This is a genomic window from Aquibacillus salsiterrae, from assembly GCF_028416595.1.
In the GTDB taxonomy this organism is placed as follows: Bacteria; Bacillota; Bacilli; order Bacillales; family Amphibacillaceae; genus Aquibacillus_A; species Aquibacillus_A salsiterrae.
Genome location: NZ_JAMQKC010000006.1, coordinates 1 through 57,671, shown reverse-complemented (window position 1 = coordinate 57,671; position 57,671 = coordinate 1). Strand labels below are relative to the sequence as shown.

General features: G+C 38.6%; 53 protein-coding genes, 2 pseudogenes, 2 riboswitches and 2 other annotated features (1 of these 59 running past the window's edge). Of the genes and pseudogenes, 40 read left to right on the top strand and 15 right to left on the bottom strand.

All coding sequences use genetic code 11. From position 1 onward, the window contains the following. On the top strand, positions 1 to 120 hold the 3' portion of the coding sequence (locus NC799_RS09120) for a hypothetical protein (protein WP_272446143.1). 267 nt of this gene lie to the left of the window's left edge; 120 of the gene's 387 nt are visible here — the last part of the coding sequence; its start codon lies beyond the left edge, outside the window; its stop codon occupies positions 118 to 120. A gap of 343 nt (positions 121 to 463) precedes the next feature. Here the strand turns inward: NC799_RS09120 and NC799_RS09115 are convergent, their stop codons facing one another. After that, positions 464 to 1,378: a DUF4349 domain-containing protein gene (locus NC799_RS09115; protein ID WP_272446142.1), complete on the bottom strand. Its 915-nt coding sequence runs from the start codon at positions 1,376 to 1,378 to the stop codon at positions 464 to 466. Between the two features lie 433 nt (positions 1,379 to 1,811). Here NC799_RS09115 and NC799_RS09110 point away from each other — a divergent pair, with 433 nt between their 5' ends. The 12 genes from NC799_RS09110 (at position 1,812) to proS (ending at position 17,866) form a co-directional block, all read left to right on the top strand. Then, positions 1,812 to 3,074 (top strand): argininosuccinate synthase, encoded by a 1,263-nt coding sequence (locus NC799_RS09110; protein ID WP_272446141.1) that lies wholly within the window; start codon positions 1,812 to 1,814, stop codon positions 3,072 to 3,074. Next, positions 3,071 to 4,501, top strand: coding sequence for an argininosuccinate lyase (gene argH / locus NC799_RS09105; protein ID WP_272446140.1), 1,431 nt, complete (start codon positions 3,071 to 3,073; stop codon positions 4,499 to 4,501). The genes NC799_RS09110 and argH overlap by 4 nt, the downstream gene beginning before the upstream one ends. A gap of 193 nt (positions 4,502 to 4,694) precedes the next feature. Continuing rightward, positions 4,695 to 5,789: a carbamoyl phosphate synthase small subunit gene (locus NC799_RS09100; protein ID WP_272446138.1), complete on the top strand. Its 1,095-nt coding sequence runs from the start codon at positions 4,695 to 4,697 to the stop codon at positions 5,787 to 5,789. Next, a complete protein-coding gene (gene carB / locus NC799_RS09095; protein WP_272446137.1) occupies positions 5,782 to 9,030 on the top strand; it encodes a carbamoyl-phosphate synthase (glutamine-hydrolyzing) large subunit in 3,249 nt (1,082 codons plus the stop codon). Before NC799_RS09100 ends, carB begins: the two co-directional genes overlap by 8 nt. Beyond that, a complete protein-coding gene (gene argF, locus NC799_RS09090) occupies positions 9,027 to 9,983 on the top strand; it encodes an ornithine carbamoyltransferase (RefSeq protein ID WP_272446136.1) in 957 nt (318 codons plus the stop codon). The genes carB and argF overlap by 4 nt, the downstream gene beginning before the upstream one ends. A 1,043-nt stretch (positions 9,984 to 11,026) precedes the next feature. Further along, a complete protein-coding gene (murB, locus tag NC799_RS09085) occupies positions 11,027 to 11,944 on the top strand; it encodes a UDP-N-acetylmuramate dehydrogenase (RefSeq protein ID WP_272446135.1) in 918 nt (305 codons plus the stop codon). 82 nt (positions 11,945 to 12,026) lie between these two features. Beyond that, positions 12,027 to 12,203 (top strand): hypothetical protein, encoded by a 177-nt coding sequence (locus tag NC799_RS09080; protein ID WP_272446134.1) that lies wholly within the window; start codon positions 12,027 to 12,029, stop codon positions 12,201 to 12,203. A gap of 56 nt (positions 12,204 to 12,259) precedes the next feature. Next, a riboswitch (FMN riboswitch) is annotated at positions 12,260 to 12,405 on the top strand. A gap of 131 nt (positions 12,406 to 12,536) precedes the next feature. Beyond that, positions 12,537 to 13,625 carry a bifunctional diaminohydroxyphosphoribosylaminopyrimidine deaminase/5-amino-6-(5-phosphoribosylamino)uracil reductase RibD gene (gene ribD, locus NC799_RS09075; protein WP_272446242.1) on the top strand — a complete coding sequence of 363 codons (1,089 nt, stop codon included), beginning with the start codon at positions 12,537 to 12,539 and terminating at the stop codon, positions 13,623 to 13,625. Further along, complete coding sequence (ribE, locus tag NC799_RS09070) at positions 13,626 to 14,282, top strand: riboflavin synthase (protein ID WP_272446133.1); 657 nt, start codon at positions 13,626 to 13,628, stop codon at positions 14,280 to 14,282. Positions 14,283 to 14,295: 13 nt separating this feature from the next. After that, entirely contained in the window at positions 14,296 to 15,489 is a 1,194-nt protein-coding gene (locus tag NC799_RS09065) for a bifunctional 3,4-dihydroxy-2-butanone-4-phosphate synthase/GTP cyclohydrolase II (protein ID WP_272446132.1), read from the top strand. Between the two features lie 12 nt (positions 15,490 to 15,501). After that, positions 15,502 to 15,969 carry a 6,7-dimethyl-8-ribityllumazine synthase gene (gene ribH / locus NC799_RS09060; RefSeq protein WP_272446131.1) on the top strand — a complete coding sequence of 156 codons (468 nt, stop codon included), beginning with the start codon at positions 15,502 to 15,504 and terminating at the stop codon, positions 15,967 to 15,969. Between the two features lie 154 nt (positions 15,970 to 16,123). Then, positions 16,124 to 16,329, top strand: a binding site (T-box leader). A gap of 97 nt (positions 16,330 to 16,426) precedes the next feature. Then, positions 16,427 to 17,866 carry a proline--tRNA ligase gene (gene proS / locus NC799_RS09055; protein WP_272446130.1) on the top strand — a complete coding sequence of 480 codons (1,440 nt, stop codon included), beginning with the start codon at positions 16,427 to 16,429 and terminating at the stop codon, positions 17,864 to 17,866. A gap of 671 nt (positions 17,867 to 18,537) precedes the next feature. Here the strand turns inward: proS and NC799_RS09050 are convergent. Both NC799_RS09050 and trhO read right to left on the bottom strand, forming a co-directional pair. After that, positions 18,538 to 19,014 (bottom strand): glutathione peroxidase, encoded by a 477-nt coding sequence (locus NC799_RS09050; protein ID WP_272446241.1) that lies wholly within the window; start codon positions 19,012 to 19,014, stop codon positions 18,538 to 18,540. Between the two features lie 123 nt (positions 19,015 to 19,137). Continuing rightward, on the bottom strand, positions 19,138 to 20,109 hold the full coding sequence (gene trhO / locus NC799_RS09045; protein ID WP_272446129.1) for an oxygen-dependent tRNA uridine(34) hydroxylase TrhO: 972 nt from the start codon (positions 20,107 to 20,109) through the stop codon (positions 19,138 to 19,140). Between the two features lie 371 nt (positions 20,110 to 20,480). Here trhO and cspD point away from each other — a divergent pair, with 371 nt between their 5' ends. Together cspD and NC799_RS09035 are read left to right on the top strand one after the other, a co-directional pair. Continuing rightward, positions 20,481 to 20,678 carry a cold-shock protein CspD gene (gene cspD / locus NC799_RS09040; protein WP_272446128.1) on the top strand — a complete coding sequence of 66 codons (198 nt, stop codon included), beginning with the start codon at positions 20,481 to 20,483 and terminating at the stop codon, positions 20,676 to 20,678. Between the two features lie 130 nt (positions 20,679 to 20,808). After that, positions 20,809 to 21,129: a hypothetical protein gene (locus NC799_RS09035; RefSeq protein ID WP_272446127.1), complete on the top strand. Its 321-nt coding sequence runs from the start codon at positions 20,809 to 20,811 to the stop codon at positions 21,127 to 21,129. On the opposite strand, the gene NC799_RS09030 is transcribed toward NC799_RS09035, so the two are convergent. The 3 genes from NC799_RS09030 to NC799_RS09020 form a co-directional block, all read right to left on the bottom strand. After that, the gene (locus NC799_RS09030) at positions 21,109 to 21,981 is read right to left on the bottom strand and encodes an NAD(P)-dependent oxidoreductase (RefSeq protein ID WP_272446126.1); all 873 of its coding nucleotides are present in this window, start codon (positions 21,979 to 21,981) and stop codon (positions 21,109 to 21,111) included. The two genes, NC799_RS09035 and NC799_RS09030, sit on opposite strands and share 21 nt — an antisense overlap. A gap of 335 nt (positions 21,982 to 22,316) precedes the next feature. After that, complete coding sequence (locus NC799_RS09025; RefSeq protein WP_272446125.1) at positions 22,317 to 22,694, bottom strand: hypothetical protein; 378 nt, start codon at positions 22,692 to 22,694, stop codon at positions 22,317 to 22,319. Continuing rightward, positions 22,681 to 23,247, bottom strand: a complete 567-nt coding sequence (locus tag NC799_RS09020; RefSeq protein ID WP_272446124.1) for a DUF6036 family nucleotidyltransferase — start codon at positions 23,245 to 23,247, stop codon at positions 22,681 to 22,683. Before NC799_RS09020 ends, NC799_RS09025 begins: the two co-directional genes overlap by 14 nt. Positions 23,248 to 23,551: 304 nt before the next feature. Next, positions 23,552 to 23,743: riboswitch (cobalamin riboswitch) on the top strand. 189 nt (positions 23,744 to 23,932) lie between these two features. On the opposite strand from NC799_RS09020, the gene NC799_RS09015 reads away from it, so the two are divergent. From NC799_RS09015 to NC799_RS08995, 5 genes are all read left to right on the top strand, one after another. Further along, entirely contained in the window at positions 23,933 to 26,161 is a 2,229-nt protein-coding gene (locus NC799_RS09015) for a ribonucleoside-diphosphate reductase subunit alpha (protein WP_272446240.1), read from the top strand. A 12-nt stretch (positions 26,162 to 26,173) separates the two neighbouring features. Next, positions 26,174 to 27,214 carry a ribonucleotide-diphosphate reductase subunit beta gene (locus NC799_RS09010; RefSeq protein WP_272446123.1) on the top strand — a complete coding sequence of 347 codons (1,041 nt, stop codon included), beginning with the start codon at positions 26,174 to 26,176 and terminating at the stop codon, positions 27,212 to 27,214. Between the two features lie 83 nt (positions 27,215 to 27,297). Further along, positions 27,298 to 27,759 carry a GNAT family N-acetyltransferase gene (locus tag NC799_RS09005; RefSeq protein ID WP_272446121.1) on the top strand — a complete coding sequence of 154 codons (462 nt, stop codon included), beginning with the start codon at positions 27,298 to 27,300 and terminating at the stop codon, positions 27,757 to 27,759. A gap of 98 nt (positions 27,760 to 27,857) precedes the next feature. Beyond that, positions 27,858 to 28,559: a TraR/DksA C4-type zinc finger protein gene (locus NC799_RS09000; protein ID WP_272446120.1), complete on the top strand. Its 702-nt coding sequence runs from the start codon at positions 27,858 to 27,860 to the stop codon at positions 28,557 to 28,559. 186 nt (positions 28,560 to 28,745) lie between these two features. Further along, positions 28,746 to 28,952 carry a zinc ribbon domain-containing protein gene (locus NC799_RS08995; RefSeq protein WP_272446119.1) on the top strand — a complete coding sequence of 69 codons (207 nt, stop codon included), beginning with the start codon at positions 28,746 to 28,748 and terminating at the stop codon, positions 28,950 to 28,952. A 227-nt stretch (positions 28,953 to 29,179) separates the two neighbouring features. Here the strand turns inward: NC799_RS08995 and NC799_RS08990 are convergent, their stop codons facing one another. Next, positions 29,180 to 30,508, bottom strand: a complete 1,329-nt coding sequence (locus tag NC799_RS08990; protein ID WP_272446118.1) for a S1C family serine protease — start codon at positions 30,506 to 30,508, stop codon at positions 29,180 to 29,182. 229 nt (positions 30,509 to 30,737) lie between these two features. On the opposite strand from NC799_RS08990, the gene NC799_RS08985 reads away from it, so the two are divergent. The 4 genes from NC799_RS08985 to NC799_RS08970 all read left to right on the top strand — a co-directional run bounded on the left by NC799_RS08985 (position 30,738) and on the right by NC799_RS08970 (position 35,394). Next, the gene (locus NC799_RS08985; protein WP_272446117.1) at positions 30,738 to 31,436 is read left to right on the top strand and encodes a response regulator transcription factor; all 699 of its coding nucleotides are present in this window, start codon (positions 30,738 to 30,740) and stop codon (positions 31,434 to 31,436) included. Beyond that, positions 31,433 to 32,764, top strand: a complete 1,332-nt coding sequence (locus tag NC799_RS08980; RefSeq protein ID WP_272446116.1) for a sensor histidine kinase — start codon at positions 31,433 to 31,435, stop codon at positions 32,762 to 32,764. The genes NC799_RS08985 and NC799_RS08980 overlap by 4 nt, the downstream gene beginning before the upstream one ends. A 79-nt stretch (positions 32,765 to 32,843) precedes the next feature. Further along, on the top strand, positions 32,844 to 34,670 hold the full coding sequence (gene typA / locus NC799_RS08975) for a translational GTPase TypA (protein ID WP_272446115.1): 1,827 nt from the start codon (positions 32,844 to 32,846) through the stop codon (positions 34,668 to 34,670). A 529-nt stretch (positions 34,671 to 35,199) separates the two neighbouring features. Continuing rightward, a complete protein-coding gene (locus NC799_RS08970) occupies positions 35,200 to 35,394 on the top strand; it encodes a YkvA family protein (RefSeq protein WP_334313857.1) in 195 nt (64 codons plus the stop codon). A 299-nt stretch (positions 35,395 to 35,693) separates the two neighbouring features. Here NC799_RS08970 and NC799_RS08965 read toward each other — a convergent pair whose 3' ends face one another. Further along, a complete protein-coding gene (locus tag NC799_RS08965) occupies positions 35,694 to 35,840 on the bottom strand; it encodes a YfhE family protein (RefSeq protein WP_272446114.1) in 147 nt (48 codons plus the stop codon). Between the two features lie 129 nt (positions 35,841 to 35,969). Further along, positions 35,970 to 36,188: a binding site (T-box leader), on the top strand. Between the two features lie 55 nt (positions 36,189 to 36,243). Between NC799_RS08965 and argS the strand changes: the two genes are divergently transcribed. Then, positions 36,244 to 37,935 carry an arginine--tRNA ligase gene (argS, locus tag NC799_RS08960; RefSeq protein ID WP_272446113.1) on the top strand — a complete coding sequence of 564 codons (1,692 nt, stop codon included), beginning with the start codon at positions 36,244 to 36,246 and terminating at the stop codon, positions 37,933 to 37,935. Positions 37,936 to 38,269: 334 nt separating this feature from the next. Then, positions 38,270 to 38,569 (top strand): annotated as a pseudogene (locus NC799_RS18425) (transposase); the annotation flags it as partial. 8 nt (positions 38,570 to 38,577) lie between these two features. On the opposite strand, the gene NC799_RS08950 reads toward NC799_RS18425, so the two are convergent. Both NC799_RS08950 and NC799_RS08945 read right to left on the bottom strand, forming a co-directional pair. Then, positions 38,578 to 38,790, bottom strand: coding sequence for a hypothetical protein (locus tag NC799_RS08950; RefSeq protein WP_272446112.1), 213 nt, complete (start codon positions 38,788 to 38,790; stop codon positions 38,578 to 38,580). Positions 38,791 to 38,803: 13 nt separating this feature from the next. Continuing rightward, entirely contained in the window at positions 38,804 to 40,057 is a 1,254-nt protein-coding gene (locus tag NC799_RS08945) for a helix-turn-helix domain-containing protein (RefSeq protein ID WP_272446111.1), read from the bottom strand. Positions 40,058 to 40,519: 462 nt separating this feature from the next. Here NC799_RS08945 and NC799_RS08940 point away from each other — a divergent pair, with 462 nt between their 5' ends. Together NC799_RS08940 and NC799_RS08935 are read left to right on the top strand one after the other, a co-directional pair. Then, entirely contained in the window at positions 40,520 to 41,671 is a 1,152-nt protein-coding gene (locus NC799_RS08940; protein ID WP_272446110.1) for a hypothetical protein, read from the top strand. Positions 41,672 to 42,417: 746 nt separating this feature from the next. Then, positions 42,418 to 42,816 carry a DUF4870 domain-containing protein gene (locus NC799_RS08935; protein ID WP_272446109.1) on the top strand — a complete coding sequence of 133 codons (399 nt, stop codon included), beginning with the start codon at positions 42,418 to 42,420 and terminating at the stop codon, positions 42,814 to 42,816. A gap of 184 nt (positions 42,817 to 43,000) precedes the next feature. Here NC799_RS08935 and NC799_RS08930 read toward each other — a convergent pair whose 3' ends face one another. Then, the gene (locus tag NC799_RS08930; protein WP_272446108.1) at positions 43,001 to 43,543 is read right to left on the bottom strand and encodes an HD domain-containing protein; all 543 of its coding nucleotides are present in this window, start codon (positions 43,541 to 43,543) and stop codon (positions 43,001 to 43,003) included. 335 nt (positions 43,544 to 43,878) lie between these two features. Continuing rightward, entirely contained in the window at positions 43,879 to 44,688 is an 810-nt protein-coding gene (locus NC799_RS08925; RefSeq protein WP_272446107.1) for a DUF2935 domain-containing protein, read from the bottom strand. A 442-nt stretch (positions 44,689 to 45,130) separates the two neighbouring features. On the opposite strand from NC799_RS08925, the pseudogene NC799_RS18420 reads away from it, so the two are divergent. From NC799_RS18420 to NC799_RS08890, 7 genes and pseudogenes are all read left to right on the top strand, one after another. Further along, positions 45,131 to 45,352, top strand: a pseudogene (locus tag NC799_RS18420) (CapA family protein); the annotation flags it as partial. A 239-nt stretch (positions 45,353 to 45,591) separates the two neighbouring features. Continuing rightward, entirely contained in the window at positions 45,592 to 46,407 is an 816-nt protein-coding gene (locus NC799_RS08915) for a DUF368 domain-containing protein (RefSeq protein ID WP_272446106.1), read from the top strand. Positions 46,408 to 46,522: 115 nt separating this feature from the next. Continuing rightward, a complete protein-coding gene (locus NC799_RS08910) occupies positions 46,523 to 46,843 on the top strand; it encodes a thioredoxin family protein (RefSeq protein ID WP_272446105.1) in 321 nt (106 codons plus the stop codon). Between the two features lie 257 nt (positions 46,844 to 47,100). After that, positions 47,101 to 47,562 carry a MarR family winged helix-turn-helix transcriptional regulator gene (locus tag NC799_RS08905; protein ID WP_272446104.1) on the top strand — a complete coding sequence of 154 codons (462 nt, stop codon included), beginning with the start codon at positions 47,101 to 47,103 and terminating at the stop codon, positions 47,560 to 47,562. 305 nt (positions 47,563 to 47,867) lie between these two features. Next, positions 47,868 to 48,125, top strand: coding sequence for a glutaredoxin family protein (locus NC799_RS08900; protein WP_272446103.1), 258 nt, complete (start codon positions 47,868 to 47,870; stop codon positions 48,123 to 48,125). A 116-nt stretch (positions 48,126 to 48,241) separates the two neighbouring features. After that, positions 48,242 to 48,802: a YppG family protein gene (locus NC799_RS08895; protein WP_272446102.1), complete on the top strand. Its 561-nt coding sequence runs from the start codon at positions 48,242 to 48,244 to the stop codon at positions 48,800 to 48,802. A 196-nt stretch (positions 48,803 to 48,998) separates the two neighbouring features. After that, the gene (locus NC799_RS08890; RefSeq protein WP_272446101.1) at positions 48,999 to 49,682 is read left to right on the top strand and encodes an alpha/beta hydrolase; all 684 of its coding nucleotides are present in this window, start codon (positions 48,999 to 49,001) and stop codon (positions 49,680 to 49,682) included. Positions 49,683 to 49,845: 163 nt separating this feature from the next. Here the strand turns inward: NC799_RS08890 and NC799_RS08885 are convergent, their stop codons facing one another. Continuing rightward, entirely contained in the window at positions 49,846 to 50,754 is a 909-nt protein-coding gene (locus tag NC799_RS08885; protein WP_272446100.1) for a DMT family transporter, read from the bottom strand. A gap of 358 nt (positions 50,755 to 51,112) precedes the next feature. Between NC799_RS08885 and NC799_RS08880 the strand changes: the two genes are divergently transcribed. Beyond that, positions 51,113 to 52,579, top strand: coding sequence for a degradosome RNA helicase CshA (locus NC799_RS08880; protein ID WP_272446099.1), 1,467 nt, complete (start codon positions 51,113 to 51,115; stop codon positions 52,577 to 52,579). A 187-nt stretch (positions 52,580 to 52,766) separates the two neighbouring features. Here NC799_RS08880 and NC799_RS08875 read toward each other — a convergent pair whose 3' ends face one another. Together NC799_RS08875 and NC799_RS08870 are read right to left on the bottom strand one after the other, a co-directional pair. Further along, entirely contained in the window at positions 52,767 to 53,216 is a 450-nt protein-coding gene (locus NC799_RS08875; RefSeq protein WP_272446098.1) for a hypothetical protein, read from the bottom strand. A 16-nt stretch (positions 53,217 to 53,232) separates the two neighbouring features. Beyond that, a complete protein-coding gene (locus NC799_RS08870) occupies positions 53,233 to 54,042 on the bottom strand; it encodes a rhomboid family intramembrane serine protease (RefSeq protein ID WP_272446097.1) in 810 nt (269 codons plus the stop codon). A 189-nt stretch (positions 54,043 to 54,231) separates the two neighbouring features. On the opposite strand from NC799_RS08870, the gene acpS reads away from it, so the two are divergent. From acpS to NC799_RS08850, 4 genes are all read left to right on the top strand, one after another. Further along, the gene (gene acpS / locus NC799_RS08865; protein ID WP_272446096.1) at positions 54,232 to 54,591 is read left to right on the top strand and encodes a holo-ACP synthase; all 360 of its coding nucleotides are present in this window, start codon (positions 54,232 to 54,234) and stop codon (positions 54,589 to 54,591) included. Between the two features lie 100 nt (positions 54,592 to 54,691). After that, positions 54,692 to 55,927: an NAD(P)H-hydrate epimerase gene (locus NC799_RS08860; RefSeq protein ID WP_272446095.1), complete on the top strand. Its 1,236-nt coding sequence runs from the start codon at positions 54,692 to 54,694 to the stop codon at positions 55,925 to 55,927. A gap of 50 nt (positions 55,928 to 55,977) precedes the next feature. Continuing rightward, a complete protein-coding gene (locus tag NC799_RS08855; RefSeq protein WP_272446094.1) occupies positions 55,978 to 56,205 on the top strand; it encodes an NAD(P)H-hydrate dehydratase in 228 nt (75 codons plus the stop codon). Between the two features lie 59 nt (positions 56,206 to 56,264). After that, entirely contained in the window at positions 56,265 to 57,290 is a 1,026-nt protein-coding gene (locus tag NC799_RS08850) for a LolA family protein (protein WP_272446093.1), read from the top strand. Positions 57,291 to 57,671 lie beyond the last annotated feature (381 nt).

The following is a 57,671-nucleotide window of genomic DNA, read 5'->3' as shown; positions in this document are numbered from 1 at the left end:
GAAAACAATAAAACTTTATTATTACAATTGAAACATGATACTGATACTGATAAATATTTAATTCGCAATGTTATCGAATTGCCAGAAGAGATTGCCTCGTTTTTTGAAGAGGAATTATAATCTTCTTCGAACTCCTTATCCACATTCTGGCATGTCTATACTCATACAAAATTAAGCTGACATCTGAAGAACAGGACGCAGTTACAACATCAGAGGAACTAATCATTACTCCAGACTCCTATGAACCTATTGGTTTTCCGTGTGAAACATTTTGTGGATGGGAGATGATACATTACACTTCTGTTTTGGTAGTTTTTTCCTGGATAATAAACTATACCAAAAGTTGAGGTGTTTTTCTTTTATGCTGAACCTTTGTCAAGGAACATAAATAATTTGGTTGGACTGTGACTCAATGAGAAGGCTTTTTTACTCTGCGAAAGTTGAGTTGATAATTAAAAATCTCTCATTTTTTTTTACTAGTATCTTTCTTAAACGCTCGATAAATGAATAAACCGATTAGTAGTAAGAGTAAGATGATCGGGAGATTGCCGACGATAAAGACAGTTAAGCTTGAGGCTGCAATAAGTAAAAAGTTAATACTCTCCATGAATTGCTGTTTTGTTCTTTCCCATGTGTTTAAATCCTGATCATTGACTTTAGGAATGGTGACTCTTCTTTCGGATAAACGAATGGTCACTGTAGCTAAATCAGATCTATTTTGGAGATAATTCATTCTTCCTGTAATTTGTTCTATTTCCTGTTGTACAGTTGCTAGATCATCTGAAATGTTGAGTAGGTCTTCTGTTTTTTCTGCTTTTTCCATAAAAGAAAGTAGACGTGTTTCGACAACCTGTTTTGCTTTCAATCGTGCCTTTAGGTCAACAAATTCTTCTGTTACATCCTGACCAGTTACTGTGTTTTCGATAACTTTAGAACTGCCTTTTTCTACGGTTTCAAGAAAGGCGCGGAATTGTGCCTGTGGAATTCGAGCTTTTACCATTCCTTCCTTTGAATCCTCGGTTTCACCGCCATATGTTTGTGATTCAACAATATACCCACCAGCATTTTCAATCCTGCTTTGAATTGTGTTCACTGCTTCCTCATAGTTTTTTACTTCTACTCGTAAAGACGCATCGTAAATAATTTTTCTATCTGTTTTTACATTTGCGTTGCTAACTTCGCCTGTTGTTTCGCCTTGTTCTTCATTAGTATTCGCTTGCTCCTGACTAGCATCCTGATTCGATAATTCCGCTTCTTCCTTTGCCAATTCACCCTCATTCGAAGCGGTGTCCATTGCTTTCTGGCTTTGTTCATTGCTACTGCAAGCGCTTAGCAAAAAGAAACAGATGATTAATAGTAAACGTATTTTTCCTCGCATGTCACACATCCTTTTTATATCTTTTTAACTTAGACGACTATCACCTTCCTTTTGTTACAAAAGAAAAAAGGAGTTTTTGTATAAAAGATAGTTAACTATGTATAAATAATCACTTTTGTGAATTATAGATGGTAGCCTAATTTAGTGAAAACGATTAATAATTCCTGTTTGGGAGGAACGGTTTTTTAATCAATTGAATAACAAATTAGAGATTGCTTTTCATACTAGGAATGATATGGTTCTTGCGGAGGAGAGCCTGTTTCTTTGGACCCATTGTTTATGAAAACTGGAACAAATTAGAAGGGTAGAAAAAAACTTAAGAAATTTTTGAATAAATGGTTGAATTAATATACTAAATAGTGCATAATAATTCATACACAAACAATAAACAATCGAATGTTTAAATATAAATTGCTTAAGGGGAGAACATACCATGAATAAAGAAAAAATCGTTTTAGCATACTCTGGAGGCCTTGATACGTCCGTTGCAATTAAATGGTTACAAGATAAGTACAATTATGATGTTATTGCAGTTGGTCTTGATGTAGGTGAAGGTAAAGATTTAGAATTCGTAAAAAATAAAGCACTAGACGTAGGTGCGATTAAATCTTATTCAGTAGATGCAAAAGCATTATATGCTGAAGAGTACGTATTACCTGCATTAAAAGCAAATCTTCTATATGAAGGTACGTACCCATTAATTTCTGCATTGTCACGTCCATTAATTGCGAAAGTATTAGTGGATATTGCAGAAAAAGAAGGTGCTGTTGCTGTAGCGCACGGATGTACTGGTAAAGGGAATGACCAAGTGAGATTTGATGTCGCATTTACAGCTTTAAATCCTAACTTGAAAATCGTTGCTCCAGTCCGTGAATGGAAAATGACAAGAGATGAAGAGATTGAATATGCAAAACAAAATGGTATTCCAGTGCCAGTTGATTTAGATAATCCATATAGTGTTGACCAAAACCTGTGGGGACGTAGTAACGAATGTGGAATTTTAGAAGATCCATGGGCAGAAGCTCCAGAGGGTGCATTTGAGTTAACAACGAATCCGGTAGATGCTCCTAATGAGCCAGAAGTTGTTCACGTTGAATTCGAACAAGGGAAGCCTGTTGCGCTTAATGGAAAGAAGATGCCATTAGCTGAGCTTATTCTTGAATTAAATAGTATCGCAGGTAAACACGGTGTTGGACGTATTGACCATGTGGAAAACCGTTTAGTAGGTATTAAGTCTCGTGAAGTTTACGAGTGTCCAGCTGCGACTACATTAATTGCCGCACATAAGGAACTTGAGGCACTTACGTTACCTCGTGAAGTAGCGTCATTCAAACCGATGATTGAGCATAAATTAGCTGAAACAGTTTATAACGGCCTTTGGTTTACGCAGTTAACAGATGGTTTAAAGGCGTTCATCGAAACGACGCAAACGTATGTAACTGGAACAGTAAAGGTTAAGCTTTATAAAGGTCATGCCCATGTCCTTGGTCGTGAGTCTAAGCATTCTCTTTATGATTTAGATCTTGCAACGTATAACAAAGGAGATGCATTTGATCACGATGCCGCGCTTGGTTTTATCAAGCTTTGGGGATTACCAACACAAGTGCATTCATCGGTAAATAAAGTTCATGAAAATAAAGAAGCTGCTTCGATTGAAAAGGCAGTTGTTAGTGTAAAGGAAGCTGTAAAACAATGAAATTATGGGGCGGACGGTTCACTAAACCTACCAATGAATTAGTTGATGAATATACGGCTTCGATCCGTTTTGATCAAAAACTAGCAAAGTATGATATTCAGGGAAGTCTGGCCCATGTTGAGATGCTAGCAAAGTGTGGAATTATTCCTGAAAGTGACGCAAAGACAATTGCCAAAGGATTAAAGGTTGTCGGTCAAAAAATTCTTGCTGGTGAAGCGGAACTGACTGAGGCAAATGAAGACATTCATATGAACGTAGAAAAATTATTGATTGATGAAATAGGCCCTGTCGGTGGTAAATTACACACCGGCAGAAGCCGAAATGACCAGGTTGCGCTTGATATGCGTTTATATTTACGTGAAGCATTAGTAACGTTAAGTCAACAGCTAGTTGAGGTTCAACAAGCACTATTTACACAAGCAAAGGATAATCTAGATACTGTTTTACCAGGTTACACGCACCTGCAGCGGGCACAGCCAGTCTTGTTTGCACACCATATGATGGCATATGTATTCATGTTTCAGCGTGATGTGGAAAGACTAGCTGACAGCTTTAAACGGGTAAATCAATCACCATTAGGTGCAGGTGCATTAGCAGGTACGTCTTTCCCGATTGATCGCCACTTTGTTGCAGAAAAGCTAAATTTTGACGGGATTTGTGATAATAGTTTGGATGCAGTTAGTGACCGCGACTTTGTCATTGAATTTCTATCCAATGCATCTTTAGTTTCAGCACACTTATCTCGATTGTGTGAGGAGCTCGTCCAATGGTCTAGTGCCGAATTTAATTTTGTTGAGCTAGATGATGCGTTCTGTACTGGAAGCAGCATGATGCCGCAAAAGAAGAATCCAGATGTGGCTGAGCTTGTTCGTGGTAAGACAGGCCGGGTATATGGTCATTTGATCGGCATGCTAACTACGTTAAAAGGTCTACCACTAGCATATAACAAAGATATGCAAGAGGATAAAGAAGGTATGTTCGATACGGTTGAAACGTTAAAGGGTGCATTAGCCTTGTTTGCGCCAATGATTGAAACGATGGATGTAAAAAAAGAAAATATGTATCAAGCAGTAGCCAAAGATTACTCTAATGCAACAGACTTAGCTGATTACTTAGTCGGCAAAGACCTTCCATTCCGTGATGCTCATGCAGTTGTAGGTCAGGTTGTGTTGCATTGTATTAATGAAGGAAAGTTTTTATTGGATTTATCTTTGGAACAATTTCAAACGTTCTCGACTTTAATCGATAAGGACATTTATGATGTCTTGTCACCTAAAGCTGTAGTAAATGCACGAAATGTCGCTGGGGGAACAGCCAAAAATCGTGTAGAAGAGCAAATGACTAAAGCAGAAAAGCTTTTTGAAAATAACAGTGCATGGATAGAAGTGCATGCGAATAAAATTGAAGCATTTTCATTTGAAGATTAAGAAAGATACAACCAATGTAGGAACTAGGTCTCTGCCTCTACCGGGGGGCATAGTTCTTTCTTTGTAAAAATATATCTAAAAATTTAAAAAACTTTAAGGACAATTGGTAGGGGTCCTTAAAGTTATGATGGAATCCGATGTATAATTATAAGTTTATCAGTATAAATATAACGTCGTTTTGGGAGGGCATAGTATGACGGAACAAATAGGTTATCTCGTATTAAGTACTGGGGATGTTTTAGAAGGGAAATGGTTAGGTGCAGCTAGACAGGTAGAAGGAGAAATGGTTTTTAATACTGCAATGACAGGCTACCAAGAGGTAATGACTGACCCCTCTTATGCAGGGCAAATCGTTACGATGACCTATCCTTTAATCGGAAATTACGGAATTAATGATATAGATAATGAAAGCATCAAACCATTTTTAAAGGGTTTTGTTATCGCGAATCCATGTCACACTCCTGAACATTACCAATCCTCTAGTACCTTACTAGAAATGGTTGAAAAATACGAGATTCCAACATTATATGGGATCGACACAAGAGCACTTACCCGAATCATTCGTGATCATGGGGAAGTGTATGGAAAAATGACAACAAATGAAAGTGATCTTCCCAAAAATTGTGCGGTTGATTCAGATATAGTTAAACAAGTATCTGTTACGGAGATAAAACAATTTCATACAACAAAAACAACGGGTGACGAGATTCCACATATTGTGGTGATGGATTTTGGCTATAAGCATTCGATTGTTCACTCCTTATTGGATTTGGGTTGTAATGTAACGGTTGTGCCGTTTGATACAACGTTTGCCAAGATTCATGAGCTTGACCCGGACGGAATTCTGTTGACTAATGGACCAGGAAATCCGAAAGACTTAAGCTATTTAGCCGCAAATATCAAGGAAATTGCTGAATCGATTCCAACACTTGGTATTTGCTTAGGCCACCAGGTTGTTGCCCTCGCATTTGGAGCAACGACAAAGCGTCTGCCGTATGGACATCGCGGTAGTAATCACCCGGTTAAGGATTTATTAACTGGAAAAGTGTTAATTACCTCACAGAACCATGGCTATGTGGTAGATATCGACTCGGTAAATAAAGACGATTGGCAAGTATCTCATGTTAATGTTAACGATAAATCGGTGGAAGGATTAATTCACCGTAATAAGAATGTTATGACTGTACAATTCCATCCAGAAGCACATCCAGGACCGATTGATACACACAATATTTTTGTGAACTTCATCAGCCAGGTAAAAGCCAAGGGAGTGAAACAACATGCCTAAATTAGATCACATCCATAAAGTACTAGTTATCGGGTCCGGTCCAATTGTAATTGGGCAGGCAGCAGAATTTGATTATGCAGGAACACAAGCTTGTTTAGCCTTAAAGGAAGAAGGAATTGAAGTAATATTAGTAAACAATAATCCTGCAACGATTATGACGGATGAAAATATTGCAGATAAAGTTTATTTAGAGCCACTAACAAGTGAATCCATTACAAAAATTATTGAACAGGAACGACCAGATGGCTTACTTCCGACGTTAGGTGGTCAAACCGGTTTAAATTTAGCCATGCTTTTATCTAAACAAGGGGTATTAGATAAATTTGATGTAGAACTTCTAGGAACGCAGCTAGATACGATTCAAAAGGGAGAAGACCGTGAAATATTCAAGTCGTTGATGAAGACAATTGATGAACCGGTCGCAGAAAGTATTTCCACAAGTTCTGTTGATGAAGCGATTAAATTTGCCTCATCAGTTGGCTACCCTATCATTATCCGACCAGCATACACACTCGGTGGAGCTGGTGGAGGTATTGCTAACAATGAGCAAGAGCTTCGTGCCACTGTTAAAAATGGAATCTATCACAGTCCAATTAATCAAGTGTTAATTGAACAAAGTGTAAAAGGCTGGAAGGAAATTGAATATGAAGTAATGCGTGATGCTAACGACACATGTATTATCGTTTGTAACATGGAAAATTTTGATCCGGTTGGTGTCCATACCGGAGACAGTATTGTTGTTGCACCGTCCCAAACGCTAACAGACCGCCAGTATCAAATGCTCAGGACGTCTTCTTGTAAGGTTATTCGTGAGTTAGGCGTTATTGGTGGATGTAATATCCAGTTTGCGTTGAATCCGGAAAATGACGACTATATTATCATTGAAGTAAATCCACGTGTTAGTCGCTCAAGTGCCCTAGCTTCTAAAGCAACAGGTTATCCTATTGCAAGAATTGCCGCAAAACTTGCGCTTGGCTACCAATTGGATGAGGTTCTTAACCCGATTACTGGGGATACGTATGCAAGCTTTGAGCCAGCAATTGATTATATTGCAGTCAAAATTCCGCGTTGGCCTTTTGATAAGTTTGCCCAAGCAGACCGTTCACTTGGAACACAAATGAAGGCAACCGGAGAAGTAATGGCGCTTGCACGTAATTTCCCAGCAGCATTAAATAAAGCAATTCGCTCGCTTGAAATCGGACTAGACTATTTGGACTTGCCTATTTTACAGGAGTGGAGCAATGATCAAATAAATACTGGACTAGATAAACCAACCGATGAAAGACTATTTGTGGTTGGGGAGGCATTCCGCAGAGGATATACAATTGACGATATTCACGAAATCACTGAAATTAACAAGTACTTTTTAAATGAAGTAGCATTCATCATTGAGATGGAAAAAGCATTGAAACAAAAAGGCTGGAACGCACTTGAGAAGGCTGATTTAAAACAAGCGAAGACGTATGGTTTTACCGACAAAACATTGGCCAAGTTTTTTGGTGTTACTGTTGAAGCTGTTAGAGCAAAAGTGAAAGAGGAAGGCATTCATCCTTCTTATAAAATGGTAGATACGTGTGCTGCTGAATTCTCTGCCGACACACCATACTTTTACGGAACCTGGAATGAACGAGACGAGGTAGAAGCATTGCCACCGAATAGACGGATGGTTGTCCTTGGTTCTGGTCCGATTCGAATCGGTCAAGGGGTTGAATTTGATTATTGTTCTGTTCATGCTGCGATGTCACTGAGAGAACAAGGGATTGATGCCATTGTCGTAAACAACAACCCGGAAACAGTTAGTACTGATTTCAATACAGCTGACCACCTTTATTTTGAACCATTAACAGAAGAAGACGTACTTCATGTCGTTGAAAAGGAAAAGGCTGATGGTGTTCTTGTTCAATTTGGTGGCCAAACGGCTATTAATCTAGCTGAAGGTCTTGAAAAAGCTGGTGTTACAATAACCGGTACAGAACTTGCTGCAATTGATGCGGTGGAGGACCGTGAGCAATTTTATCAATTATTACAATCACTTTCGATTCCTCATATTCCTGGTGAGACAGTGATGGACACGAAAGATGCAAAAGCAGCTGCATCGACGATCGGCTACCCAGTTTTGATTCGTCCTTCGTTTGTTATCGGTGGTAGAGGAATGGTTATTGTTCGAAATGAAAATCAGTTAACAACCTACCTTGATAATTTAGAAAAGACTTCGACGGAATCAAGAATTTTCCCATTATTAGTTGATCGATACGTAGCAGGCTATGAAGTCGAAGTTGACGTAGTTTGTGATGGGGCAGATATATTAATTCCAGGAATTTTCCAACACGTGGAGCGTGCGGGGGTTCACTCCGGAGATAGTACGGCTATCTTTCCTGCACCAGATTTGACAGAGGAACACAAACAGGTGATTGAAGCCTATGCACAGCAAATTTCAAACAAACTAAATGTGAAAGGAATCATGAACATTCAGTTTGTTATTAGTGAAGATAAGCAGACGGTTTACGTACTAGAAGTAAATCCAAGGGCATCAAGAACGGTTCCAATCGCTAGTAAAGTGACTGGTGTACCGATGGTTGATTTGGCAACACGTATTCAAATGGGTGAAGCACTTAAGGACCAAGAATGGAACTTAGGTCTGCATAAAGAAGTGCCATATTTTGCTGTTAAACTTCCAGTATTCTCAACGATTAAACTACCAGGTGTCGATCCGTTACTTGGACCAGAAATGAAGTCGACAGGAGAAGCTATTGGACTTGGTAAAACGGTTGAGGCTGCAATGGCTAAAGCATTTAATTGGAAGGAAAACGCCCTGAAGCCATTCACCAATGAAGATACCATTTATTTATCACTAGCAAACGCAGACTTAGAGAAAAAAGAGGAACTTATAAAAAATCTCATTAATCTTCAAGCAACTGTTACGGCGGATGAGGAAACAGCGAAATTATTAGAAGCAAATGGGGTAAATGTCGACGACGTGATGACCGAAACAGAAGCTAAAGACGTTTGTTTAAACGATGGCTTTGAGCTTATCTGTAGTACAAAGCAAAGTGGCGACCATGATGAGCATGTAGAGTTACGTGAAAGTGCGCTTAAATCGGATACCAATTGTTTATCATCAATTGAAACGTTACATTATTTCTTAATCGCTGCAAAGGAAAAGCAAGGAGAAATGCTTCCAATTCACCAATACCGAGAAGGTGAAAATGCCATCAATAAGAAGGAGCGTGTATTACGATGAGCATAAGTACCGAACCTGTTACAATCGAAAAGCAACTAAAGGGTCGAGACTTATTAACACTTGCAGATTATACAAGTGAAGAAATTCAATTTATCTTAGATTTAGCCATCAACCAAAAGAATGATCGTAGTAATGGCATTATCGACCAGCCATTAAAGGGTAAGACATTAGGGATGATTTTTGAAAAATCGTCGACTCGTACACGCGTTTCGTTTGAAGCAGGTATTTACCAACTCGGTGGAACAGGGTTGTTTTTAAGTTCGAAGGATATCCAGCTTGGTCGCGGAGAACCTATTTCTGATACTGCTAAAGTATTGTCAGGTTATCTTGACGGTATTATGATTCGAACCTTTTCACAACAGATTGTAGAAGAACTGGCTGAAAATGCTAGTATTCCGGTAATTAATGGCTTAACAGATGTATATCATCCTTGCCAAGTACTTGCAGACCTACAAACTGTTCTTGAGTCAAAGGGGAAGCTCGCTGGATTAAAAATTGCTTATATTGGCGATGGAAACAACATGGCGAATTCGTTAATGATTGGTGCAGCAAAGATGGGCATGGATGTAAGTATTGCAGCTCCTGAAGGCTATCAACCAAGTCTTGACGTAACACAAAAGGCAAATGCTATTGCACAGGACAGTAAGGTTGTGATAACAGATGACCCTGCCGAAGCGGTAAAGGGTGCAGATGTCATTTATACAGATGTATGGGCTAGTATGGGGCAAGAAAGTGAGCAAGCAAAACGTGAAGTTGCGTTTAAAGGCTATCAAGTAAACCGAGCATTGTTAGACAAGGCTAATCCTGAAGCGCTATTCATGCATTGTTTACCAGCACACCGCGGGGAAGAGGTTACAGCTGAAGTCATTGATGGAAATCAATCTGTTGTCTTCAGTCAGGCAGAAAATCGACTCCACGCACAAAAGGCATTAATGACTGCATTAATGGGTTAACAATAAATTAGAGGGGCAAACCCGAGTGTGGGTTTGTCCTCAAAGCTTGTAGAGAAACGCTAGTTTTTCTACAAGCTTTTTTTTAATAGATTATAGAGCTGTCTAGCTTCGGGCGCGCCTCCGCACTTTTCTTAAAAAGATAAGAAAGCATAAAAAGATCCAAGAGCTATCAGTGCAGGGCACACTTAGCCCTCCCGAGTCTAGATCAATACTTTACATGGGAAATACCGCCATTCCGCGGCTTGTCTTACGATTTCTATGGGTGGGTAAGTGCATTCCTGGGTTTTGTAGGGATCTTAGATTCAGGATACCTTTTTGTCCCTTTTTGACTACCGACCTACCCCTGCTAGCAATCAAACGGTAGTCAAAGAACGATATTAACGCCCGGTCGAGTCCTTACAGCGATCAAACGGTAGTCAAAGAACGATATTAACGCCCGGTCGAGCCCTGTTAGCGGTCAAACGGTAGTCAAAGGACGATAATAACGCCCGGTCGAGCCCTTCCAGCGGTCAAACGGTAGTCAAAGAACGATATTAACGCCCGGTCGAGCCCTTCCAGCGGTCAAACGGTAGTCAAAGGACGATATTAACGCCCGACCTACCCCTGTTATCGGTCAAACGGTAGTCAAAGAACGATATTAACGCCCGGTCGAGCCCTGTTAGCGTCCAAACGGTAGTCAAAGCGCGCAAATGACGCCCGATCGAGCCCTGTTAGCGTCCAAACGGTAGTCAAAGCGCGCAAATGACGCCCGACCTACCCCTGCTAGCGTCCAAACTGTAGTCAAAGCCCGCTAATAACGCCCGAACGAGCCCTGTTATCGGTCAAACGGTAGTCAATTATGCTCCACTTAGTGGCCTGCCATAGTCTCCCAAGGCGCCCTGCGCTTTTCTTAATAGGCACGTGTGATAGATCTGATTCATAAATTATAAGTAAGAGCAGTTGCTGTGATGCTCGTCCAACTGCTATAATTTAATTTGGTTTCTTTTACTTAATATTTTATAATCAATGTCCGTTCTTGGGCTAGAGATAAAGGAATGATTTAAATGGGTAAATACCATCATGTATACGAAAAACTGCTTTCCATTACATCCGAGCAAAATGTGATGGTAGATGAACATTTAAAGAAACATATGTACACCCGTCTTGGCGGAAAGGCCGACTTTTTTGTAACACCTTCTTCACTAGATGAGGTACAACAGATTGTTAAACTTGCAAAACAAGAGGATATCCCATTTACACTACTAGGAAATGGTTCTAATTTAATTATACGCGATGGTGGTATTCGCGGAATTGTTCTTAGTCCAAAACGCTTTACAGCAATTAACCGAGAAGGTAACAGTATTGTTGCGGAAGCTGGAGCAAGAATTATTGACGCGTCTAGAAAAGCACTCGATGAGGAGCTTTCAGGTCTTGAATTTGCCTGTGGTATCCCTGGTACCGTTGGAGGAGCACTGTACATGAATGCAGGTGCTTATGGAGGCGAAGTCAAAGATGTCTTAAGAGATGCGGTGGTTGTTAACCGAGATGGGGATGTTTTAAAAGTAACTGCAGACCAATTGGATTTATCCTATCGCTCTAGTAATATACCTGAAAAGGGCTATATTGTGCTACAAGCAACCTTTGATTTAAAGCCGGGTAATTACGATGAAATCAAAGCAATGATGGATGACTTGACCTATAAAAGAGAATCCAAGCAGCCCCTTGAATACCCGTCGTGTGGGAGTGTATTCAAACGCCCGCCAGGTTACTTTGCTGGTAAATTAATCCAAGATAGCCAACTGCAAGGAAAAGGGGTAGGTGGAGCTGAAGTATCAACGAAGCATGCAGGATTTATCGTTAATAAAGACAATGCTACATCGACTGATTATATAAAAGTAATCGAGATGGTCCAAGAAACAGTAAAAGAAAAATTTGGTGTTGAACTAGAGCGAGAAGTAAAAATTCTAGGCGAAGATAACTAGCCACACAGAAGACAAAGGCAAGTGTGAAACTAACATGGTTTATACTTGTCTTTTGCCAATAAGTCCCAGGGAGTAGTGAAGGATGAGTGGTTTAATAAGCGGAATTCTGTATTTATTTGTTTTATTTGGATTAGCAAGTGTTTTGTTTTACACCCTTGTCTCGATATGGGGCACGAATGAACCGGTACTTGCTTACTTGCTCTCGGTTATATCGGTCCACCTCGTCTTGCATGCTTTTGGCGAAATAGGGAAAAAATAAAAGCAAATTATCTGCATAGATATAATTAATATGTTAGACTAGTTACAATCGAATAGGTATTCCTTTGGGGCAGGGTGAGAATCCCGACCGGCGGTGATGAGTATGATTACTCTTAGTCCGTGACCCGGAACACGTATGTGTGAAGGTGGATTTGGTGAAATTCCAAAGCCGACAGTTAAAGTCTGGATGGGAAAGGGAATAGAAGTGGACTACATAAACGTAATTTTTTGTGTTTATTTCTATATGAAAAAAACAGCCCCGGTTTCATTTCCGGGGTTTTCTTTCGCTTTTAAAAACTCCTTACCTAATCAAGTAGGAAAGGATATGGTAGTGATGACAGATAAAGAATATATGGACTTTGCATTGTCTCTTGCTGAAAAAACGATAGGTCAGACTAGTCCGAACCCATCTGTTGGAGCTGTTGTTGTCAAGGATGGCCGTATTTTAGGGATTGGAAGCCATCTTAAAGCAGGGGAAGCACATGCAGAAGTTCATGCACTCGCTCAAGCAGGGGAAGAAGCTGAAGGTGCTGACATTTATGTAACACTAGAACCTTGTTCACACCATGGAAAAACACCTCCCTGTGCCGATTTAATCATTAAGCACAAATTAAAAAAAGTCATTATAGCATGCTTAGATCCCAATCCGGTTGTGGCTGGAAACGGGGTAGAGAAGTTAAGGCAAGCTGGTATTGATGTTGAGATAGGAGTTAGGGAAGCGAGAGCATTAGAATTAAACCGAAAATTCTTCCACTATATTCACTCAAAGCGGCCGTATGTCACGCTTAAAGCAGCTGTCACCTTGGACGGAAAGACGGCAACATCTACTGGTGATAGTAAATGGATTACATCTGACCAAGCAAGGGTAGATGTGCACCAACAGCGGGCGATTCATGACGCAATATTAGTTGGTGTTGAAACGGTCATAAAGGATAACCCACATTTAACCACCAGGCTGCCCCAAGGTGGAAAAAATCCCATTCGAGTTATTTTAGACACACAGTTAAGGATTCAAAAAGAGGCAAATGTCTTAAAAGATGGCCACCCTACCTGGATATTCTGTAGTGAAAATGCGGATGGAACACAGATAAAAGAGAAATATCCCAACCTGACCATCTTTCAACTGCCTGGCAATTACTTAAATATTAATGATGTATTAGACATATTGGGTGAAAAGAGTATTCAGTCACTCTATGTAGAAGGCGGTAGTAAAGTCCATCAATCTTTTATCCAGCAACAACTAGTTAATGAATGTCACTGGTACATCGCACCAAAGATTCTTGGTGGAACGGATGCCATTTCGGTTGTTGGAGGTAGTTCACCGCTACTGATGAAAGATGCTACCTCGTTAGATATTGTATCAACCGAGATGCTTGGTCCAGATATTAAGATTATAGCTCGTCCTAGAAAGGTGGAAGAGTAGATGTTTACAGGTATTGTTGAAGAAAAAGGGAAAGTTAAGAGTATTATTCGAAATCAAAGTTCGCTACGACTTACCATTCAAACAAATAAGATAACTGAAGATGTCCATATTGGAGATAGTATTTCTGTAAATGGTGTTTGTTTAACAGTTACTACCTTTGAAGCCAATCAATTTTCCGTAGACGTTATTCCAGAAACATATCGTGGTTCGTCTTTAAAGACATTACAAATTGGTTCTTCCGTTAATTTAGAAAGAGCAATGCAAGCTCAAAGCAGGTTCGGTGGCCATTTTGTCTCAGGACATGTTGATGCAGTTGGTATGATTAAGTCGATGGCAACAGAAAATAATGCATTATACATTGATATTGAAATACCTGAGGATGGTTTAAAGTATATCGCTTTAAAAGGCTCTATTTCAGTTGATGGAACTTCCTTGACTGTATTTGGGGTTAAAGAGAAAAGCTTTGTTATATCACTTATCCCTGAAACACAGCGTGCTACCATCCTTGGTGAAAAAGAAGTGGGTGACATGGTAAATGTCGAATATGACATGTTGGCTAAATATATGGATCGCTTATTAGCTACAAAAGAAGATAGTAAAAACAAGCAAAGTAGTATCACGACAGAGAAATTAGAGAGCTATGGCTTCTTAGATTAGGAGGGTTAGGGTCATGTTTCAGACAATCGAGCAAGCATTAGAAGATCTTAAAGCAGGTAGAATTATCATTGCTGTTGATGATGAAGGTAGGGAAAATGAAGGTGACTTTATTTTACTTGCCGAACATGCCACACCGGAATCGATTAATTATTTGGCTTCTAAAGGTAAGGGATTAATTTGCACACCTATGTCCGCTCAGGTTGCAAAGAAATTCCAACTAAACGATATGGTCCAAACAAATACAGATTCACACGGCACGGCATTTACAGTAAGTGTAGACCATAAGTTAACAACTACAGGGATAAGTGCATATGAGCGAGCCTTGACGATTCAAAAGTTTTTAGACCCTGAAACAACTGCACTTGATTTCAAACGGCCTGGTCATGTTTTTCCATTAGTTGCAAAAAATGGTGGAGTAATCGAACGGCCAGGGCATACAGAGGCTGCCGTCGATCTTGCACGGTTAGCGGGTGCAGAGCCGGTTGGGGTAATCTGTGAAATTATGAATGATGATGGAACAATGGCGCGAGTTCCTGAGTTAATCAAAATGGCAGAACAAGAAGGATTATCATTAATTTCAATTAAGGATTTAATTGCTTATCGAAAAAAACACGATCAATTGATTGAAAAAGAAGTCGAAATAAAGCTACCAACGGAGTATGGTGACTTTAACCTAGTTGCCTATACTGAAAAAATCTCTGGCAAAGAGCATCTTGCTTTGTATAAGGGTGAATTTAATCAAGATGACCCCGTTCTCGTTCGCATCCATTCTGAATGTTTAACTGGTGATGTGTTAGGGTCACATCGTTGTGATTGTGGTCCGCAATTAGAAAAAGCATTACATCAAATTGAGCAAGAAGGTAAAGGTGTTCTTGTTTATATGAGGCAAGAAGGACGAGGGATTGGTCTATTAAATAAACTTCGTGCCTATAAACTGCAAGAGCAAGGGTTTGATACGGTGGAAGCAAATCATCAGCTAGGCTTTCCCGATGATATGCGCGACTATGCGATTAGTGCTCAGATTCTTAAGGACTTAGGTGTGAAAAAAATAAAGTTATTAACAAACAACCCGCGCAAAATAACTGGGATAAGTGATTATGGATTAGAGGTTGTCGAACGCGAAGCAATCGAAATACCTGCAAACAAGGACAATGAAAATTATCTTAAAACAAAAGTAAAAAAATTAGACCATATTTTAAAATTATAGGGGGAAAAGAAGATGAGTAACATTTTTGAAGGTAACTTAGTAGGCACAGGATTAAAAGTCGGGATTGTCGTAGGAAGATTCAATGAGTTTATCACTGGGAAGTTACTTACAGGTGCCGAGGATGCCCTGCGTAGACATGGTGTAAAGGAAGAGGATGTATCCGTTGCATGGGTTCCGGGTGCATTTGAAATTCCGTTAGTTGCAAAGAAAATGGCAACGTCTAAAAAATATGACGCGGTCATTGCTTTAGGGACGGTTATTCGCGGGTCTACGCCACACTTTGATTATGTGTGTAATGAAGTTTCAAAAGGTGTAGCAAGCATTTCCTTACAAGAAAATCTTCCTGTTATTTTTGGCGTGTTAACCACAGATACGATTGAGCAGGCAATCGAGCGTGCAGGAACAAAAGCAGGAAACAAAGGTGCAGAAGCAGCTATTTCAGCTGTTGAAATGGCAAATTTGATGAAGGCACTTGATTAATAAAAAATGGAAAAGAACTAAGACCATACTGATTAATCCGTGTGGTCTTAAATGTTCTTGGATAATCGAGTAAGCGTTACAGTCCAAATTCAGGATTTCCTAATAAACTTGACAATATCTTCTTAATTACATATAGTGATTTTAAAATTAATATAATATTGCGTGGATAAGGATTAGTAGGATAGTTGTCTATTTTAAAGAGAGGGAGGTTTGCTGAGAAATCCCATTAGGTACTGTCTGAACCTACCTTGGAGCAGCGTATCGAATAGATACATACGGTTTAGGTCCCGTTATCGATGACAAAGTGTTCAGTAGGATTACTGTAAACAAGGGTGGTACCACCGTATCTCGGTCCCTTTTTTGGGGATGGGGATTTTTTTGTTTTTTAGAGGCCGATTATTATAATTGTTAATGTCAGATACGTATAAAAAATTTAATGTGTATGGAGTTGAGGTTAATGGGAAAGAAAAATAAGCAATTTGTTGAAAAAGTAACAGCAATGGAAGAAGATTTTGCCCAGTGGTACACGGACGTAGTAAAGCAAGCAGACTTGGTTGATTATGGTTCTGTTCGAGGAACAATGATTATTCGTCCGTATGGCTACGCAATTTGGGAAAATATCCGTGACATACTCGATGGGAAAATTAAAGAAACCGGTCACCAAAACATGTATTTTCCGTTATTTATTCCAGAGAGCCTTTTGCAAAAGGAAAAAGACCATATTGAAGGGTTTGCACCTGAGGTAGCATGGGTGACTCATGGAGGGGATGAGGAGCTTCAAGAACGTCTTGTTGTTAGACCGACATCAGAAGTACTATTTGCTGAACATTATTCTAAAATCATTCACTCGTATCGTGACCTACCAAAGCTTTATAATCAGTGGAGCAACGTTGTCAGATGGGAAAAGACAACCCGGCCATTCCTTCGTTCGCTAGAATTTTTATGGCAAGAAGGACATACATGTCATGCGACTGACGAAGATGCTGCTGAAGAAACAAATAAAATGTTAGATGTCTATGCACAAGTGTGTGAGGATTACCTTGCAATTCCTGTTGTTCGTGGACAAAAAACGGAAAAGGAAAAGTTTGCCGGAGCAAAATATACGCTAACTATTGAAAGCTTAATGCATGATGGAAAAGCGCTCCAATCGGGTACGTCTCACCATTTAGGAACAGGCTTTGCTGAAGGATTTGGTATCCGATTTACGGACGAACAAGGTGAGCTTAAACCAGTTCATCAGACGTCTTGGGGAATTACAACAAGACTTATTGGGGCATTAATCATGGTCCACGGGGATAACAGGGGATTAGTTGTACCACCAAGGATTGCACCAACACAAGTAATGATCGTTCCAATTGCCCAGCACAAAGAAGGTGTTTTGGACAAAGGATATCAATTAAAAGAACAAATCGCTACATTCGCTCGTGTCGATATTGACGCAAGTGATAAAATGCCGGGTTGGAAGTTTAATGAATATGAAATGAAAGGTGTACCACTGCGCTTAGAAGTGGGACCTAAAGATATTGAAAAGAACCAGGTTGTGCTAGTGCGTCGCGATACAGGGGATAAAGAATTTGTATCGATGGATGAGCTAAGCATGAAGATTCCTGCTCTATTGGAAGAAATCCAAACCAATTTATTTAATAAGGCGAAAGAGCTTCGCGAGGAAAAAACGAGTGTTGCTAAGACGTTTGACGAATTTAAGCAGCTTCTTGAAGAAAAGCCTGGATTCATCAAAGCGATGTGGTGTGGTGACGTTGGTTGTGAGGAAAAAATAAAAGAAGAAACGTCAGCTACTTCTAGATGTATTCCATTTGACCAAGAGACTGTTCATGATAAATGTGTCTACTGTGGCGAAGAAGCAGATAAGTTAGTCTATTGGGCAAAAGCATATTAATAATAGAAGGAGTACCTATCAGGTGCTCCTTTTTAGATGTCCGAGCGATTGCCCTACTTGGGATTACCGTCAATCTGAGTCCGAATTGAACCCCAATTCAGACAGGTAAGGCGGATATCAGTCAATCCGAGTCCGAATGAAGCCCCAATTCAGACAGGTAAGACGAACATCCATCAATCCGAGTCCGAATCGAACCCCAATTCGGACAGAGCAGGCGAACATCAGTCAATCTGAGTCCGAATGAAGCCCCAATTCAGACAAAGAAGGCGAACATCAGTCAATCTGAGTCCGAATGAAGCCCCAATTCGGACAGAGCAGGCGAATATCAGTCAAACTGAGTCCGAATTGGGGTTCAATTCAGACAGGTAAGACGAATATCAGTCAAACTGAGTCCGAATGAAGCCCCAATTCGGACAGAGCAGGCGAACATCCATCAATCTGAGTCCGAATGAAGCCCCAATTCGGACAGAGCAGGCGAACATCCATCAATCTGAGTCCGAATGAAGCCCCAATTCAGACAGGTAAGTCGGATATCCATCAATCCGAGTCCGAATGAAGCCCCAATTCGGACAGAGCAGGGGAATATCCATCAATCTGAGTCCGAATCACACCCGGATAGCTATTATAATCAGAGCTGTTTACTCCCATCAATGCTTTAATTGCTCCTGTTCTTAGTCTAACAGTTCTTGTATAGCTGTTTCGATTGCTAGGGGTTCTATGTTTGGTGCGTATCTTTTCACAACTTGTCCGTTGCGATCGATTAAAAACTTTGTGAAATTCCATTTTACCTGGTTAAAGAGAAAGCCTGGAGCTTGGTTAATTAAATATTGAAAAAGCGGATGAATATTTTTGCCCTTGACATCAATTTTTCTAAATATCGGGAATGATACGCCATAATTTGTTTTACAAAACTGTTCGATGTCTGCACCGCTACCAGGTTCTTGATTCATAAATTGGTTACTTGGGAAACCAAGGACGGTGAAGCCATGGTCTTTATATGTATCATACAGCATCTGAAGCCCTTCATATTGTGGAGTAAAGCCGCATTTACTTGCTGTGTTGACAATTAATAATACATTCCCGTGAAAATCAGCTAGTGATTTCTCTTCATCGCTATTTGTCATAACAGTGTAATCATACACACTCATTGTTATCTTCCCCTTAAAATAAAGATACTGAAAAAAGACAGCCATATCAATATCAGCTGCCTTTTCTACAAGATATAAATAACTCAAGAGCTCCCTACCAAGGCGCGGCTTGCGCTTTTCTTACTATGATTGCTTAACTCCGTCTTCTTGTTCAATTCTTCTCAAGCGTTCATTGATTTCCTCTTGTGACAGGTTGTGTTCTTCTATATATAAATTTCGTGGTGATACACGGCACTCGTGTGAGCATCCCCGCATGTATTTATGCTCGTTTTCTTCGGAACATAAAATTTGTCGATTACATTCTGGGTTTGCACAATTTACATAACGTTCACAATGCTCACCATCGAAATAGTCTTTCCCTACCACGACATGTTCTTTTCGGTTAACTGGTACAGCAATACGCTCATCAAATACATATAGTTGTCCGTCCCAAAGCTCACCCTGAACTTCTGGGTCCTTCCCGTAAGTAACAATACCACCGTGTAATTGACCAACGTCTTCAAAACCTTCCTTAACTAACCAACCGGAAAATTTTTCACAACGAATACCACCTGTACAATACGTTAACACTTTTTTACCTTCAAGCTTGTCTTTATTTTCTTTTACCCAATCAGGTAAATCGCGGAATGTTTCAATATCTGGGCGAATCGCACCACGGAAGTGTCCTAAATCATATTCATAATCGTTTCTAGCATCTAAAACAACAGTATTCTCATCTTGCATTGCCTCGTAAAATTCTCTTGGACTTAAATATTTACCTGTTGTTTCTTTAGGGTTAACATCGTCCTCAAGACGAAGTGTTACAAGCTCTGGTCGAGGGCGTACGTGCATCTTTTTAAAGGTATGTCCATCTGCCTCATCAACCTTAAACACCATATCTGCAAAACGAGGGTCGTTATGCATTGTCTCCATATATTTATTTGTTTGTTCAACAGTCCCTGAAACGGTGCCGTTAATACCCTCTTTTGCAACAAGTACACGACCTTTTAACTCTAATTCTTTACAGAACGTTAAGTGCTCTTTAGCAAATGTTTCAGGGTCCTCAATGTTTACATAGTTGTAATACAGTAAGACTTGATACTTTACTTTTTCCATTTTTAATTACCACCTATCAATTCATATTTGCAAGATATAAACGTGTTTAGGTTGGATATTCATAACATTAGTCTCTTGCAAGCTTATATTTTAACAAAAAAAATAATGAAATTCAATGGTTGATTAAGGAACAAAAGCGCAAGTCGCACCTTCGAAACAAGAAAACCACTTGCTTCTAACGAGATGTCAATTCTTAGGAGTGTTCCTTGGATCTTTTTATACTTTCTTAATCTTATGAGAAAAACGAGTAAGTTGCTTGTGTTTTTCAAAAAGTCATAGTAAATTTAAAAGGAAATAGATGGCTTGCATAGTTCTTGATGTTTTTTTTACAATAAGTGATGTAAAGCACTTTAAGTAAGGAGGCATTCAATATGGTAGGTAAAGTTAAATGGTTTAATGCAGATAAAGGGTTTGGATTCATTGAGCGTGAGGATGGAGACGATGTATTTGTCCACTTCTCAAGCATCCAATCTGATGGTTTCAAATCACTTGATGAAGGTCAAGAAGTTGAATTTGAAATCGTTGAAGGTCAACGTGGTCCACAAGCATCTAATGTTGTTAAACTGTAATCAATTTTGGACAAGGAAGGGTGCATCTCGATTTGAGATGCACCCCTTTTAAAAGTATAAAAAGCGTGACCTCGCCTGAGGTTTACTAACGAGCCAAGTCGGGACTATTACTTATGAAATGGTGATGCAAATGGAAAAAAATACGGAAAAACATATTATTGATATGTACAAACAACAGGAAAATGGTATGATTCTCATCTTTGCCCAGTGGTGTATAAATAATGATTTAGACCCTTTTGAACTATATCAACAGGCCTACCCACAGCAACTACCGAATCAAGCGTTAGTCGAAGCGGTTGAATTAACTGTGTCAAAAGAAGAGGCTGATCATATTCCTGTTGACATACTGTTTGAAGCGCTTCAGTTGTTTGGTAACGATGACTTAGCATTTGTCGTTGCAGAATTAATGGAGAAGACGCCAAAAGAAAGGTTACCTGAACAATTTGATTAATGCTTGTGTACCGCTGTCTTGTTCCCCTTTGTCAGCTAAACGCTTATAAAGTGAAAGAGATAGTTCGATTCCTGGGGTAGTTAATCCCATAGCTTTAGCAGACTCTAGTGCAATCGTCATATCCTTGATGAAGTGCTTAACATAAAAACCGGGAGCATAGTTTTCGGCGATCATTCTAGGTGCAAGGTTAGTTAACGACCAACTGCCTGCTGCTCCAGTCGTAATCGTTTCTAACACCTTTTCTGGATTTAACCCCGCATGCTCAGCATAGACAATTGCCTCGCAAACACCAATCATGTTAGATGCAATCGTTATTTGGTTGCACATTTTAGTATGTTGTCCTGCACCTGGGTCACCTTGAAGCATGATATGTTGACCGATCACTTCAAATATTGGCTTGACAGCGTTAAATGCATCTTGTTCCCCTCCAACCATGATTGCTAATGTTCCGTTTTTCGCTCCAATATCTCCACCGGAAACAGGTGCGTCTAAAGCATGAATTTGTTTTTCTTTAGCTAGTACTGCAATTTTCTCTGCTAAGAGGGGACTTGAGGTAGTCATATCAATGACATAAGCACCAGCCTTGGCATTTGCTAAAATGCCCGTCTCACTAAGATAGATTTCTTCTACATCACTTGGATAACCGACGATGGATATTATTACATCGGAATCAGCCGCGAGTTGTGCAACGGAATCTTTCCATGTTGCGCCGCGTTCGATCAACTCAGTTGCCTTTTCCTTTGTTCGAGTATAGGTATGTAATGTATAACCTGCATCAATTAAATTTAAAGCCATACTCTTCCCCATCACACCAGCACCAATTAAACCAATCGTAAAGTCTGTACTATCCATTAAAATTCCTCCTTAAACGAGTTATTCGTTATCTTTCCTATTCGTTAAAAAAACAGCAATTCCTTCCACAAGTCACAAGAAAACAATCAAAATAAAGTAATTGCAATCCAATAAAATCTATGCTAAGTTCTATATTGTTTGCCATGTTATTCACCTCAGACCGTTAAATCATGTTCTGTTAAAGTAAGAGTGTGCACTATCTTTAGCAATGTGTTCTAATAGTGGGCTATATCAGGGCTTTGCTGAATTTACTGTAAAGTATTTAACTTAAGAAAAAATATATAAGGTAAAAAAAGAAGCTTCGCCAAAAGTTTGCTAAACTTTTGAGAAGCCCTTTAGACTCTCTCAATACCCCCTAGATTGAAATAAACATTTTTTATCCTAAAGGGGGCTGGACTCGTAAATTGTAATTTTAGTTTTTCAAAATCACTTATCCGCTTAGGGTGATAATAGGGTTTATCAAATTTTAATTTCTCATCTCTAAGCCAATCGGGAACTTCAATATCATATGTTTGTAAATAATAGTCTAATAAGGCTGATACTTTCGTTAAATATGTTAATTCTTTATCGTTACATAAATCTAAATTCACCTTCTCATTAAGGGTATTTATAAATTCCACATCTTTTGATTTTAGCAATTCTAATAGTTGATTTAAACTTGTGTCTTCATCAGGATACTCAAATAATGACTGTAAATACTTATTCCCAATCATAGCCTAAATCCTTTCCTAAATATTTTATAAAATTAATTTGTCTTTCTCCTACGAGGGTTAATGGTAAATAGTTGTTAAAGATACTTAAAAGTTCCGTTTTCGTTGTAATACCCAAGTCCTTACATAGTAGATAGGCATCAACAAAATCTTTAGCAGGTTCTGGTCTTGCTGCTAATATTTTCATAGCCAACAATTGTTCTGCGTTAGGTTTTAATATCTTTAAGTGAGAATATATTTTATAGGTTTCTTTATCTTCTTTTAAAAGAGATTTAAGCGGTTCTTTAACCTCCTCATTTATCCATCCATCTGAAAGATTAAAGGTAAACTTAGCAAGGTCTAATATGTTATCTAATAATTTTGAATTAGTTTCACTAAATACACAATCTATATCTCTAGTCGCTGGCCTATTATCATATACCATTGTCATAATAGCACCACCATAAATTGTAATCTCAAGCTGCAATTGATTTTCCTTTAGTCGTTCATTTAGATAACCAAATATCTGGATCAGCTTATCTTTATTCATTAGTCCAATATTATTAGATTCAGTCATATTATTCCCCTCTATCGTGTAATTTCATATACTACCTTTAATTATATCATTAATAATATCAAGTATATAACCACTTAAGAATATACCTTCTTAGCTAATTTTAATGAAATATTCGATAAAATATTTTTCCGATTTCCAATCTATTTCCTCGGTTTCGTTTTGAAAAGGATATTGTTTTCAAATACCCTGACCTACGTTAGAAAAGTGAAATTGGGCCAATATTAGGATATAAAGTAATTGCATTCCGATAAAATCTATGCTAAATTCTATATATTGATATTTTTTTAAAATATAATACTATATCTTGTAAAAGTACAAATTAGGTGGCAACTTAGCCTTTAAAGGGAATACAGTGAGAATCTGTAACTGTCCCCGCAACTGTAATTGTCGACGAACGAGTATAACCACTGAGTGATAGACTTTTAAAAATTACTTGGGAAGGGCTCTAGTAGGGTGAAGCATGAGTCAGTAGACCTGCCTAATTTGTCGTTGTTTCTTTCTTCGGGGGTTGAGTATAGAAACGATAGAATCCGTTTGGTAGTTAATTATCCACTATGACAATAGGGGATTTTTCATTAGCGAAATTCTGTCGTTTTTTGTCCGCTCATGTAACCGCATGAGCGTTTTTTAATGCCCAGGAAATTATTTGAAAGGGAGGACTAAGAAAGTGGCAGAATTACAGACGATGACAAGAGATTGGAAACAATATGTTCTTGACGATTTATCGGAGCGATTTGCGCATATGAACGTAGAGGCATTACATCAATATGGACAATCCTTATTGGATAAAAAGGCAGAAATAGACGAGAAGGAATGGGTGCAGCAACTAATATTAGAGGCGCTTTCCTTTTTAGATGAACAGGAACCCGAATGGACGTATGTAGCCTCAAACTTATACGGGAAGCTACTTTACCGGGAAGCGGCCGAAAATAGGGGTTACCTTTATCAGGAGAAATACGGACCATTTTATGAGTTGTTACAATCCTTAACAACTATAGGGATTTATCACAAATCACTACTTGAGCGTTATCGTAAAGAAGAGATCGATGAATTAGAACAGTTGATTGAGCCAGATAAAGATCATTTATTTACATACATTGGACTGAAGACATTAGCGGACCGATATATCGCGAAGGACTATCAGAAAGGCGTACAAGAGCTACCACAGGAACGATTTATGATTATTGCGATGACGTTAATGAAGCAAGAACCGAAAGAGATACGGCTTAAGCTCGTAAAGGAAGCTTATTGGGCTTTAAGTAATCTCTACATGACTGTTGCAACACCAACATTAGCAAATGCAGGAAAAAGTTATGGGCAACTGTCAAGCTGTTTTATCGACACAATTGACGATAGCCTGCAAGGGATTTTTGACAGTAATACAGACATCGCCAACCTTTCGAAAAACGGAGGTGGAATTGGTGTCTATCTAGGGAAAATTAGAAGTAGAGGTAGTGCAATTAAAGGTTTTAAAGGTGCATCTTCTGGTGTCCTACCATGGATGAAACAGTTAAATAACACGGCAGTAAGTGTCGACCAACTAGGGCAACGAAAAGGTGCTATATGTGCCTATCTTGATATATGGCATAAGGATATCTTTTCTTTCTTGGATGCAAAGTTAAACAATGGGGATGAACGCTATCGGACCCATGATTTGTTTACTGGGGTTTGTTTACCTGATGTATTTATGGAGCAAGTGGAAGCCCGTGCGAATTGGTATTTGTTTGATCCACACCAAGTAAGAAGCATGATGGGTTATTCCCTTGAGGATTTTTACGATGAAGTACGAGGCGAGGGAGTTTTTCGTGATAAATATTGGGAGTGTGTGCATCACCCTGGATTAGATAAAGAAGAAGTTCCGGCAATTGATATTATGAAGCGAATATTACGTAGCCAGTTAGAGACGGGCGGCCCCTTTATGTTTTACCGGGATGAGGTGAATCGCCAAAATGCAAACAAACATTTAGGTATGATTTATTCAAGTAACCTTTGTACCGAAATCACACAAAATCAGAGCCCAACAACGGTTGCTGAACAGGTGACAAAGGATGGAAACATTATCATTACGAAGCAACCTGGAGACTTTGTTGTATGTAATCTTTCATCAATCAATTTAGGACGAGCAGTAACGAACGATGTATTAGAGCGGTTAATTAAGGTTCAAGTTAGAATGCTTGATAATGTGATTGATTTAAATACCATTCCAGTATTACAAGCCGATCTGACGAATAAAAAGTATCGAGCAGTTGGACTCGGGACGTTTGGATGGCATCATTTACTAGCCTTAAAAAGGATAACGTGGGAAAGTGACGAAGCTGTTGACTACGCCGATCGTCTGTATGAAAAAATTGCTTATTTGACGATCAAAGCGAGCATGGAATTGGCGAAGGAAAAAGGTCCGTGTAGTGCCTATGAAAATTCGGAATGGCAATCAGGTAAATATTTTGAGCGAAAAGGATATGACCAATCTAATCGAAATGATTGGAAACAATTGACAGCGGGTGTTTCGCAGTATGGGATTAGAAATAGCTATTTAATGGCAGTCGCGCCGAATGCCTCGACTTCGCTAATCGCTGGAAGCACGGCTAGCATTGATCCTATTTTCCAAAAGTTTTACGCGGAAGAGAAAAAGGATTACAAAATTCCAGTTACCGCACCAGACTTATCGGTCGAAACAACCTGGTATTACAAATCTGCTTACTATATTGATCAACACTGGAGTATTAAACAAAATGCAGCTAGGCAAAAGCATATAGACCAGAGCATCTCGTTTAATTTTTACGTGCCAAATACAATCCAAGCAAAGGAATTACTCGATTTACATCTTGATGCATGGAAATCGGGCCTAAAGACGACTTATTATTTACGTTCGACCTCATCTGATTTGATTGAATGTGAATCTTGTTCAAGTTAAAGGAGGATATTGATGGTTACATTAAATAAACGAGAATTAATGGATAAAACAGCTCCAAACCAATCGACAGGGATTATAAATGGAAGAAGCTCAAATATTTTGAACTGGGATGATGTAAGATTTTCATGGGCATATCCTAAATACAAAAAAATGTTAGCAAATTTCTGGACGCCATTTGAAATTAATATGTCACAGGATATCAAGCAGTTTCCTACACTTACAGATAACGAACAGGACGCCTTTTTAAAAATTATTGGTTTGTTAGCTCTACTTGATAGTGTCCAAACAGATTATGCTGGAAAGGTTGCAGATTACCTTACTGATTCGAGTCTAAATGCACTGATGATTATTTTAGCGCAGCAGGAAGTAATTCATAATCATTCGTATTCCTACATTTTATCAACGCTTGTTTCGAAGCAAAAGCAAGACCAAGTGTTTGACTTCTGGCGAACGGAACCAATATTGCAAGAAAGAAATGATTTTGTGACTGATGGTTACCGGGCCTTTGCTGAGGAGCCAACTGTTGATAATTTGTTGAAGTCTATTGTTTATGATGTCATATTGGAAGGGTTGTTTTTCTACTCTGGGTTTGCGTTTTTCTACCACTTAGCACGTAATCAAAAAATGGTTAGTTCTTCGACGATGATTAATTACATCAATCGAGACGAACAGTTACATGTTGATTTATTTGTTCGGATTTTTAAAGAAATACTCACGGAGAATCCAAAATATCACACGGATGAATTGGAGCAATTTGTTTATCAAACATTTGAACGGGCCTGTGAGCTTGAAATTAATTGGGCAAGGCACATCATCGGTAATAAAATGGATGGAATTTTACTCGAGGATGTAGAGGCCTATATCCGCTTCACGGCAAATACACGATGTAAACAATTAGGATATGAAAAGCTCTATCCGGAAATACAGAAAAATCCACTACGCTGGATTAAGGCATATGAAGAGGTTGATTTAGGTAAGTCAGATTTCTTTGAGCAGAAATCAAGACAGTATACAAAGGTTAACTTTGCAGACAACGGTTTTGATGAACTATAACCAGCAAGAGGCCGCTTGCGCTTTTTACTTTATTCCATTAGAATAAAATTATTTTCTAAATGAATGGTAAAAGGGTGGGGACAATGGAGTGGCAATTGAGGAAATTTGATGAGTTAACTACCGATGAATTGTATCAAATAATAAAAGCGAGGATTGACGTGTTTGTCGTTGAACAAACCTGTCCATACCCTGAACTTGATAACCATGATCAAGCGTCTTCCCATTTATTCTTACAGGATAAGACCGACATAGTTGCATACGCAAGACTAATTCCTGAAAAAAATATTTATGAGGAAGCCTCTATCGGTCGTGTGCTCGTTTCTAAATCCCATCGTGGCAAAGGGTATGCCAAAGATTTGATGGAAAAAGCAATTAATATCTTAGTGAACGATTGGAAAGTCGGTGCCATTAAATTACATGGGCAGGAATACTTGCGTCAATTTTATGGTTCACTTGGCTTCAAGGAAATATCTGAAGTATATTTAGAGGACAATATTCCCCACGTCGATATGATTATGAATACCAGAGAAAAATCAAAGCAGTAATCTTATTTCCTTTACTTCCAAAAACTTATCTGATTGGCTATTAGATAACGGATATACTATTAATGCCCCTCGTAAAGGAAAAGTCAGGAGGCGAAAATATGTTATCTAATCAACAGATAGAAGCTTGTAAGCACGAATTACTTCATGATCAACAGGAACTAAAAGCCCACTTGGAAGATCACTATGGCTTAAAGTATGAGTTGATAAAGGAATCAATGGGAGAGTTATCAAATTATGACAATCACCCTGCAGATCATGGGACAGCTTTATTTGAACGAGAAAAGGATATCGCTTTAAACGAACACGCTGAACAAGAACTGAAGGATATTAAGGCTGCTTTAGCTGCAATTGATCAAGGAACTTACGGTAAATGTGAGGTTTGTGGGGCCGACATCCCGTTTGACCGGTTAGAAGTTATACCAACTACCCTTCGTTGTGTACAGCATGCAGAACAAGAGGTGAAACAAGTACGTCCTGTTGAGGAGGATGTATTTCATTCGAGTGTTAACGAAGTTGAATCGGAAGTAGAAGAAGAAGAATCGACCGGATTTGACCCGGAAGATACGTGGCAGCGTGTTGAAAAGTTTGGTTCTTCAGATGGTCCTTCAGACTTCTATGATACAGATAAGGATTACCAAGATATGTACTTCAACTCTGATGAATTGGTTTCCAGTGTCGAGGATGTTGAAGGATTCTTGATTACCGATATGGATGGAAATTATATCGGCGTCAACAACAATCATGAGGCCTATGAAGACTATTTAGATGAGAATGACGTTAGTTCAATAATGTATGACTAAAAAGTAAGGGTGACGTGATCACCCTTATTTTTTAATGGTAAGAAAGTAAAAAAATCCAAAACTGTCCACTCCGTGTTTCTTATTGAAAATTTTAAGCGTGTAGGCCACTTCAATAAAAAACCTCTAAATTTCTGAAACCCAAGACAGTAAATTTTCGTATAAATAAATAAACAGGAGGGTGATAGTATGGCTGATAATCAAGGTTGTATTAAGTGCGGGAGTACGGACGCAGATCAAAAGGAAGTAGCGATGACGGGGACAGGACTATCGAAAATGTTCGACGTTCAAAACAATCAATTTATTGTGGTTTACTGCAAGAACTGTGGATATTCAGAGTTTTATAACAAGCAAAGCTCACTAGGAAGTAACATTTTCGATTTCTTTTTCGGTTAAGCTTGTCGGGGGTGACCAAGGCGCCCTGCGCTTTTCTTATTGTCTAGCTTCCGGGTGCCTACCCCCTCGAGTCGTAAGACAAGCCTCTACATGGCACAGACCGCCATTACGAGGCTTGTCTTACGCTTTTCAGGGGTGACCAAGGCACCCTGCGCTTTTCTTAAAAAATAAGCGAGACAATTCAGTTTTCTGATTGTCTCGCTTTCTAAGGGAGGTAAAGAAAGGCTTTAGCTTTGTTGACTTAATGTCAACGTTGTTGTTTGCTTTTTGCCATCACGATAATACGTGATATCTATTTGATCTCCGATTTTTGTCTCGGAGTACAACACTTGTCTTACGTCGATCATTGATGAAATGTCAGTATCGTTAATTTTGGTGATTACATCATACCTTTCCAAGCCCGCCGCGTCTGCAGGTGATCTTTGTTCTACTTGTGCAACGACAACACCCTTTGTTACGTCATTTGGTAGGTTTAATGTTTCGACTTTTGCTTGGTCTGGTACGGTAGATAAGGCTACTGCACTAATACCCATAAATGGTCGTGCAACTTCACCTGTTGTTTCGAGTTGGTCAATAATTGGTTTTGCAGTGTCGATTGGGATGGAAAAGCCGATTCCTTCGACAGATTCTTGCGCAATTTTCATGGAGTTAATCCCAATTACTTCTCCGGCACTATTAATTAATGCACCGCCACTATTACCAGGATTGATGGCTGCATCTGTTTGAATAACTTCCGTTGTCCAGTCTGGTTGCCCGTCTTTGTTTAAGTCGATGTCCACTGATCTCTCGACACCACTAATAATTCCCTTTGTAACAGTGCCGGCAAACTCTGTGCCTAGAGGGTTACCGATGGCTATTGCTGGATCACCTACCGCTAAATTGCTTGATGAACCAAGCGTTGCAACTTGTGTAACTTTACTTCCATCCATTTCTAGCACTGCTAAATCAGAAAGTTGGTCAGCTCCTAAAACCTTTGCGTCAACACGGTCTCCGTTCGTTAAAATGACTTCCACCTCTGAGGCACCATCAACGACGTGATTATTGGTGACTACATACGCTTTGCCATTTTCCTTTTTATAAATGACACCAGAACCTGTCCCTGCTTCTTGAGACTGTGACCACAAGCCAGCTTGTTGAATATTTGCAATTCCAACCACAGCATCTGACACTTTTTCAAGTGTAGTAGTTAATGCACCGCTATTACCATTTTCTTGTGCTATCGTTGGTATGATATTGCTGTCACTCGTTTTCGTGTCGGTTACTGATTTCACATCACTATTGGCAGTCGAAATTGTTTCTGATTGTGGAGTTGGAATTGCACCTGTGAAAATAAGTAGAACACCAATAATCGCTACGACAATCCCGCCCGTAATACCACTCATAAACATGGCGAGCTTATTCGAACTTTTTTGTTTTGACCTCATTTCTTTGTTCGATTCCATTTGGTCATTCTGAATTATTCCTGTCTGTTTGGAACTTGGCTCGAACCTATTATCCTCAAACTCATGTAAGTCATGCTGCTTATCATCATTATTGTGATTATCATGGAAAGACATATGATATCACACCTTTCTATAAGATTATGGACACTGTTTGTTTCCTACACTTGTTATTCTAGGTAACAGTAATGGCAAGTTTTCGGAAGAATTGTGGAAAAACTGTGTAATTATTTTTCAAAAGGGTAGAGATGAATAACGGGTGTTACCTGCGATTAATCATACTGGTCTTGCGCTTTTTTTTAGATATGCGAAAATAATTATAGGATAAGAGGAGGCGGAAAGAAGGATGAGACATCATATTTATATTGTAGAAGATGACCCGAATATTCAAGATATTGTAACCGCGTATTTAAAAAAGGAAGGCTATGATGTTTCGGTTGCGGACAGTGCTGAACAAGCTTGGGAGCAAACGAGAAAGGCATCACCGGACATGTGGATCTTAGACATTATGTTGCCCGGGATGGACGGATATGAATTATGCAAAAAAATTAGACAAGATAGTGAAGTGCCAATTATTATTATCTCGGCTAAAGATGATGAAGTAGACAAAATTCTTGGATTAGAGTTAGGTAGTGATGACTATTTAACGAAGCCGTTCAGTCCGCGTGAGTTGGTAGCCCGGGTAAAACGTTTGTTTAAGCGTGTCGATGTTTCCGGTACCCAGACGCACCCCGCTTCTTCTGGTGAGTTAAGCCTTGGAGAACTAAAATTAAACACAGAAGAACGGACGGTATTTTGGCAAGGAATAGAAGTGGAAGTGACAGCAAAAGAATATGACATGCTGCAAATATTTGTTCGTAATCATAATCGTGCGTTTGCAAGGGATGAACTTCTGTCACTAGTCTGGGGGGAAGACTATTTTGGTAGTGACCGTGCCGTTGATGATCTAATTAAACGGTTAAGAAAGAAATTAGATGGTCTTCCAATCGAAACGGTTTGGGGTTATGGATACAGGCTTCGCTACAATGAAGAGGACGGCAAATGAAACTACAATATCAACTAACCGCAGCCTTTACCTCCTTACTAGTCATTATCATGTCACTTGCTGGAATAACCATCTATTCGCTTATCTTAAATTTATTGATTCAAGATGAGCAACGTCAATTACAAGACAATGGTGAATTGTTAGTGAACATCTTGCGCCAAGATTACAATGTTGCTAATATTCAGCGACTCTCCCAGTTGCTAGAAGAGCAGGACATGCAGATGTTTGCATATGATCAATTTACCAATCAATTATTATTAACGACCTTACCAATCTCGACAGTTCAAGAGTGGGTTGAAACGTATGATTTAAATAGTGACAAGCAACCATTATGGAAAGCGGGCAATGAACAATATGTTGTGTCGCGTATAGCGCTGTATCCCGATTCCCCCGGAACACAGCTCGTATTTGCGACCCCTTTGGACGACCTTCAAGCAGTTCAAAAGACATTCATTGTTCGGTTATTACTTGTCTTAGTAATCGGGATGATCGTTGCTATTCTGTTAAGTCATTTTTTAACAAAGCGTTTAGTCACCCCGTTAACACGGTTAAGGCACCAGTTAAAGAAAATTGAAAAGCGACAATTCGATGACCTCAACGAAATTGAAGCATCAGGCGAAATAAAAGAGGTGGAACATAGTGTGTTAGAAATGGCTCAGGAGCTTGAGCGTTATATTCAAACGCAACGCCACTTTTTTCAAAATGCTAGTCATGAATTGAAAACACCACTCATGACAATTCAAGGCTATGCAGAGGGAATAAGGGACGGAATTTTTGTTGAAGAGGAGTCAGACCGTGGACTCGATGTTATTGTTGAGGAGATTAAGCGGTTAAAGAAAATTATTAATGAAATGATTTTACTGGCGAAGCTAGATAGTGAAGAAGATATTTATGAAGAGGAATTAATAAAAATAGATAATTTACTCAAACTAACAGTAGAACGTGCCTTACCTTTGGCAAATGAGAAGGATAAATCAATACATGTAAAGAATCTTGCCCCGACTAGTTTAACCGTTTATGCGGATAAGGGTAAGCTTCTCCAAGCGATGATGAATGTCGTGACAAATGCAGTTAGACATGCTTTTTCTACTGTCGTTATCTCAGCCGTCCAAGGTGAAGGCGCACAGGTGACGATTACAGTAGAAGACGATGGAGAAGGGATAGCAGAAGACATCATCCCTCATTTGTTTCAGCGCTTTGTCAAAGGGGAAGGTGGCGAAACAGGCTTGGGTTTAGCTATCTCAAGAGCCATTATTGACCGTTCAGGAGGAGAAATTTCGGTTGGTAAATCGACTCTTGGCGGAGCAAAATTTACTATAATATTTTAAAAGTATGGAAAAGTGAATTTCTTGTGCTATAATAGATAAGTTGTAGTCAAGCGAACTCGTAAACAGAGGAGAGAAATTAATGCAATTAAGAGAAGACATTCGCAATATTGCGATTATTGCCCACGTTGACCATGGTAAAACAACACTTGTTGACCAACTACTTAAGTATTCTGGAACTTTCCGTGAAAACGAACAAGTAGACGAACGTGCAATGGACTCAAACGATTTAGAAAAAGAACGTGGAATTACTATCCTAGCTAAAAATACCGCTATTAACTATAAAGATAAGCATATAAATATTTTAGATACACCAGGGCACGCGGATTTTGGTGGAGAAGTAGAACGAATCATGAAAATGGTTGATGGTGTTCTGCTTGTAGTAGATGCCTATGAAGGTTGTATGCCACAAACTCGCTTTGTATTGAAAAAGGCATTAGAGCAAAAGCTTAATCCGGTTGTTGTTTTAAATAAAATTGACCGACCAAGTGCAAGGCCGAACGAAGTAATTGATGAAGTTTTAGATTTATTCATTGAATTAGGTGCAGATGACAGCCAATTAGAATTTCCGGTTGTTTATGCTTCAGCATTGAATGGAACTTCTGGTAGAGAACCGGAGGCCCAAGAAGAATCAATGGAAGCAGTATTCGAGACTATTATTGAACATGTCCCGGCACCAGTAGATAATACAGAGGAGCCGTTACAGTTCCAAGTAACATTACTTGATTATAATGATTACCTTGGCCGTATTGGGATTGGCCGTGTATTCCGCGGTGCGATTAAAGTAGGTCAACAGGTATCGCTAATGAAGAAAGATGGTTCTGTTAAGAACTTCCGTGTTACTAAATTGTTTGGTTTTATTGGATTGAAACGGATTGAAATCCAAGAAGCAAAAGCGGGAGATATTATTGCTGTTGCAGGGATGGAAGACATCAACGTAGGCGAAACAGTATGTCCGACAGACCATCAAGAAGCATTGCCAATTTTAAGAATTGATGAGCCAACACTTCAAATGACATTTGTCGTAAACAATAGTCCTTTTGCAGGGAAGGAAGGGAAGTACATTACTTCTCGTAAAATTGAAGAACGTTTATTAGCACAGTTGGAAACAGATGTGAGCTTACGTGTAGATCCAACTGATTCACCAGATGCATGGGTAGTCTCTGGACGAGGAGAGCTTCACTTATCTATCCTTGTCGAGAACATGCGTCGTGAAGGCTATGAAATTCAATTGTCTAAACCTCAAGTAATTATTAAAGAAATTGATGGGGTAAAATGTGAACCAGTAGAACGTGTTCAGGTTGATGTGCCGGAAGAACATACAGGTGCTGTTATGGAATCATTAGGTGCCCGTAAAGGCGAAATGCTTGATATGGTCAACCATGGAACTGGACAAGTCCGTTTGGAATTCAAAGTACCTTCTCGAGGTTTAATTGGTTATACTACCGAGTTCATGACCCAAACGAGAGGCTTTGGAATAATCAATCATACTTTCGATAAGTATGAACCAGTTGTCCCAGGCCAAGTTGGTGGAAGACAGCGTGGTGTACTAGTTGCTTTAGAAAATGGTAGAGCATCCACTTATGGAATTATGGGCCTTGAAGATCGTGGAACGATTTTTGTTGAACCAGGTACAGAAGTTTATGCTGGTATGATTGTTGGAGAGCATAACCGTGAAAATGACTTAACCGTTAATATAACAAAAGAAAAACACTTAACTAACGTTCGTTCAGCAACGAAAGACCAAACTGCAACAATTAGAAAAACAAGAAAAATGTCATTAGAAGAAGCAATTGAATATTTAAATGATGACGAGTATTGTGAAGTTACACCGGAAACAATTCGGTTACGTAAGAAAATCTTAAACAAAAACGAACGAGAAAAAGCATCGAAAAAAAAGACGGTTTAATGTTACGGTAACTACTGATTTTTCTTTAGATAGGATGATATGATGGGTGGTGCCAAAATAAGGGCATCACCCTCATTTTTTGTTGAAAGATAAGATAGTATAAAAAAGCCAAGAGCTGTCTAGATTCGGGCGGGAATCGAGGTTGAATTCGGACAGAAAAGAGCAAATTCCCGGTTCTCCAGCCATTACGAGGCTAGACTTTAGCTTTTCGGGGGTGACCAGGTGCTTTAGCTTTCCTTATTGTCTAGCTCCAACGCCTAGTCCCTCGGGGTCACAAGACAAACCCTTCTGTGGCAAAGAGCGCCACGTCAGGGTTTGTCTTATGCCTGTCGGGACAGACCAGGCGCTTTCGCTTTTTTTGTTGTATAGTTATAGGTAATAACGCCGCGAACAAGAGAAATAACAGTTTGGATGAGGGGGGATTATTATTCGTTTTTGGAGAAGAATATCATTTGTCTTTCAAGTTCGAAAATCAATTCCGTTTATCAAGGATTTTTTTATATCAAAAGAAGTTGCCACAAAGTCTAAGTTGATTTCCTCTCTGCTAATTATTGGCTATCTTGTCTTTCCGTTTGATGTTATTCCGGATTTTCTAGTTGCCATTGGTATCGTCGATGATCTTGCTTTCTTAAGCTTCATATTACAGCACATCGTCAAGATTGCTCCTCACTCCTTAAAAGAAAAGCATGGGTTACTTGCTGAACATTCAAAAAAGGTCAAGTAATGGCATTACCTGACCTTTTCTGCTTAAGCTTTTCGGGACTGACCAGGCGCTTACGCTTTTCTGTGTCTAGCTCCAGCGCCTAGTCCCTCGGGGTCATAAGACAAACCCTTCTGTGGCAAAGAGCGCCACGTCAGAGTTTGTCTTATGCCTGTCGGGACTGACCAGGCGCTTAAGCTTTTCTGTGTCTAGCTACAGCGCCTACCCCCTCGAGGTCTTAAGCAGAAAATCTTTGTGGCAAAGAGCACCACATAGATTTTCTGCTTAAGCTTTTCGGGACTGACCAGGCGCTTTCGCTTTTCTTATCGATTTAGTCGTTCTATTTGGCGTTTGCGGTAACCGCCAGCGATGTCCGCTTGTTTAAATTCTTTGTTATAGCGGACTTCTTGAGCATCTGAAAGCTCTGCACCTTCTCTTTTCGTTGGTTGGTATTGTGTTTTTCTAGCCATGAATGAACATCCTTTCTATCAAAGCTTGAGTGTATTTCTAGTTTACCCATAACATGAAAATATAAAACATCAGTGGCCACTTGATATTTTTGAAAAACTAGTTATAATAAATAATTACAATTAGAAAAATGAACGTTGATGAGAAAGAGAGTAGTTACTTTGGAAAGCAAAGCGAGTTAGGGTGTTGGTGGAAGCCTAATCTTGATAAAGTAATGAACCGGACTTTCGGAAGCGCTATTCTGAACGAATAAGTAGGGATAGCCGGTTGTGCACCGTTAACGGCACAATGAGCTGGTTCTTAGGAGAACAAGTAGAGTGGCACCGCGGGATTAAAATCTCGTCTCTTAATTTTATTAAGAGACGAGATTTTTTTAATGTAAAAAAATGGATTGGAGGATAAGTAATGGATTATAAGGCGAAGCTTGCAGACGTTTTAACACCTGTGTTTGATCATCAGTTAGGTCAAGATGTTATTTACGCAAGAATTGAAAAACCAAAGCAATTGAGTCATGGTGATTTAGCATTTCCTTGTTTTGATTTGGCAAAACTACAACGGATGGCACCACAGCAAATTGCCCAGCAAGCGGCAGAAGTGATTCGTGACCCGTTATTTGCAAAAGTTGAGGCGGTTGGTCCGTATATTAATGTATTTCTAGATAAACAACAGGTCGCAAACAAGCTTATTGAAGAAGTGCTAACAGAACAAGAATATTTCGGAGAGAGTAACATTGGACGTGGGGGTACGGTAACGATTGATATGTCTTCACCGAACATTGCCAAGCCTTTCTCGATGGGGCATTTACGTTCAACTGTAATTGGAAACGCCATTTCACTCCTATTAGAAAAAACAGGGTACAAGCCAGTCAAAATAAACCATTTAGGGGATTGGGGTACACAATTCGGTAAACTAATTGTTGCGTATCAAAAGTGGGGAAATGAACAGAAAGTCAGACAAGATACAATTAAAGAACTACTTAACCTTTATATCATGTTCCATCAAAAAGCAGAACTGAGCTCATCTCTAGAGGATGAAGCTCGACTTTGGTTTAAAAAATTAGAAGATGGAGACAAAGAGGCACAATCTTTGTGGCAATGGTTTCGAGAAGAGTCGTTAAAGGAATTTAACCGTATTTATAATCTCTTAGGAATTAGCTTTGATTCCAATCATGGGGAAGCTTTCTACAATGATAAAATGGACACAGTGGTTGATACGCTTCAAGAGAATAACCTATTGACTATGTCTGATGGCGCTCATGTAGTTGATTTAAGTGACAATGGTATGCCACCGTGTTTAATACGTAAATCAGACGGGGCAACGCTTTACGCTACAAGGGATTTGGCGGCAGCTTTTTACCGTAAGCAGACGTATGATTTTGCACAGTCGTTATATGTTGTTGGAAATGAACAGAGCCTCCATTTCGAGCAGCTTATTCAAGTGTTAAAAAAGCTTGGCTTTGATTGGGCAGACAGTATGCACCATATTTCGTTTGGAATGATTTTAAAAGATGGTAAGAAAATGTCAACAAGAAAAGGCAAAGTTGTTTTATTAGAAGAGGTTATTCAAGAAGCGATTGATTTAGCCAAGTTGAATATCGAACAGAAGAATCCTACATTGGCGGACAAAGAAGCAGTTGCCCACATGGTAGGTGTTGGCGCAGTGATTTTTCATGATTTAAAAAATCATCGCAACAACGATGTCGAGTTCTCTTTAGAAGATATGCTCCGTGTAGAAGGAGAAACAGCACCCTATGTCCAATATACCTTTGCGAGAGCGTGTTCCTTATTAGAAAAAGGGGAATTTGACACAAAAGTGGTAGCGAGTATTGATTTTCAAGCAGAGGAGGCTTGGCCGGTTGTGACAGAGATGATGCAATTTAAAGATGTGGTCTCGCGTGCAGCTAACCAGTATGACCCATCAATCGTTGCGAAATATAGTGTAGACTTGGCTCAGGCGTTTAACAAATATTATGCAACGGTTAAGATTTTGGAAAATGATGAACAAAAACCAAGTCGGCTGGCATTTGTCAAAGCAGTTTCAATTATCTTGAAGGAGAGTCTACGATTGCTTGGAATTAAGGCGCCAAAAGCGATGTAGGAATTTGCATCAGATGGCCACCTGTTTCAATTAGTGGCCATCTTTCAATAAGCCAATAATATGGTTGTCCTTGATAATTGGAATGATTTTAAAAGATGGTAAGAAAATGTCAACAAGAAAAGGTAAGGTTGTTTTGTGAAGAGGTTATTCAAGAAGCGATTGATATATAGCCAAGGTGAATAGATGGGAAAATATGTCCCCGGTGAGACCATTGATTATGGATTTATTCGTGTAGGGTAGGGGCAGACCCTTGAAACTGCTTAGATTCCAGAGTTGTGGTTCAAAAACTAACCAGTAACAATGTCAACGCCGAGAAGCATTTCTACTAAAAAAGCAGAAAGGGAAACACACTCAATCTGCTTCACAAAGAAATGCTATCCAAATTCTTGTTACCAATGTAACACAAGAACAGTTAGAACCTATAAGAGCTTTACCATTGCATTCGTTAAGGTGGCAAGTGGAACTTCTATATAAAACTTGGAATTCTTTATTTGAGATTGATAACGTTCGAATGATGAAGCAGGAACGTTTTGAGTGTCACTTGTATGGGACTCTAAATCGCATTCTTCTATCTTCTAAGGCGGCATTTCAATGTCGCTATGTCCTTTATCAAAAACATGCCATAAAGGCCTAAATTAGAATTTATGGTGTAGTATTTGTGTTTTCTTTTGAGTTCGCGTTTCCATCTTCATCATCTGAATCCACTGGTTGATTAGGTTGAGGTGGGTTAATTACAATCCCCCAAGGTTTTGGATCTTGTTCCTCTGTATAACTGTTGTAGCTCTGATTGGAAAATAGATTTACCCCCAAGAATAATAGGGTTGTAAATATTATGGATAAGACATATTTTCTCATGATTACCTCCGTTTTAATGTTTAATTATTTTCGAATAATTTTCGTTGGATAACTGAAAATGGATTGAAGCCTTTTTGTACTTTCTATTATGAATATAATAATCACCGAGTATCTTATAGAAATAAGCAGTTTCAAACTTTAATCCCCTGCTTTCGAGGAATGGTATTACTTCTAACAAAATAAGATTTTCAAAAGTACTGTTATACCCTTTGATTAAATGCTCAAATACTTTGAGTTTAAGGAAGCAGAGTGATGGTTTATTATCTACGTCCCCTAACCCTATTTCCAACCATTTTAGTGCTTTACTATTAAGTTTAAGTCTATAATACTCTTCAACTAAACTAACTATTGCTACAGATGTATCCTCGCGCATCTCTTTTTTTAATAAATAACTATCAAGGAAGTATTCTATTGCTAAATTTGAATCTTCTTTAACGGAAAATAAATGTCCTATGTTTTGTTTAGATAAAGAAATTATACTTTTATCATCCAACGTTTCTGCAATAGATAGCGCCTTTTGATAATGGATAAGCGCCACATCATATTCTTCAATCCTCCTAAAACCAAGACCCATTAACACATGACATTCGGCACACCGTTTTAAATTATATGAGTCTTGGTAATAAAATAATGCTTTTTTACTATATTCAATAATTTGGTAGATTTTTTGAAGTTTTCTTGCTGTTAACGAAATTAAATAAAATAGGTCACTTTTTTCTTGGTCATGAAAGAGGAGATCTGACTTATCTATGAATGATTCGGCCTTTTTATAGTTATCAAAAGCTTTTTCGAAAGCCCCTTTATAGAATTGGAAATTACCACAAAACTTATATAAATAATAATTTTCTGTAGAATTAAATAGATCGCTTATTTTGAGTAGATAATCATACTGTTGTTTAGCTAATAGTGATTCATCTATCAATATGTAGAAATGCAGTTTGTGGATGTCTAAGAGTTTTTCTATATCTAATCCTTGTATGTTGAAATCATTAATTTTATTGAAGAGTTTGCTCGAAAGTTCTCTTTCTCCCTCTAATATAGATTTAAACCATTTCTGGCATAAATGGTGAATTACCTCATTATGATCAGAAGTTATATATATTCCAAGCTTTTCGAATAATAACCGCAAGATATCTTCTTTTGGTATAACTTGTCCGTTCTCAATTCTTGATAATTGAGGTACTGAAATTATCCCCTTTGCTAATGCCTCGAGAGTTAAGTTAGCTTTCTTTCGATAATATCTGATATCATCACTAATATTTACCATAAATTACCTCCCTGCCTTCATATTGAATATACTATATTATTCCTATTGAATCAATTTCATAATTGCTCATTTAAGAATTACAAAAAACAGCAAAATTCCGATAATGTTTTTTTGCAGGATGAGAAAGACGCAATGATTAAGAATTATGAAATTCACTCATTATTTAAAAAATAAATTTTTCTCATTTTTAAACTTAAAAACAATGTTAAAAGGAGATTCCTCCCCTGATTTTTCACATGACGTAAACTTTAAAGAGATTTCGACATTTTTTTTAATGGGTGTTAATATCGACTTTTTTCAGCAGTGCTTTTCAATATCAAAATAATATTTTAAGATTAAACCAACAAAATGCTTATCAACATCAATGAAATAAGTAAATAAAGCTAAAATAGGAGGGGAGATACTTTTCTTAAGATCAAATAACTGTTTCTAATAATTTCGAAAAATTTTAGGAGGATTAATATGTTGAGAAAATTAAAAGTTTTGATTTGTTCTATTACTCTTTTACTTAGTATTTCCACCCAATCAGTAATGGCAGAATCATCAGACTCTCAAAATATTGCTGATTTAAAACAAAACGCACCCGTCATTAACGTTGTAAATAATAGTAAATATAAAATAAACTTTGAAAAGATAAAACAAAAAAAGCCGCATATTAAGAGTGGAAAAAATAAAATTGAAAAAGCATCTAATATATTGTTAATTAATGATTCTGAGACTTATAATGTTAATAAATTGGTTGATAATTATAACTTAGTAGGAAAATTAGATACGTCAGATAGTAAAAAAATTAAATTAAAATGGTATGGTAAGAACTTAAATAATTCTCTTGTTACAGGAAAATCAACAATTGAAGTTGACATAGAAGGGTATGAGAATCCTGAAGAAAGAGATGAGGAACAAATAAAGCAAGAAGTAATTGTTCAAGCGCTTGAACGTGCGTATGCAAGTGTGATTAATAATAAGGAAAAAGCCGAAAGTTTATATTCAATCTCAGCTGTTGGTGAATATGATTGGAAAAATGTTAAGACTGACCAAGGTGAGCACCTATATGCACCATATGGCATCACTCGATTAAACTATAGTGTTGAAAGGGCAGTTGTAGAGAATGATGATTATGACCACTTCACATCTGTTGGTTTACAAGCTCAAATAAATCCTGGTGCTGACTTGTGTAATTATGACAGTAATTATGAGTGTGAATATCAAGTTGAAAATGCTAATATATATGCTTTTGAGAATGGAGCAGATGATCCAGACTACAAAATGATTGACCATAAACCTGTAAACACAGGTAATTCTGGTAGTCAAGGATTCAGCATTGGTTTCGGTTATGGAAAAGATGGTCTGAGTACTTCCGCTTCATACTCTTGGCAACAGGATTGGACAAACTTAGATGTTCAAGATGTAAGTAATTGGGGCGGTCAATGGGGTTGGATAATTGATAATCCTCTCCAATCACAGACTGTCACGTTTGATGTTGGTGCCGTATTTATCTCCCCTTCATCAGTGGATAGTTTTGTAGACGACGTAGAACTTCTGAGCTGGTTCGATTCTTGGAACACAGGAACAAGAAGAGGATATGTAGATGAGAATGTCTATGTTAATTTCTAAAATTTTTAAATACAATAATAACAGGTCAATCTTCGGCATCTGTTATTTTTGTTAAAATTGGGGGTGCCTGCATTTGAAAATTTCCTTATATATGCTTGTCATATTGGTATTAAGTTACATAACATATCATGTTGTGAACTTCCTATCCTTTAAAGGCATAGGTGATATGGAAGAACCTAATATAATGTTACTCTCGTTAATATCATCTATATTGTTGGTAAATCTTTATCACAAAACAAAGATTTAAGCAGTCTAAGAACATTGGAAAAAGGAGTGGATTTAACAATCTGCTCTTTTTTAAATATAAAAAATGCAAGAGCTGTCTAGCTCTGGGCGCCCTGCGCTTTTCTTATATCTGAATTTTGGTGTAGGAATAAGATTAAGTAATATGAGGGGTGAAAATATACTTCTATATTCATAAGTGTTCTCTCACTTTCATTAATACCCCTGGCAAGTCTCTATATATTCTTCTTCCTGAAAACCTCTGGGGAGGGACATGGGGACAGGAACCATAGCCGTCAAGCTAAGCACAGAATTTAAGTAACGAGGAATTGTTTGTTATCCTTCAGGTGAATTCACTAAGAAAGGATGATTTTCATTCTTCCGATAAGTATGTGTCTTGATTATAATCCATTGCTGCCCTCCTTTTAAAAAACTAATACTAGTTGTACAATCGGATTAATAAACTGTTAAAAGTAACATGATAGGATAACTTGGTAAAAGATTATTAGATAAAGGAGTATTTGATGAGCTCTACAAAAGAAAAACTTTTAGCTGTTTTTGGCTACTTAATCCCAATTTTCTTTCCCGTTCCGTTGTTAACGATTGTTGCGATCCAGGTTTATTACATGTTGTTTCGTGGGGAGTCTATTTTTCTTGATAAGCACCAGAGGGAAAATGTTAATTTTCAAATCAGTTGTCAACTTTATGTACTAGTGGCCTTTGTCCTTTATTTCATTCTGTTTAAAGTTGCCCCATTATTGCCAGATATTGCTGTTGCCTTTAATATTTTGTTTGGAATTGCAACGTTTGGCTTTATTGTATTTTTTTCTTTGTTTTGGCTAGTAACGATGATTGTTGCCATTATCCGTGCTGCTCTAGGAAAGCCATTTCGATTTCCTTTAACAATTCGGTTTGTGAAGTAAGTCGTCGATGACTTTGCAAAAATTTCCGTTATTATTTTTCGACGTTTGTAGATGATAAACCGGTCATTCACCGACAGATTTTTTAGGGTCTGTCGGTGAATGACCTGAACATTAACACTTAATAAGAACTCAGATCTGTCGATAATACGCTCGACCGGCTGCGACAATATCCAATAAAGTTTACCTAAAGTAGTCTTAACTGTTCGAGAAGTTGGTTAAATTGGTGAAAAAGTTTCGGGTGGTTTTTAACCCCGGTGGTCAAACTTTGATACATACTGGTATAGTACCACTGCTGGCTAGCCTTGTCTTTGGTAAAGTATCCCCACACTTTGTTACCTAACTCTTTTTCACTGTTAAGAATCGATGTAAGATTATCCACTTTGTCTGCGCAAACAACAATCTTGGCCTCGAGTGGTGCTGTTTTCATTGTTTCAATTGTATGCTGCTTCCTATCTTCCCAGCTTAACGATTTATCTGGTTCTGACGCATAAAACACAAGCTCTGCTACCTCATCGCCAAATAACGATTTAATTTCCTCAATCGTGCCACTAGTATCTTCAACAACATCATGGAGAATACCTGCGATAACAAGCTCTTCTTTATACCCGTCTTGCATTAATAACATTCCTACCCGATATGGATGAGAGATATATGGGGTACCGTCAACCTTTCTACGTTGACCTTCATGCTTTTTGGCTGCATATTCAATCGCGTTCATTAAGTTCATCCAATCACCTCATCCATATTATATCGTCGGATAACCACCGCTGCACGGATATTGTTCACCACGTAGCAAGTCTAAGTTTGAAAAAATCCAGCTTGATCTCATCAAGCTGGGTGATGTAGGTTAAATCAAATATGGCTTTCTTAAGCTTGCCTTAGGCTGACCAAGGCGCGACTCGCGCTTTTCTTAACAGATAAGAAGGTAAAAAACCTAAGAGCTGTCTAGCTCCGGGCGCCTACCCCCTCGAGGTCTTAAGCAGAAAATCTATGTGTCAAAGAGAGACACATAGATTTTCTGCTTAAGCTTGTCGGGGGTGACCAAGGCGCCCTTCGCTTTTCTTATTGTGGGTCTGTTGTTCTTGGTTTAGTGGGGTTGCAGTTTGGTGGTGGTGAGTTAGTAGATTGTGCTAGTTTTATTAAGTAATAACACTCTTCACGTGCCATATGATCAGCCATTAAACTGGAAAATGTCCCTAGAACTGTTTCGGAAATTTCCATTTCTTCGATTTCGTGAAGGAATGTTCGAAACAAATTCATCTCGACCTCCACATCCTTATTGAACCGTTGCAGTGCAGGGAAAGTCTTGATGTTAGAGCGTAAATAACCCGTTAATTCAATCGCCTTTAAATAAAATGCGTCAAAATGTTCTGCGAATTGATGACTTCTTTCTTTCAACCTTTTTTCTACACCGTCTAATTGATCATTGATCGCCCCAGCATGGCCTGAGGCATCAACAAGCCAAACGAGATGATGATGTAATTCGTGGAAAACCGGTGGAAGCTCACCTTGCTTTAAGTAACTTAGGACGAGTTCATACTCCTCAAGTTCATTAACCATGTGGTTGATAAAGGTAGGAGAAAGGAAGATCCCTATCTGTCCTTGCAGATGACGCTTAATAATTGATAATTTGAAAACTTTCATTCTATCTGTTGCTGCTTCTGCTTCTTTCGTAAAGGCAATCGCGTTGGAATTACTAATGTACGTTGCTTTCTCATATAGCGTATCAAAAGTTTCGATAAATTGCTTAGCTATTTTAATGTCATCAACTTCTTTTGAATATAAAGAATCTCTTATAAACCTGGAATGGTCACCTAAAACCTGTAACCAAAATTGGTGCTCAAATGAAGCTCCTTGGATAAAATCACTCAACAAAACCATCCCCCTTGTTTTTTCATTGTGTAATCATAGTTGTATTTGGCTATAAGTTAACATTAGTGAAGTGTATTCGCCTTTGGTTCAAAATAGTATAGGTTATTCTGATAGCTACTGTCGAAAGGGTCGTTAGGTTCATAGTAATATTTTGTCGTTTCGTGTAAGATGAATGAGAATAAAAGATTGCTAGAATACTAGCTATTTAGAAGGGGTAGTATCAATGGTTAATACACTAAAAGTAGTGATGATACTTATCACACTTAGTATCCTTACATCATGTGGTTTTGCGAACTTTGCAAAAGGTTCTAACGGTGCCATAATAAATTTTTCCGATAATCAAGCAGTTGGTGACACACAATCAACTGTAAGAAAGGTTTCGTTACAACCGAAGCTTGTTACACAATTTAAAAGAACAAAGCCTAAAACAACAGCAATTACCGTCTCTGCTATAGGAGATGTACTTATCCATGACTCACTATATAAAGATGCTCAAACCAAGTCCGGCTATGACTTTACACCAATGTTTGAACGAGTCAAACCATTTTTGTCAGAAGCAACGATTACCATTGCTAATCAAGAGACAATGATTGGTGGGGCAGACCTCGGTTTATCAGGCTATCCCCGATTTAATAGCCCATATGAAGTTGGGGATGCCCTAAAGGTAGTGTTACATTTCTTTTATAATCTAAAAATCAAGAAATTACTATAACTACTGTCTTGACAAACCTTTAACCATCAGTAAACATCAAATTCTGATGTCACTTGGAATTGTTCAAGATACCACAAGACTAGCTTTTAATTTCTGATTGGGTATATATTAAAATGTACGAGTTTTTGGTATGATATGGGTTGTCATACATAAATAATAAGAGAATCCCTAATTAAAAGGAGAATGAAAGAATGGAATGGAAAAATATTTACCGGGGTTTATTGATGGGGGCAAGTGACGTGGTCCCTGGTGTGAGTGGTGGGACAATTGCGGTTGTGCTAGGGATTTATGATCGACTAATACAAGCGATAAATGGATTCTTTAGTAAAGAATGGAAACAGCAATTAGGCTTTTTAATCCCACTCGGAATCGGGATAGTGACTGCTGTTTTTGTTCTAGCTGATTTAATTGAGTGGTTATTTGAGCATTATCCAGGACCAACCCAATTTGCCTTTTTAGGATTAATTGTTGGTGTGCTACCATATCTTTTCCATAAATCTGATGCAAAACAAACATTTAAAATACAACATATTTTCCTATTACTAATTGGGATTATAATTGTTGCATCGATGCTGTTTTTTCGCTCTGCTGAAACAGAGCCTGTACAAACGATAACGACATCCACGTACCTTTGGTTGTTTTTCTCAGGTTTTATAGCAAGTAGTGCAATGATTTTACCAGGTATCAGCGGTTCTTTTATGTTGTTAGTAATTGGTTCTTATACAACTATTCTCAATGCGGTGTCAGAGTTCAAATTAGACATTATTGTTGTTGTTGTTGTTGGGATTGGGCTTGGTATAATCTTCATGAGTAAAATCATCCATTACTTTTTTGAAAAGTATACAACGGGAACGTTCGCCGTTGTCATAGGATTAGTGATGGGGTCAGTTGTTGTCATTTTTCCAGGTTGGCCAGCATCTAGCGGTGAAATGATCATAAGCGTTGTTACGTTTGCAGTGGGATTATTAGTAGCGTTTTTACTTGGACGTGTCGAATACAAGAATTAAGTCGAAATACTTGCTTGTGTCGACAACGAATGATAAATTCTTGTGAGATAATAAATAATAAAACCAAGAGCTGTCGCGACTTGCGTGTTTCTTAATAATAAAGGAGTCGGATAAAATGGAAGCTATTAAATCTAGGGAAAAGTTTAGTGAAGTTATCAATTCTGATAAGCCTGTCATTGTTAAATTTTTTGCCGATTGGTGTCCTGATTGTAAGCGGATGGACATGTTTATTGGAGATGTTTTAGAACAATTCAGCCAGTATGACTGGTATGAAGTGAATAGTGATGAAGTGGAAGGGCTTGCGCAAGAACATGAAGTAATGGGGATTCCGAGCATATTAATTTTTCAAAATGGTGAAAAGCTTGCACATCAGCATAGTGCATACACAAAAACACCAGAAGAAGTGACTGAGTTTTTACAACAGCAATTAGGGTAAGCTTAAGGCAAACGGGAGGGTGCAGGATAGACATCTGCAAAATTTTATATTTCTTATCTGTTTAAAAACTCCCGAGATTATGGGGGTTTTTTACGTTAATCTTTATCAATCAGCAAATAAATTATCATGATAAAATTGTTCGTCCTCACCACCTGTAAAAACATTCCTGCTATCCAGAAGAGTAAGCTAATTGACAGTCAAATCATCCTTCAACTATAATACGTGTAATTCAGGGAGACGGGAGAGAGGGTGAAGATATGGGGAATAGAGAATTTTATGAAGAAAAGAAACAGGACCCCTCGTTAAAGTTATTTGTTGTGTTATCAAAGGCTTACCGATCTGTTGCAGATCAAGTAGCAGCTGATATCCGTGGTAAGGGGCTGAATACAACAGAGTTTGGTGTGCTAGAACTATTGTATCATCGGGGGGATCAGCCACTGCAAAAGATTGGTGACCGGATATTACTTGCTAGCGGTAGTATTACCTATGTAGTCGATAAATTGGAGAAAAAAGGGTATGTGAAGCGGGTGCCGTGTGCAGAGGATAGGCGGATTACTTATGCATCCATAACGGAAAAAGGGGAACAATTACTAAACGATATTTTCCCGAGTCATTGGGAGCAAATAGAGGCAATAACGGCTGGGTTAGAACCAGATGAAAAACTAGAGGCAATTGCTTTGTTGAAAAAACTAGGAATGAATGCAGATAATTATAGATAGTTAACTGTAACTAATAACTGATATTGGAGTGTCTCTCTATATAATCATCGTAAAACGCTTATCATAGGATAAGCGTTTTTTTTTCAAAGAAAAGAAAGTGAAAAAAAATCCAAGAGTTGTCTAGCGGCGATATATCCTTATTTGTAAGTTAAATGTTGATGAAATTCATTGTTCGTCTTTAGGTTAAAAATACTATTATTTTCATCATAAGAAGCAAAAAATAAAATAAACATTGTAAATATAGGTTTAAATAATTAATGGATTGGGAAAAAAGTATTAGAAAACAACTCTAGGAGGGTACACCAGTGAAAGTCCAAGATGTAGTCGTTTATGTAAGTGATGACTGTAAGGAATGTGAAAAGGTACTTTCTTGGTTAAAGGAACAAGACGTTCCCTATATAGAGAAAAATACCACTCAGAATAGGTCGTATATGAGAGAACTGCAGTGTAAGAATGTATATGGAACCCCTGCTATTTATGTGGATAATCAAAGGATTTTAGGTTTTCAAAGGAATAGATTAATGGATGCCCTCGGCTTAACGGGTGTCGGAAATTATTATTAAGACCAAGCCATCATGGCTGGGTCTTTTTGTTGTCTTATCATGAACGTTTTAACCAATTTGGGACTATTGCATATGTTAAGTATTAAAGAGATTAGTTACATGAAAGAGGTGTTTCCATGAACCAACAATACTATTCGCCATACATCCAGCATCAAAGAAAGGACGGATTTCCTCATTACGGACAGCCACAATATTATCATCCTAGTCAACAGCAAGTAACATATCCTACAGGTGCTAATTCGCCACATGGATCTGCCCAACAACCGAATCTAAACTACTCAGAAACTGGATATCCATTTCCGTCGTACGCACAACAGCACACAGACCATCAACCATACGCTAAAAATCAAGCCAATCAACAAACTAGCTACACTCAACAGCCAATTCAACAACAGCCACCAAGAACTCCATTTGGACAATTTGCCAGACCGAAACAACCAATAAATTATGGGTTCCAACAACCAGTTGCACAGTCGATGCCACCATTTCAAGGGGGCCTACCATATCCTGGTCCAATGGGCAAAAAGAGACCAGGATTAATGTCAATATTTAAAGATGAAAATGGTAAATTGGATATGGATAAAATGTTTAATACGGTTGGGCAAGTTACGAACACGTACCATCAAGTATACCCACTGTTAAAAGGGCTTGGATCTTTCGTCAAAGGTTTTAAATAAATAAAGTAAGTGAGGTCCTTGTCGTCAAACTTCGGCAAGGATTTTTTGTTGTCTATGAAATTATAAAATCTTGCTTGGTGTGTGGCTAACATGTAATGTTAGTCACGTCCATTCTGTTATCTCAAGAACTTTTCGTAACATAGGGAACAATATATAATACATAATGGTGGCAGTAATACAGATAGGGGGCATGACCATGATTGGCTGTTTATGTATTCATGGTTTTACTGGGGGAGCGTATGAAGTAGAACCTTTGGCAGCTTACTTAAAAGAGAAAACGAATTGGAAGGTAGCTGTTCCAACGTTACCTGGTCATGGGATGGAATTATCGTTAGATACAGTGACCTTTGAAGATTGGGTCGAAGCAGCCGAAACAGAGTTATCTAATCTGTTGATTCAATGTGATGAAATTTTTTTAATTGGGTTTTCTATGGGTGGAATGATTTCAGCATACCTTGCTGCTAAATACCAAGTAGCAAAATTAGTCTTATTATCTCCCTCACGGAAATACATTAACATGAAACAACTTAGTTTAGATTTCAGCCAATTTGTTAAAGAGGGGATAACTGGTGAATTAAAAGACAATGAATTATTTCAGAGGTACGTAAGAAAACAAGGATCGGTTCCGCTCAAAGCAACATTAGAATTCCTGAAATGTATGAAATTTACAAAGCCATACTTAAAAGAAATATCGTGTCCAGTTTTTGTGGCACAAGGTATTCAAGATGGAATGGTACCGTATCAATCTGCGTACTACATTGATAAAGAAATACCTGCTAATACGGAAGTCGTGTTTTTCCATGATTCCAAGCATCACATTTGTCTTGGGGAAGATAAAGATGTTTTAAATCAGGCAGTTTATCAATTCTTAAGCAGATAAGAATACTCAAGCAGACTTTAGCTTAGAAGATAAGAAAGCATAAAAAAACCAAGAGCTTTTGTTCTGAAAATAGGGATTTGCATCAGCAATCTGCATATCAAACGAGTCAGGCATAAAGATGGTCCAGCCCGATACGGATTGGGCCATCAAATGGGTTGGTTAGTCATTCAGTATTTTGTGAAAAAGTATTCCTAGCCCTGAAAGTGGTATTAATGACAAATAAAAACAATCCAAACACGACTATGGTCCCACCTAGCCATTGGGACCAAGTGACTTGTTCACCTAACATAAAATAGGCAAGAATAGAAGCTCCTACTGGTTCAAAAATAATACTCATTGAAATAACAGAGGTACTAACCCAACGTATTGCCCAATTGAATAGCGTGTGACCGAAAAAAGTAGGGATGATCGCTAGAGCGAAAAAAACGAGCCAGTTGTCTAAGGGAAACCCGAAAAATGGTTTAGCGAGTATAACGTTATAGATGACAAGCGTAACGGAACTAATGCCGTACACTATAAATGTATAGGTCATTAAGGATAGCCTTTTTCTTACATTTTGACCCATCAGAAAATAAACTGTGACCATAATCGCACCTATAATGGCAAGAAAATCGCCAAACAATGCTTGTCCACTGATTTTGAAGTCAACCCAACTAATGATTATACTTCCTAAAATGGCGATAATCATACTTAGTAGAGAGATGGCGGAAAAGCGTTCTTTAAAGAAAAGATAGGTGCCGAGGAAGGTGAAAATCGGTTGTAGCGTTACAAGAACAACTGAACTGGCGACAGATGTATAATTTAATGACTCAAACCAAAAAATAAAATGAAAGGCTAGAAAGATACCTGCTAATACCGATAACAGCCAATCTTGTTTGGAAACCAGCTTAAACTCATGTCGGTGTTTAATAAACACATAAGGAGCCATTATTAGTACAGCCAATAACAGTCGATAATTAGCAATAATAGAGGCAGGAGTCGCATCAGCAAGCTTTACTAAAACGGCAGCAGTTGAAACCGAAAGGACGCCTATGATAATGGCGATATACGGGTTAATTGGAGGGTGATTCATGATGTTCCTCCTTGTTGTCAGTTTGGTTTTTTACTCATTGTAGCACTCATTTGTTTGAAAATCATTTATCATCGATGTAGAATTAATACCAAGAGTGTGGTAATATGTAATAATCCATTGAGTGCTCGCGGCGAAGGCCTCTTCCAAGGTGTGGAGGAAGGCTTTTTTTACTATGTTAAGTCTTTATTGAAGTAAAACGAAAGCTTTCGTCACACCGGTGACAAGCGAAGTTTTTTCTAATTTAGGTTAGGAAGATTTTAAAAATTACAAACGGTCGTTTTCAATGATGAGTAATTGATGATGCTTGCGTATTTTTGCGCTAAATAATTTTGTTTTGAAAAAGGAGTAGGAAATAACAGTGACAACTTTTAACGAATTAGGTATTTCCAAGCCAATAATGAAGGCTTTAGAACAAATGGGATTTGAAGAAGCAACGCCAATTCAGGCTCAAACCATTCCTCTAGGCCTACAAGGAAAAGATGTAATCGGACAAGCACAGACTGGTACTGGTAAAACAGCTGCGTTCGGTATTCCGATGATCGAAAAAATAAATCAAGATGTGAAGAAAATTCAAGGATTAATTGTGGCACCAACAAGAGAACTTGCTATTCAGGTGTCTGAAGAAATCCACCGTCTCGGCAAATTTAAGGGTGTTCGAACATTACCAGTTTATGGTGGACAACATATGGACCGCCAAATTAGAGCATTGAAAGATGGTCCACATATTGTCGTTGCAACCCCTGGTCGATTATTAGACCATATTCGCCGGAAAACTATTAACACTAGTAATGTTCATACGGCTGTATTAGACGAGGCTGATGAAATGCTTAACATGGGATTCATCGATGATATTCGTGATATTTTAAAGGTGATTCCAGAACAAAAGCAAACATTACTTTTCTCTGCAACGATGCCGAAAGAAATTCGCGAAATTGCAGCAACGTTGATGAAAAATCCAGAAGAAGTTAAAGTGAAATCAAAAGAAATGACCGTTTCAAATATTGATCAATTTTTTGTGGAAGTTCATGAGAAGCAAAAATTTGATACGCTCACTAACCTATTAGATATTCATGGTCCTGAGCTTGCGATTATTTTTGGAAGAACGAAAAAGCGTGTTGATGAAGTAACAGAAGGTCTTCATGCGCGTGGGTTCCGTGCAGAAGGGATTCATGGTGACTTAACTCAAGGAAAACGTATGTCTGTGCTTAACAAATTTAAAAATGGTCGAATTGAAATCCTAGTAGCTACCGATGTTGCTGCTCGTGGACTTGATATCTCCGGTGTTACACACGTCTATAACTTTGACGTACCACAAGACCCGGAAAGCTATGTTCACCGTATTGGTCGTACAGGAAGAGCTGGTAAGGCCGGCGAAGCAATATCATTCATTACACCAAGGGAGATGCCACACCTTCACTTGATTGAGAAAGTGACAAAGAGTAAAGTGAAAAGAATGGACGCTCCATCGTTTGATGAAGCACGCCGAGGTCAACAACAAGTTACCGTTGAAAAGTTAACGTCAACGATAAATGGTAAAGACCTTGGAGATTACCGGGAAACAGCTGCAGAATTGTTAGAAGAGTATGATTCTGTAACGGTTGTAGCGGCAGCATTAAAGATGATGACGAAAGAGCGTCGTAATGCACCTGTAACCCTTTCGTCTGTACAACCAGTTAGTGTGAAAAAACCATCGAACAATAAAGGGAAAAAGTTTAGAAATGATAATAATCGCAACTTTTCCCGCGGAGGAAAAACTGGTGGTGGACGTAACCGAAAATTCCAAAACAAACGTCCGTCAAACAATACAAGCCGTAAACAAGGATAATAATAATAAAGTGCTGTCTTTTTGATAGCACTTTTTGTTTTGAAGAAAAAAGAAAAAAAGCTCCAAGAAATTTTGGAGCTTTTTTAAATCGTTCAATGGAATTTTTAAAACATGACATGGAGTACGATATTTAATAAAAACTTTAACAAATTCACAAATGTCCGCTTAGCTTTAATCATCGATTGACTTATGCTAGGTCAAGTAAGAACAAGCCAACTATACTGATGATAGGGATACTTGAAATCGTCCCGATACCAATCAGAGGCAAAACCTTTATCGATGCTCGGTGGCTATCGGTAACATTTTCTCCTTTTGTCAAATCGCTCGTTGTGACAACAATATTTACGATGCCGAATACAAGTACCGCGAGGACAACGAGTACCCCTACGATTCTAGTTGAACTTGATATGGTGTATGCTTCGATTTGAGCTAAACCGATGACCAATAGGACGATTGGAACAGCTTCAACAATCGCTAGGTTAATAAAATAACGCGTATTTACTTTCTGCAAGATGTCTTGACTCCAATGTCCTAAGTCAATATGCTCCTGAATTGAACGAATTAGTTTTTTGTATGCAGACAAAATTCCGAAAACAGCAATAATGGAAGCGAGGATAAACAACCATGCTGGATGCACACGAATCACTCCGATCTTACAGGAATCTTCCGAACACTCCTAGAACTACTAAGACTACTATGATAGTCCAAAGAATCGGTCTTCCATATTGTTTAATTGGGAGCCTCTTTTTATTCCATCTGTTTGGGTTGAATTGGAAATTGTTGTCTTCTGTGTGTCTTATCGGGTTGCGATAGGGCGAAAAAGGTTTAACATTACGTAAGAAAATTGGTCCAAGTGCCACGCCTCCAATAAAACCGAAGATGTGTGCATAAATATTAATACCAGGACGTAAAAACGTCATAATAAGCCCAACAACTAAGATGATTTTTACAATCTGTGCGCTAGCGGGATCAATCAGGTGCTTTTCAAAGAAAATCATGAAAAGGTATAAGCCGAGTAACCCATAAATCGCACCCGAAGCGCCTAAACTAAAGTAATACGCGCTAGGGTCCATCAGGAAGGTAAATAGGTTTCCAATCGTTCCTGCGAGTAAATAAACGGATAGAAACTTAACTTTACCAAGCATTTGCTCAAGTGCTGGACCAAAGATAACTAAAGAAAAAGAATTGAATAATACATGTGTCACACCGTTTGGATCGTGTAGAAAGATGGGTGTCACTAATCGCCAATAATCCCCTTGTTGAACGAGTAGATTAACTCCTGCCCCCCATTGATAGATCCAATTACCGATTGGTGGAAACTGGAGTCCAATTACACCAATAATTCCATTAATCATTGGTGTAAGAAACATGAGAAGCCAAATTCCGATTTGGATAGCGACCAATGTCGTAATCACAGGGTAAAAATGGATGAACTGTTTAAAGCTTTCTCTTCTAATGAACATGAAGAAACTCCTTTATTCGTATTTTCTGCTAACCGCTACTTCTACTATATATAATACTTTACAAAATATTGTATTCACAGTCATAACCATCTAAATGTTATCCAGCTTGAAAAAAGTCAACAACTTGTTATGATTTAACTAGGGCATTATCCGGGATATTTAATTCATAACGATAAGGGATGGAATGAAATGATAAAAGGAATTGGAATTGACATAGTACAAATCACCCGTATCGCAGAGGCAGTTAACAAAAATCCTCGTTTTGCCAAAAGAATCCTCACAACTAATGAACTTGACATATGGAATCAACTAACATCAAACAAACGAAAAATGGAGTTCGTGGCAGGGAGGTTTGCTGCAAAGGAGGCCTATTCAAAAGCAATTGGAACAGGTATTGGCAAAGTTGGCTTTCTTGATATTGAAATTTTACCTAACAAACAGGGTGCACCGACACTCGTTGCTAATCAAATAGACGGGGAGCGAGTATTCGTTTCCATTTCTCATAGTGAGGCATATGTAGTCGCTCAAGTAGTGGTTGAATCGGTATGATAGACCATAGGTGTGGATAAAAAATTTAAAGCTTGTCAGGCTAGTCTGCATATTTCGCTAGTTTGTCTCATATATTCTAGTGCGGGTAGGAGGGAACATTGTGCACATTGTCACCGCAAACGAAATGTACGAAATGGATCGATTTGCAATGGAAGAAGGAGGTCTAGATGGCAGAATCCTAATGGAGAATGCCGGAAGAGCTATTACCGAGAAGATTATCCCGTTGTTAGCTAATGAATCACAGGTACTCATTTTAGTAGGTGCTGGAAACAATGGTGGAGATGGCTTCGTTATCGGGCGCACATTAAGGAACCAGGGCTATGGTGTAAACTTATTACAATTAGTCTCTGATGAAAAAGTTCGCGGAGATGCGCGCTACCATAAACAAGTCTTTCAGAATTATGGGGGGCTGGTTCATGTCGATGCCAAAGGTGAGAAGATTGAATGCTTCTTGGAGCAGGCAGATGTTGTCATCGACGCCATATTTGGAATTGGGATTAAAGACAAACTAAGGCCACCGTTTGACCGAATCATTCCAATGATTAACAACAAAAGCGCTAAAGTGATTTCGGTGGATATCCCAAGTGGCGTTCCTGCCGATGAAGGTCTTACTTTTCAAACTGGTGTTGAAGCAGACTACACATTTATTGTAGAGCAGCCAAAAATGAGCGCTTTTCTTCAACATACAGCGGACTTCTATGGGAAATGGGAACCTGTATCGATTGGCTTGCCACCAATTGGCCATGGAAAACATACCATTCGGCGTACATGGCAACAAGCGGATGTCCAAAAGACGCTACCTAGTAGGGATAGGTTTTCCCATAAAGGGAATCATGGACGAGGCTTAGTTATTGGTGGGAGTTATGAGATGATTGGCTCGGTAGCAATGTCTGCCAAAGCAGCGCTACGCTCAGGTGCAGGTCTTTTAACCGTTGCAACAGCAAAAGAGGTAATTCCATCTGTTTCTTCACACTGTGCCGAAGCAACTTATCTGTCATTGCCGAGTAAAGATGGGAGAATTGCTGGTCCTGTATCGATTGATTTCTCCATGTATGATGGCATAGCGATTGGAATGGGAATGGGACGAGATAGTAATGCAAAAGCATTTACTAGACAGGTCATCCAAATGTCTAATCAGCAGCTCCTTATCGATGCTGATGGGATACATCACATCCACGATGATTTAACGGTATTGGAACAGCGCGAGCATCCAACCGTGTTAACCCCACATCTTGGGGAAATGTCATTGTTAACGGGTCTTCCCGTCGCTCAAATTTTACTAAATCCTTTTGCCGTGACAAAGGAATTTGCAACTAGGTATCATATTTGGTATTAAAGGGTCCGTTTACAATCATTACTGATCCGTCAGGGAATCAGTGGGTAAACATGACAGGCAATCCGGGTTTGGCTAAAGGTGGTAGTGGAGACGTGTTATCGGGTATTATTTTAGCGTTGATGATCCAATCAGGAAATTTGAGTGAAGCAATTGCAAATGGGTGCTACCTTCATGGGAAATCCGCTGATCAATTAGTTGAGCTGAAACATTCCGATAAGGACTTATTGGCTACAGATGTAATCGATGGCTTAGCTTCGGTATTTCGTACATTTCTATAAAATTTGCAGGTGTGTGCGTTCCCTTTGTTCTCCTGAAATGAGGCAAAGGAGTTGTGACCATGAGAAAATATTTCAGCTTTGGGATCATGGCAGTGTTGTTGATCCTAGTATTAGCTGCCTGTGGGGAAAAATCAAAAGAGGATGTTGTTGCACAGCTAGAAAAGACAGTAGAAGAAATGGATGGCTACAAAGCACAGGCGAAGATGAGTCTCCAAACTGGAGAAGAAAGCCAGACGTATAATATTGATGTTTCACACAAAAAGAAGGATTACTACCGCGTCTTATTGAAGAACGAACAAGACAAAGAAGGTAGTCAAATTATCCTTAGAAATGACAAAGGTGTCTATGTGTTAACACCTGCGTTAAATAAGAGCTTTAAGTTCCAAAGTGATTGGCCAAATAGCAGCAGTCAGCCATACTTATATCAATCATTAATTGACGATGTTCTAAAAGATGCGGATGCAACGTTTGAATCAACAGATAATTATTATGTATTTGAAACAAAAACAAACTATCAAAATAACAACAATTTACCATTCCAAGAAATTTATTTTGATAAAAAGACATTTACACCAGTATTGGTTAAGGTGCTAGATAAGGATAAAAATCCTCTTATTGAGGTCGAGTTTACCAACTTTGAGTTAGACCCTCAGTTTGCTGATGATACGTTTGAGATAGAGAAGAACATGACTAGTAGCCTTTTCGGTGTTCCGACGATGGGTGGACAAGAAGAAAGTGCTATTAAAGATTTAGCTGTATTACAGCCAACAGTTACTGCTGGTGCAGAACTCATTGAAACGAAGGAAGTTGATGTGGAAAACGGAAAACGAGTGATTTCATCTTACCAGGGTGAAAAGAACTTTACACTTGTCCAAGAAAGTTTAGAAGTGTATCCAACAACTGCATCAAAGCCTAAGTCTGTAATTGGTGAACCAGTTAGCCTAGGGTTTACTATGGGAGCTATGACTGATAATTCACTAGAGTGGTCTTATGAAGGTGTCAACTACTATTTAGCAAGTGAAGAACTAACTAAACAAGAAATGATTGACGTGGCAAGTTCTGTCGGCGGGCAATCAACAAAATAATCTACTTATATCATATCAAGCAGGCTTCCTTTTTAGGGTCTGCTTTTATTTTTTGTCTATTTTGGGAAAGGTGCAGAAGTCAATTTGGACAAAAAGCCTTAGCACGTTGAACTGAGTCCGAATGCAGGCTCAATTCGTACAGGAAAAGCCCTAACTCGTTGAACTGAGTCCGAATACAGGCTCAATTCGGACAAGCAAAGCGTGAACTCGTTGAACTGAGTCCGAATACAGGCTCAATTCGGACAAGCAAAGCGTTAGCACGTTGAACTGAGTCCGAATGCAGGCTCAATTCGGACAGGAAAAGCCCTAACTCGTTGAACTGAGTCCGAATACAGGCTCAATTCGGACAAGCAAAGCGTGAACTCGTTGAACTGAGTCCGA

Bases quoted from the DNA above. Each gene is read 5' to 3' on its own strand.
- NC799_RS09115 (WP_272446142.1), bottom strand. From the start codon at position 1,378: ATGCGAGGAAAAATACGTTTACTATTAATCATCTGTTTCTTTTTGCTA.
- NC799_RS09110 (WP_272446141.1), top strand. From the start codon at position 1,812: ATGAATAAAGAAAAAATCGTTTTAGCATACTCTGGAGGCCTTGATACG.
- argH (WP_272446140.1), top strand. From the start codon at position 3,071: ATGAAATTATGGGGCGGACGGTTCACTAAACCTACCAATGAATTAGTT.
- NC799_RS09100 (WP_272446138.1), top strand. From the start codon at position 4,695: ATGACGGAACAAATAGGTTATCTCGTATTAAGTACTGGGGATGTTTTA.
- carB (WP_272446137.1), top strand. From the start codon at position 5,782: ATGCCTAAATTAGATCACATCCATAAAGTACTAGTTATCGGGTCCGGT.
- argF (WP_272446136.1), top strand. From the start codon at position 9,027: ATGAGCATAAGTACCGAACCTGTTACAATCGAAAAGCAACTAAAGGGT.
- murB (WP_272446135.1), top strand. From the start codon at position 11,027: ATGGGTAAATACCATCATGTATACGAAAAACTGCTTTCCATTACATCC.
- NC799_RS09080 (WP_272446134.1), top strand. From the start codon at position 12,027: ATGAGTGGTTTAATAAGCGGAATTCTGTATTTATTTGTTTTATTTGGA.
- ribD (WP_272446242.1), top strand. From the start codon at position 12,537: ATGACAGATAAAGAATATATGGACTTTGCATTGTCTCTTGCTGAAAAA.
- ribE (WP_272446133.1), top strand. From the start codon at position 13,626: ATGTTTACAGGTATTGTTGAAGAAAAAGGGAAAGTTAAGAGTATTATT.
- NC799_RS09065 (WP_272446132.1), top strand. From the start codon at position 14,296: ATGTTTCAGACAATCGAGCAAGCATTAGAAGATCTTAAAGCAGGTAGA.
- ribH (WP_272446131.1), top strand. From the start codon at position 15,502: ATGAGTAACATTTTTGAAGGTAACTTAGTAGGCACAGGATTAAAAGTC.
- proS (WP_272446130.1), top strand. From the start codon at position 16,427: ATGGGAAAGAAAAATAAGCAATTTGTTGAAAAAGTAACAGCAATGGAA.
- NC799_RS09050 (WP_272446241.1), bottom strand. From the start codon at position 19,014: ATGAGTGTGTATGATTACACTGTTATGACAAATAGCGATGAAGAGAAA.
- trhO (WP_272446129.1), bottom strand. From the start codon at position 20,109: ATGGAAAAAGTAAAGTATCAAGTCTTACTGTATTACAACTATGTAAAC.
- cspD (WP_272446128.1), top strand. From the start codon at position 20,481: ATGGTAGGTAAAGTTAAATGGTTTAATGCAGATAAAGGGTTTGGATTC.
- NC799_RS09035 (WP_272446127.1), top strand. From the start codon at position 20,809: ATGGAAAAAAATACGGAAAAACATATTATTGATATGTACAAACAACAG.
- NC799_RS09030 (WP_272446126.1), bottom strand. From the start codon at position 21,981: ATGGATAGTACAGACTTTACGATTGGTTTAATTGGTGCTGGTGTGATG.
- NC799_RS09025 (WP_272446125.1), bottom strand. From the start codon at position 22,694: ATGATTGGGAATAAGTATTTACAGTCATTATTTGAGTATCCTGATGAA.
- NC799_RS09020 (WP_272446124.1), bottom strand. From the start codon at position 23,247: ATGACTGAATCTAATAATATTGGACTAATGAATAAAGATAAGCTGATC.
- NC799_RS09015 (WP_272446240.1), top strand. From the start codon at position 23,933: ATGACAAGAGATTGGAAACAATATGTTCTTGACGATTTATCGGAGCGA.
- NC799_RS09010 (WP_272446123.1), top strand. From the start codon at position 26,174: ATGGTTACATTAAATAAACGAGAATTAATGGATAAAACAGCTCCAAAC.
- NC799_RS09005 (WP_272446121.1), top strand. From the start codon at position 27,298: ATGGAGTGGCAATTGAGGAAATTTGATGAGTTAACTACCGATGAATTG.
- NC799_RS09000 (WP_272446120.1), top strand. From the start codon at position 27,858: ATGTTATCTAATCAACAGATAGAAGCTTGTAAGCACGAATTACTTCAT.
- NC799_RS08995 (WP_272446119.1), top strand. From the start codon at position 28,746: ATGGCTGATAATCAAGGTTGTATTAAGTGCGGGAGTACGGACGCAGAT.
- NC799_RS08990 (WP_272446118.1), bottom strand. From the start codon at position 30,508: ATGTCTTTCCATGATAATCACAATAATGATGATAAGCAGCATGACTTA.
- NC799_RS08985 (WP_272446117.1), top strand. From the start codon at position 30,738: ATGAGACATCATATTTATATTGTAGAAGATGACCCGAATATTCAAGAT.
- NC799_RS08980 (WP_272446116.1), top strand. From the start codon at position 31,433: ATGAAACTACAATATCAACTAACCGCAGCCTTTACCTCCTTACTAGTC.
- typA (WP_272446115.1), top strand. From the start codon at position 32,844: ATGCAATTAAGAGAAGACATTCGCAATATTGCGATTATTGCCCACGTT.
- NC799_RS08965 (WP_272446114.1), bottom strand. From the start codon at position 35,840: ATGGCTAGAAAAACACAATACCAACCAACGAAAAGAGAAGGTGCAGAG.
- argS (WP_272446113.1), top strand. From the start codon at position 36,244: ATGGATTATAAGGCGAAGCTTGCAGACGTTTTAACACCTGTGTTTGAT.
- NC799_RS08950 (WP_272446112.1), bottom strand. From the start codon at position 38,790: ATGAGAAAATATGTCTTATCCATAATATTTACAACCCTATTATTCTTG.
- NC799_RS08945 (WP_272446111.1), bottom strand. From the start codon at position 40,057: ATGGTAAATATTAGTGATGATATCAGATATTATCGAAAGAAAGCTAAC.
- NC799_RS08940 (WP_272446110.1), top strand. From the start codon at position 40,520: ATGTTGAGAAAATTAAAAGTTTTGATTTGTTCTATTACTCTTTTACTT.
- NC799_RS08935 (WP_272446109.1), top strand. From the start codon at position 42,418: ATGAGCTCTACAAAAGAAAAACTTTTAGCTGTTTTTGGCTACTTAATC.
- NC799_RS08930 (WP_272446108.1), bottom strand. From the start codon at position 43,543: ATGAACTTAATGAACGCGATTGAATATGCAGCCAAAAAGCATGAAGGT.
- NC799_RS08915 (WP_272446106.1), top strand. From the start codon at position 45,592: ATGGAATGGAAAAATATTTACCGGGGTTTATTGATGGGGGCAAGTGAC.
- NC799_RS08910 (WP_272446105.1), top strand. From the start codon at position 46,523: ATGGAAGCTATTAAATCTAGGGAAAAGTTTAGTGAAGTTATCAATTCT.
- NC799_RS08905 (WP_272446104.1), top strand. From the start codon at position 47,101: ATGGGGAATAGAGAATTTTATGAAGAAAAGAAACAGGACCCCTCGTTA.
- NC799_RS08895 (WP_272446102.1), top strand. From the start codon at position 48,242: ATGAACCAACAATACTATTCGCCATACATCCAGCATCAAAGAAAGGAC.
- NC799_RS08890 (WP_272446101.1), top strand. From the start codon at position 48,999: ATGATTGGCTGTTTATGTATTCATGGTTTTACTGGGGGAGCGTATGAA.
- NC799_RS08885 (WP_272446100.1), bottom strand. From the start codon at position 50,754: ATGAATCACCCTCCAATTAACCCGTATATCGCCATTATCATAGGCGTC.
- NC799_RS08870 (WP_272446097.1), bottom strand. From the start codon at position 54,042: ATGTTCATTAGAAGAGAAAGCTTTAAACAGTTCATCCATTTTTACCCT.
- acpS (WP_272446096.1), top strand. From the start codon at position 54,232: ATGATAAAAGGAATTGGAATTGACATAGTACAAATCACCCGTATCGCA.
- NC799_RS08855 (WP_272446094.1), top strand. From the start codon at position 55,978: ATGACAGGCAATCCGGGTTTGGCTAAAGGTGGTAGTGGAGACGTGTTA.
- NC799_RS08850 (WP_272446093.1), top strand. From the start codon at position 56,265: ATGAGAAAATATTTCAGCTTTGGGATCATGGCAGTGTTGTTGATCCTA.